This window comes from Streptomyces cacaoi, assembly GCF_006539165.1.
In the GTDB taxonomy this organism is placed as follows: domain Bacteria; phylum Actinomycetota; class Actinomycetes; order Streptomycetales; family Streptomycetaceae; genus Streptomyces; species Streptomyces cacaoi.
This window is the reverse complement of sequence record NZ_BJMM01000003.1, coordinates 397,653-452,315: the sequence shown is the minus strand read 5'-3', so window position 1 is coordinate 452,315 and position 54,663 is coordinate 397,653. Positions and strand designations below refer to the sequence as shown.

Annotated in this window: 57 protein-coding genes (2 of these 57 running past the window's edge); 22 read left to right on the top strand and 35 right to left on the bottom strand. The window is 74.1% G+C overall.

Features of this window, described 5'->3' with window-relative positions; genetic code table 11:
* The 4 genes from SCA03_RS05270 to SCA03_RS05255 all read right to left on the bottom strand — a co-directional run.
* Positions 1–234, bottom strand: the 5' portion of a protein-coding gene (locus SCA03_RS05270; protein ID WP_086814752.1) for a DUF1028 domain-containing protein. 465 nt of this gene lie to the left of the window's left edge; the window shows 234 of its 699 coding nt (coding positions 1–234); it begins with the start codon at positions 232–234; its stop codon lies beyond the left edge, outside the window.
* Entirely contained in the window at positions 231–575 is a 345-nt protein-coding gene (locus SCA03_RS05265) for a RidA family protein (RefSeq protein ID WP_212767708.1), read from the bottom strand. The genes SCA03_RS05270 and SCA03_RS05265 overlap by 4 nt, the downstream gene beginning before the upstream one ends.
* Before the next feature lie 238 nt (positions 576–813).
* Positions 814–984: a flavin reductase family protein gene (locus tag SCA03_RS05260; RefSeq protein WP_086814753.1), complete on the bottom strand. Its 171-nt coding sequence runs from the start codon at positions 982–984 to the stop codon at positions 814–816.
* A gap of 221 nt (positions 985–1,205) precedes the next feature.
* Complete coding sequence (locus tag SCA03_RS05255; protein WP_030885270.1) at positions 1,206–2,114, bottom strand: LysR substrate-binding domain-containing protein; 909 nt, start codon at positions 2,112–2,114, stop codon at positions 1,206–1,208.
* A gap of 565 nt (positions 2,115–2,679) precedes the next feature.
* Between SCA03_RS05255 and SCA03_RS05250 the strand changes: the two genes are divergently transcribed.
* Entirely contained in the window at positions 2,680–4,140 is a 1,461-nt protein-coding gene (locus SCA03_RS05250; RefSeq protein ID WP_230988490.1) for a purine-cytosine permease family protein, read from the top strand.
* Positions 4,141–4,179: 39 nt separating this feature from the next.
* On the opposite strand, the gene SCA03_RS05245 is transcribed toward SCA03_RS05250, so the two are convergent.
* The 5 genes from SCA03_RS05245 to SCA03_RS05225 all read right to left on the bottom strand — a co-directional run bounded on the left by SCA03_RS05245 (position 4,180) and on the right by SCA03_RS05225 (position 7,295).
* Entirely contained in the window at positions 4,180–4,752 is a 573-nt protein-coding gene (locus SCA03_RS05245) for a hypothetical protein (protein ID WP_030885266.1), read from the bottom strand.
* Positions 4,753–5,333: 581 nt separating this feature from the next.
* A complete protein-coding gene (locus SCA03_RS05240) occupies positions 5,334–5,627 on the bottom strand; it encodes a DUF3817 domain-containing protein (RefSeq protein WP_170298066.1) in 294 nt (97 codons plus the stop codon).
* Positions 5,624–6,130 (bottom strand): hypothetical protein, encoded by a 507-nt coding sequence (locus SCA03_RS05235; RefSeq protein ID WP_086814755.1) that lies wholly within the window; start codon positions 6,128–6,130, stop codon positions 5,624–5,626. Before SCA03_RS05235 ends, SCA03_RS05240 begins: the two co-directional genes overlap by 4 nt.
* On the bottom strand, positions 6,127–6,450 hold the full coding sequence (locus SCA03_RS05230; protein WP_030882086.1) for a hypothetical protein: 324 nt from the start codon (positions 6,448–6,450) through the stop codon (positions 6,127–6,129). Before SCA03_RS05230 ends, SCA03_RS05235 begins: the two co-directional genes overlap by 4 nt.
* Positions 6,451–6,557: 107 nt before the next feature.
* Positions 6,558–7,295 carry a DJ-1/PfpI family protein gene (locus SCA03_RS05225; RefSeq protein WP_086814756.1) on the bottom strand — a complete coding sequence of 246 codons (738 nt, stop codon included), beginning with the start codon at positions 7,293–7,295 and terminating at the stop codon, positions 6,558–6,560.
* Between the two features lie 1,153 nt (positions 7,296–8,448).
* Between SCA03_RS05225 and SCA03_RS05220 the strand changes: the two genes are divergently transcribed.
* The 3 genes from SCA03_RS05220 (at position 8,449) to SCA03_RS05210 (ending at position 10,789) form a co-directional block, all read left to right on the top strand.
* Positions 8,449–8,895, top strand: coding sequence for a sigma factor-like helix-turn-helix DNA-binding protein (locus tag SCA03_RS05220; protein WP_141275229.1), 447 nt, complete (start codon positions 8,449–8,451; stop codon positions 8,893–8,895).
* Between the two features lie 118 nt (positions 8,896–9,013).
* Positions 9,014–9,208 carry a hypothetical protein gene (locus tag SCA03_RS05215; protein WP_030882076.1) on the top strand — a complete coding sequence of 65 codons (195 nt, stop codon included), beginning with the start codon at positions 9,014–9,016 and terminating at the stop codon, positions 9,206–9,208.
* Between the two features lie 30 nt (positions 9,209–9,238).
* Positions 9,239–10,789 (top strand): hypothetical protein, encoded by a 1,551-nt coding sequence (locus tag SCA03_RS05210; RefSeq protein ID WP_141275228.1) that lies wholly within the window; start codon positions 9,239–9,241, stop codon positions 10,787–10,789.
* Here SCA03_RS05210 and yczR read toward each other — a convergent pair.
* Entirely contained in the window at positions 10,777–12,432 is a 1,656-nt protein-coding gene (yczR, locus tag SCA03_RS05205) for a MocR-like transcription factor YczR (RefSeq protein ID WP_086815351.1), read from the bottom strand. The two genes, SCA03_RS05210 and yczR, sit on opposite strands and share 13 nt — an antisense overlap.
* Positions 12,433–12,512: 80 nt before the next feature.
* Here yczR and yczE point away from each other — a divergent pair, with 80 nt between their 5' ends.
* Positions 12,513–13,205, top strand: coding sequence for a membrane protein YczE (gene yczE, locus SCA03_RS05200; RefSeq protein WP_086815350.1), 693 nt, complete (start codon positions 12,513–12,515; stop codon positions 13,203–13,205).
* Positions 13,206–13,292: 87 nt separating this feature from the next.
* On the opposite strand, the gene SCA03_RS05195 is transcribed toward yczE, so the two are convergent.
* Positions 13,293–14,156, bottom strand: a complete 864-nt coding sequence (locus SCA03_RS05195) for a LysR family transcriptional regulator (protein WP_030882063.1) — start codon at positions 14,154–14,156, stop codon at positions 13,293–13,295.
* A gap of 92 nt (positions 14,157–14,248) precedes the next feature.
* Between SCA03_RS05195 and SCA03_RS05190 the strand changes: the two genes are divergently transcribed.
* Both SCA03_RS05190 and SCA03_RS05185 read left to right on the top strand, forming a co-directional pair.
* A complete protein-coding gene (locus SCA03_RS05190) occupies positions 14,249–15,136 on the top strand; it encodes an aldo/keto reductase family oxidoreductase (protein WP_086815349.1) in 888 nt (295 codons plus the stop codon).
* Positions 15,137–15,359: 223 nt separating this feature from the next.
* Positions 15,360–16,166, top strand: coding sequence for a glycerophosphodiester phosphodiesterase family protein (locus SCA03_RS05185; protein WP_078874618.1), 807 nt, complete (start codon positions 15,360–15,362; stop codon positions 16,164–16,166).
* 33 nt (positions 16,167–16,199) lie between these two features.
* Here the strand turns inward: SCA03_RS05185 and SCA03_RS05180 are convergent, their stop codons facing one another.
* Positions 16,200–17,039, bottom strand: coding sequence for an alpha/beta fold hydrolase (locus tag SCA03_RS05180; protein ID WP_086815348.1), 840 nt, complete (start codon positions 17,037–17,039; stop codon positions 16,200–16,202).
* A 171-nt stretch (positions 17,040–17,210) separates the two neighbouring features.
* On the opposite strand from SCA03_RS05180, the gene SCA03_RS05175 reads away from it, so the two are divergent.
* On the top strand, positions 17,211–18,707 hold the full coding sequence (locus SCA03_RS05175) for an MFS transporter (protein WP_107428987.1): 1,497 nt from the start codon (positions 17,211–17,213) through the stop codon (positions 18,705–18,707).
* A 263-nt stretch (positions 18,708–18,970) separates the two neighbouring features.
* Complete coding sequence (locus SCA03_RS05170; RefSeq protein WP_030882053.1) at positions 18,971–19,366, top strand: RNA polymerase-binding protein RbpA; 396 nt, start codon at positions 18,971–18,973, stop codon at positions 19,364–19,366.
* Between the two features lie 83 nt (positions 19,367–19,449).
* On the opposite strand, the gene fxsA is transcribed toward SCA03_RS05170, so the two are convergent.
* From fxsA to SCA03_RS05145, 5 genes are all read right to left on the bottom strand, one after another.
* Positions 19,450–20,085: an FxsA family membrane protein gene (fxsA, locus tag SCA03_RS05165; protein WP_030882050.1), complete on the bottom strand. Its 636-nt coding sequence runs from the start codon at positions 20,083–20,085 to the stop codon at positions 19,450–19,452.
* Between the two features lie 17 nt (positions 20,086–20,102).
* Positions 20,103–20,870, bottom strand: coding sequence for a polyprenol monophosphomannose synthase (locus SCA03_RS05160; protein ID WP_030882047.1), 768 nt, complete (start codon positions 20,868–20,870; stop codon positions 20,103–20,105).
* Positions 20,867–22,735 carry an apolipoprotein N-acyltransferase gene (gene lnt, locus SCA03_RS05155; RefSeq protein WP_078873236.1) on the bottom strand — a complete coding sequence of 623 codons (1,869 nt, stop codon included), beginning with the start codon at positions 22,733–22,735 and terminating at the stop codon, positions 20,867–20,869. The genes SCA03_RS05160 and lnt overlap by 4 nt, the downstream gene beginning before the upstream one ends.
* 655 nt (positions 22,736–23,390) lie before the next feature.
* Positions 23,391–25,028, bottom strand: coding sequence for an amidohydrolase (locus tag SCA03_RS05150; RefSeq protein ID WP_086815347.1), 1,638 nt, complete (start codon positions 25,026–25,028; stop codon positions 23,391–23,393).
* Positions 25,029–25,097: 69 nt separating this feature from the next.
* Positions 25,098–25,538: an Lrp/AsnC family transcriptional regulator gene (locus SCA03_RS05145; protein ID WP_030882039.1), complete on the bottom strand. Its 441-nt coding sequence runs from the start codon at positions 25,536–25,538 to the stop codon at positions 25,098–25,100.
* A gap of 243 nt (positions 25,539–25,781) precedes the next feature.
* Between SCA03_RS05145 and SCA03_RS05140 the strand changes: the two genes are divergently transcribed.
* A complete protein-coding gene (locus SCA03_RS05140) occupies positions 25,782–26,204 on the top strand; it encodes a hypothetical protein (RefSeq protein ID WP_086815354.1) in 423 nt (140 codons plus the stop codon).
* A gap of 163 nt (positions 26,205–26,367) precedes the next feature.
* Here the strand turns inward: SCA03_RS05140 and SCA03_RS05135 are convergent, their stop codons facing one another.
* Together SCA03_RS05135 and SCA03_RS05130 are read right to left on the bottom strand one after the other, a co-directional pair.
* A complete protein-coding gene (locus SCA03_RS05135) occupies positions 26,368–26,763 on the bottom strand; it encodes a protein kinase family protein (protein ID WP_141275227.1) in 396 nt (131 codons plus the stop codon).
* A gap of 107 nt (positions 26,764–26,870) precedes the next feature.
* On the bottom strand, positions 26,871–27,572 hold the full coding sequence (locus SCA03_RS05130) for a TetR/AcrR family transcriptional regulator (protein ID WP_030882034.1): 702 nt from the start codon (positions 27,570–27,572) through the stop codon (positions 26,871–26,873).
* A 248-nt stretch (positions 27,573–27,820) separates the two neighbouring features.
* Here SCA03_RS05130 and SCA03_RS05125 point away from each other — a divergent pair, with 248 nt between their 5' ends.
* The 3 genes from SCA03_RS05125 (at position 27,821) to SCA03_RS05115 (ending at position 30,602) form a co-directional block, all read left to right on the top strand.
* Complete coding sequence (locus tag SCA03_RS05125; RefSeq protein WP_086815346.1) at positions 27,821–28,924, top strand: FAD-dependent monooxygenase; 1,104 nt, start codon at positions 27,821–27,823, stop codon at positions 28,922–28,924.
* 86 nt (positions 28,925–29,010) lie between these two features.
* Positions 29,011–29,469, top strand: a complete 459-nt coding sequence (locus tag SCA03_RS05120; protein ID WP_086815345.1) for a DUF6640 family protein — start codon at positions 29,011–29,013, stop codon at positions 29,467–29,469.
* 317 nt (positions 29,470–29,786) lie between these two features.
* Positions 29,787–30,602: a hypothetical protein gene (locus SCA03_RS05115; RefSeq protein WP_230988488.1), complete on the top strand. Its 816-nt coding sequence runs from the start codon at positions 29,787–29,789 to the stop codon at positions 30,600–30,602.
* Between the two features lie 149 nt (positions 30,603–30,751).
* Here the strand turns inward: SCA03_RS05115 and SCA03_RS05110 are convergent, their stop codons facing one another.
* The 3 genes from SCA03_RS05110 to SCA03_RS05100 form a co-directional block, all read right to left on the bottom strand.
* Positions 30,752–31,693, bottom strand: a complete 942-nt coding sequence (locus SCA03_RS05110; RefSeq protein ID WP_230988487.1) for an endonuclease/exonuclease/phosphatase family protein — start codon at positions 31,691–31,693, stop codon at positions 30,752–30,754.
* A gap of 58 nt (positions 31,694–31,751) precedes the next feature.
* On the bottom strand, positions 31,752–32,288 hold the full coding sequence (locus SCA03_RS35955) for a GNAT family N-acetyltransferase (protein WP_230988486.1): 537 nt from the start codon (positions 32,286–32,288) through the stop codon (positions 31,752–31,754).
* A 167-nt stretch (positions 32,289–32,455) separates the two neighbouring features.
* Positions 32,456–33,631 (bottom strand): acyl-CoA dehydrogenase, encoded by a 1,176-nt coding sequence (locus SCA03_RS05100; protein ID WP_141275226.1) that lies wholly within the window; start codon positions 33,629–33,631, stop codon positions 32,456–32,458.
* 420 nt (positions 33,632–34,051) lie between these two features.
* On the opposite strand from SCA03_RS05100, the gene SCA03_RS05095 reads away from it, so the two are divergent.
* Positions 34,052–35,329 (top strand): glycoside hydrolase family 18 protein, encoded by a 1,278-nt coding sequence (locus tag SCA03_RS05095; protein WP_030882014.1) that lies wholly within the window; start codon positions 34,052–34,054, stop codon positions 35,327–35,329.
* Between the two features lie 186 nt (positions 35,330–35,515).
* On the opposite strand, the gene SCA03_RS05090 is transcribed toward SCA03_RS05095, so the two are convergent.
* The gene (locus SCA03_RS05090; protein WP_086818100.1) at positions 35,516–35,785 is read right to left on the bottom strand and encodes a GlsB/YeaQ/YmgE family stress response membrane protein; all 270 of its coding nucleotides are present in this window, start codon (positions 35,783–35,785) and stop codon (positions 35,516–35,518) included.
* Between the two features lie 140 nt (positions 35,786–35,925).
* Complete coding sequence (locus SCA03_RS05085) at positions 35,926–36,579, bottom strand: TetR/AcrR family transcriptional regulator (RefSeq protein ID WP_086818099.1); 654 nt, start codon at positions 36,577–36,579, stop codon at positions 35,926–35,928.
* A 327-nt stretch (positions 36,580–36,906) separates the two neighbouring features.
* On the opposite strand from SCA03_RS05085, the gene SCA03_RS05080 reads away from it, so the two are divergent.
* From SCA03_RS05080 to SCA03_RS05070, 3 genes are read left to right on the top strand one after another with little or no spacing between them, the layout of a single operon-like run.
* Positions 36,907–38,301, top strand: a complete 1,395-nt coding sequence (locus tag SCA03_RS05080) for an MBL fold metallo-hydrolase (protein WP_141275225.1) — start codon at positions 36,907–36,909, stop codon at positions 38,299–38,301.
* Positions 38,302–38,335: 34 nt separating this feature from the next.
* A complete protein-coding gene (locus tag SCA03_RS05075) occupies positions 38,336–38,707 on the top strand; it encodes a rhodanese-like domain-containing protein (RefSeq protein ID WP_086817548.1) in 372 nt (123 codons plus the stop codon).
* Complete coding sequence (locus SCA03_RS05070) at positions 38,704–39,456, top strand: sulfite exporter TauE/SafE family protein (protein ID WP_086817546.1); 753 nt, start codon at positions 38,704–38,706, stop codon at positions 39,454–39,456. The genes SCA03_RS05075 and SCA03_RS05070 overlap by 4 nt, the downstream gene beginning before the upstream one ends.
* Positions 39,457–39,490: 34 nt before the next feature.
* On the opposite strand, the gene SCA03_RS05065 is transcribed toward SCA03_RS05070, so the two are convergent.
* Complete coding sequence (locus SCA03_RS05065; RefSeq protein ID WP_030881993.1) at positions 39,491–39,772, bottom strand: metal-sensitive transcriptional regulator; 282 nt, start codon at positions 39,770–39,772, stop codon at positions 39,491–39,493.
* A 76-nt stretch (positions 39,773–39,848) separates the two neighbouring features.
* On the opposite strand from SCA03_RS05065, the gene SCA03_RS05060 reads away from it, so the two are divergent.
* The 3 genes from SCA03_RS05060 (at position 39,849) to gnd (ending at position 43,974) form a co-directional block, all read left to right on the top strand.
* The gene (locus tag SCA03_RS05060; protein WP_030881989.1) at positions 39,849–40,415 is read left to right on the top strand and encodes a rhodanese-like domain-containing protein; all 567 of its coding nucleotides are present in this window, start codon (positions 39,849–39,851) and stop codon (positions 40,413–40,415) included.
* 58 nt (positions 40,416–40,473) lie between these two features.
* Positions 40,474–42,255, top strand: coding sequence for a bifunctional 3'-5' exonuclease/DNA polymerase (locus tag SCA03_RS05055; protein WP_086817544.1), 1,782 nt, complete (start codon positions 40,474–40,476; stop codon positions 42,253–42,255).
* A 273-nt stretch (positions 42,256–42,528) separates the two neighbouring features.
* Positions 42,529–43,974 (top strand): NADP-dependent phosphogluconate dehydrogenase, encoded by a 1,446-nt coding sequence (gene gnd / locus SCA03_RS05050; RefSeq protein WP_086817542.1) that lies wholly within the window; start codon positions 42,529–42,531, stop codon positions 43,972–43,974.
* 87 nt (positions 43,975–44,061) lie between these two features.
* On the opposite strand, the gene SCA03_RS05045 is transcribed toward gnd, so the two are convergent.
* Complete coding sequence (locus tag SCA03_RS05045) at positions 44,062–44,313, bottom strand: hypothetical protein (RefSeq protein ID WP_030881981.1); 252 nt, start codon at positions 44,311–44,313, stop codon at positions 44,062–44,064.
* A 201-nt stretch (positions 44,314–44,514) separates the two neighbouring features.
* On the opposite strand from SCA03_RS05045, the gene SCA03_RS05040 reads away from it, so the two are divergent.
* On the top strand, positions 44,515–44,718 hold the full coding sequence (locus tag SCA03_RS05040; RefSeq protein ID WP_030881978.1) for a hypothetical protein: 204 nt from the start codon (positions 44,515–44,517) through the stop codon (positions 44,716–44,718).
* Between the two features lie 71 nt (positions 44,719–44,789).
* On the opposite strand, the gene SCA03_RS05035 is transcribed toward SCA03_RS05040, so the two are convergent.
* Genes SCA03_RS05035 through SCA03_RS05025 form a run of 3 tightly spaced genes read right to left on the bottom strand, consistent with a single transcriptional unit; the run spans position 44,790 to position 46,826 of the window.
* The gene (locus tag SCA03_RS05035) at positions 44,790–45,314 is read right to left on the bottom strand and encodes a hypothetical protein (protein WP_051845928.1); all 525 of its coding nucleotides are present in this window, start codon (positions 45,312–45,314) and stop codon (positions 44,790–44,792) included.
* 53 nt (positions 45,315–45,367) lie between these two features.
* Complete coding sequence (locus SCA03_RS05030) at positions 45,368–45,760, bottom strand: DUF2267 domain-containing protein (RefSeq protein ID WP_030881973.1); 393 nt, start codon at positions 45,758–45,760, stop codon at positions 45,368–45,370.
* A gap of 34 nt (positions 45,761–45,794) precedes the next feature.
* The gene (locus SCA03_RS05025; RefSeq protein WP_078873234.1) at positions 45,795–46,826 is read right to left on the bottom strand and encodes an EamA family transporter; all 1,032 of its coding nucleotides are present in this window, start codon (positions 46,824–46,826) and stop codon (positions 45,795–45,797) included.
* Positions 46,827–46,937: 111 nt separating this feature from the next.
* Between SCA03_RS05025 and SCA03_RS05020 the strand changes: the two genes are divergently transcribed.
* Complete coding sequence (locus tag SCA03_RS05020) at positions 46,938–47,882, top strand: LysR family transcriptional regulator (protein ID WP_078873232.1); 945 nt, start codon at positions 46,938–46,940, stop codon at positions 47,880–47,882.
* Here the strand turns inward: SCA03_RS05020 and SCA03_RS05015 are convergent.
* The 6 genes from SCA03_RS05015 to SCA03_RS04990 all read right to left on the bottom strand — a co-directional run.
* Positions 47,767–49,134 carry an ATP-grasp domain-containing protein gene (locus tag SCA03_RS05015; protein ID WP_170223831.1) on the bottom strand — a complete coding sequence of 456 codons (1,368 nt, stop codon included), beginning with the start codon at positions 49,132–49,134 and terminating at the stop codon, positions 47,767–47,769. The two genes, SCA03_RS05020 and SCA03_RS05015, sit on opposite strands and share 116 nt — an antisense overlap.
* The gene (locus SCA03_RS05010; RefSeq protein WP_086818236.1) at positions 49,131–50,867 is read right to left on the bottom strand and encodes a condensation domain-containing protein; all 1,737 of its coding nucleotides are present in this window, start codon (positions 50,865–50,867) and stop codon (positions 49,131–49,133) included. The genes SCA03_RS05015 and SCA03_RS05010 overlap by 4 nt, the downstream gene beginning before the upstream one ends.
* On the bottom strand, positions 50,845–51,684 hold the full coding sequence (locus tag SCA03_RS05005; protein ID WP_051856600.1) for a thioesterase II family protein: 840 nt from the start codon (positions 51,682–51,684) through the stop codon (positions 50,845–50,847). Before SCA03_RS05005 ends, SCA03_RS05010 begins: the two co-directional genes overlap by 23 nt.
* Before the next feature lie 2 nt (positions 51,685–51,686).
* Positions 51,687–52,328 carry an FMN-binding negative transcriptional regulator gene (locus tag SCA03_RS05000; protein WP_141275223.1) on the bottom strand — a complete coding sequence of 214 codons (642 nt, stop codon included), beginning with the start codon at positions 52,326–52,328 and terminating at the stop codon, positions 51,687–51,689.
* A gap of 57 nt (positions 52,329–52,385) precedes the next feature.
* Positions 52,386–53,678: a lysine N(6)-hydroxylase/L-ornithine N(5)-oxygenase family protein gene (locus SCA03_RS04995; protein ID WP_230988485.1), complete on the bottom strand. Its 1,293-nt coding sequence runs from the start codon at positions 53,676–53,678 to the stop codon at positions 52,386–52,388.
* A gap of 97 nt (positions 53,679–53,775) precedes the next feature.
* Positions 53,776–54,663, bottom strand: the 3' portion of a protein-coding gene (locus SCA03_RS04990) for a condensation domain-containing protein (protein WP_158102300.1). It continues 522 nt past the right edge of the window; the window shows 888 of its 1,410 coding nt (coding positions 523–1,410); the start codon falls outside the window, past its right edge; its stop codon occupies positions 53,776–53,778.

Below are 54,663 nucleotides of genomic sequence, written 5' to 3'. Positions count from 1 at the left end.
CGCGTGCGGTTCGTCCCGTACCAGCCGGGTCATGGCCTCGTACGGGTCGTGTCCTTCGGCCAGGGCGTCCAGCAGCCGGCCGCCCAGGCGCGGGTCGGTGATGTTCTGCGAGCACGCGGCGCCGGTACCTGCGCGGACGAACGCGCAGCGGGCGGCGACGGCGGGCGACGAGGAAGTCACCACCACGCCGAAGCGTCCGGTGCGCGGGCAGTGCGCGGCCAGTGAGAAGGTCACAGGTTCTCCCCTCGTTCGGCGGCCCGGGCGGCGCGCCGCTCCCGGGCCTCGTCGGCGCGGTCGGCCGGGACGACCGCGGTGGCGTCGATCTCCACCTGCCACTCGGACCGGGTGAGCGCGGAGACGACCAGCCCGGCGGAGACGTAGGGCACGCCCTCCGGCCGGCGGCCCATTGTCCGGTGGACCGGCTCCCGGTACCGGAATCCCGTCAGACAGACGGTGGTCTTGACGATCCCCTCCAGCCGGCTGCCGCACTCGTCCAGCAGCATCGCGATGTCGGCCATCGCCTGCTCGGCCTGCGCGGCGACGTCCCCGACGCCGACGCTCTCCCCGGTGTCCAGGTCCTGGCCGATCCGGCCGCGCGGACAGCCGGTCCCCGGCGACGACGGCCTGTGCGAGGTCGTTGCTGAGGTTCTGTTCGGGGTAGGCGCGCGCCGTGTTGAAGCGGCGGATCCGCTCGTGAGTGCTCACCGGTTCCCCCGAGGGTGCCCAGCACCTGGTCGGAGAGGCCGGCGGAGTCCCCGGCCCTCTCCAGCGGCCCGTCCCAGCCGAAGTTGCGGTGGACGGCGGTGAGCACGCTCACCGCGAGGACGCCGTTGCCCCGCGCGGCAGCGGGCTGCGTACGGTGACGCAGACGAGCAGCGCGGGCGGATCGGCGGAGACCGAGCACATGGCGCTGACGGTCTGCCCGTAGCGGCCGTGCGGTCCGTCGGTGGTCACGACCGTCACGCCGGTGGCGGCGTTCCCCATCGCGGCGACGAACTCCTCGCGGGCGACGGGCTCCTGCCGGCCGGCGCGGGGGCCGGCCTGGTCCTGCGGGCACTGGGTGGGATGCTCATGTTCCCCTCCTGACAGCGGCGGGCCGGGGTGGTGCTGCCACTATGGGGCGGAGAACGTCGATCGGTACAACAGATCTTTTCCGGGAACTGCATCTGCCCGGCAGATGGCGGGCGGTGTGGCCCGGCCGGGCGTCAACTCCGGTACGTCTCCCGGCAGACGGAGGCGAAGGCACGGGCCCGCGAGGTGAGCCGGCTGCCGCGCATCCGGGCCAGCACCACGCGCAGGGCCGGCAGCGGATCGGTGAGCGCGAGCGCGACGGCACGGCCGCCGTCGTAGGTGGTCGCGTGCACCGGACGCTGGTTGAGGAGCGACCAGCCGTGCCCCGCACCGACCATCGCGCGCACCGTCTCGTAGCTCGTGCTGCGGTGCCGGACCTGCGGGGTCAGCCCGGCCCGGGCGAGCAGCGAGGTGAAGTAGTCCCGGCTCAGCGGCAGATCCAGCAGGATCATCGGTTCCTCGGCCAGTTCGGCGAGGCGTGCCTGGCCGCGCCCGGCCAGCCGGTGGCCGTCCGGCACAAGAGCGTACGGCGGGGCCGAACCCAGCACCTCGCCCTCGATGTCGGAGTCCAGCCCCAGGTCGTACATGAGCGCCAGCTCGCAGGCGCCGGTGCGCAGCGCCTCCTGGAGGAACTGCATCTCCCCCTCGACGACGCTCACGCCGACCGCGGGATAGCGCTGTGCCATGTCCCGCAGCAGCCGCGGCAGGCTGAAGGGCGCCAGCGTGGTGAAGCAGCCGACGGACAGCTCGCCGACGGGGTCGCGGCCGAGGCTGCGCGCGGACTCCGTCAGCTCCTCGGCTCTGGCCAGGAACTCGCGCACCTCGTGCACGAACCGCTCCCCCGAGGCGGTCAGCGCCAGCCCCTTGGCGTGCCGGCGTATCAGCAGCTGGACCCCCAGCTCCCGCTCCAGGTGGGTGACTGCCGTGGAGACGGCGGACTGCGAGACGTTCACCTGCGCGGCCGCCGCGGTCATGCTGCCCAGCTCGGCAGCCGCCAGGAAGTACCGCAGCTGGACGAGGGTGAAGTTGGCATCGGTCCTCATACGCGCCATCCTGCACGCGGACCGGGCCCCCGCGTCCATCGGTGAACCCGATGCAATTCCCCGGAATTCCGTGTTTGACTGCTGCCCTCCGGCGCGCGGAGACTCCCGTCCAACCGGCTTCCCGGCTCGGCACCCCGCGCCGCGCGGCCGGTTTCCGCCCGTGCCCGCCGGCCGTGCGGCACGGGTCCGCACCATCCGCAGCAGCCCGCCCGCCGCCTGCCGGGCCCCGACCGTCCGGTTCCGCCCCCACTCCGTCCGGCCGCTCCCGCGCCGCAGCGCGCGGGCGGTCCGTCGTTCGCTCCCGTCGTCCGGCCTCCGCCTCCCTCCCGCCTCCGCACGGCTCCGCCGCGCCGGTGGGTGGGGGCGGCGCACGGTGCGGCGGCACGGCGGGCACCCAACCCCGCGCCCAGGAGGTCCCGTGACCCGCAACCACGGCACGCCGAGCACAGGAAGCACCGCAGACGGCCCGGGCGGCAGCTCACCTCCCCCGGCCTCCGGCGCCGGCCCGGCGGGCCCGGGAACGGACCCGGCGGGGGAAGCGGTCGAGCGGCACACCATCGACCGCGTGCCCGAGACGGAGCGGCACGGCCGGGTGCGGGACCTGTTCACCATGTGGTTCGGCACCAACATCGCGCCGCTGCCGCTGGTCACCGGCGCGATGGCGGTGCAGGTCTTCCACCAGTCGTTCTGGTCCGCCGTGCTGGCGGTGATCGTCGGTCAGCTGGCCGGCGGGGTGTTCATGGCCCTGCACTCGGCGCAGGGACCGCAGTTGGGCATACCGCAGATGATCCAGAGCCGCGCCCAGTTCGGGACGGTGGGCGCCCTGGTCATCGTGGTCGTCGCGGCGGGCATGTACATCGCCTTCTTCGCCTCGAACATTGTGCTGGCCGGCCAGTCGCTGCACGGGCTCGCCCCCGCGGTGCCCACCAACGGCGGGATCGTCCTCGGCGCCCTGGGCTCGGCCTTCATCTGTCTGGTCGGCTACCGGCTCATCCACAGCCTCAACAAGCTGGCGACCGTGGTGCTCGGCGTGGGTGTCGTCGCCGGGCTCGGCGTCGTCGTGGTGAACGGCCTGCCCGGGGACTTCTTCACCCGCGGCGGGTTCACCTTCGCCGGCTGGCTGGCGTCCGTCTCGCTCAGCGCCCTGTGGCAACTCGCCTTCGCGCCCTATGTGTCGGACTACTCGCGGTACCTGCCGGCGACCGTGCCCACGGCCCGTACGTTCTGGGCCACCTACTGGGGCTCCTGCCTCGGCTCGTCGCTGTCCTTCCTGGCCGGCACGGTGGTGGCGCTCGCCGCCCCGGTCGAGGACGCGCAGGCCAGCTTCGCCTCGGCGGCGGGCGGCTTCGGACCGGTCCTGCTGGGACTGTTCCTGTTCAGCGTGGTCAACCACAACGCCCTGAACCTCTACGGCGCGTCCCTCTCGCTGATCACCATCTGGCAGACGTTCCGGGTCGGCTGGACGCCCCGGCTGGCCGCGCGCGTCGCGGTCTCCGGCCTCGTCCTGGCCGGTGCCATGGCCATCGCGCTGGGCATGTCCCGGGACTTCGTCGCCAACTTCGTCAACCTGGTGAACATGCTGCTGATCGTGCTCGTCCCGTGGACGGCGATCAATCTCATCGACTTCTACCTGGTGCACCGCGGCCGCTACCACCTCGGCGACCTCTTCCGCGCCGACGGTGGCCGCTACGGCCGGTTCAACCGGGTGGCGCTGAGCGTCTACGCGCTCGGCATCCTCGTCCAGGTGCCGTTCGTCAGCACCGAGTTGTACACCGGCCCGCTGGTGGCCCGGCTCGGCGGCGCCGACCTGTCCTGGCTGATCGGCCTCGCCGTGACGGCCCCGCTGTACTACCTGTGGGCACGCCGTTCCGGGACGGAGCAGACCGCCACCGCCCCGGCCGGACACCCGGCGCCCCGGCCGGCGACGGCCCCCGGCACGCCCGTCGCACCCGGCTCCCCCGAAGCCGCCGCCCACGGGAGCGGCCTGCCCGATCCGGCCGGCCACACCCCCGCGGGGCAGTCCTGAGACCCGGACCCCGCCGGCCCGGGCCCCAGGGCCGCCGCTTCACCCCGTGGAGCTGTGCCGCTGCAACAGGGCACGCGCCTCCTTCTCGGTGCGGCCGAGCGCCGTCGCCATCCGGTGCGCCGGAATGCCCTGGGCCCGGACGATGGTGGCGGCGTCCCGGCCGACGAGCTGCGCCACCCGCTCCAGGACCGTGACGGCCTTCAGCGCCGCCGTCGGCGCCTGGACGGTGAGCGACTCCAGCTTCTCCTCCAACGCCTGCATGAGCCCCTCCAGTTCGAGCGGCAGCGGCACCGTGCGCGCCTCGACCTGCTGGATGTGGTCGGCCCAGTCCTGGTACACGCCGGAGAGATCCGTCGCGCGGGGGTCACCGTCGGCGTCCCGGGTGATCGGGTACGCGTCGGCGCCCCGCCAGCCGCAGGCGCAGGCGGCACGCACCCGCGTCGCCCGGGACGCACCGGCCCGGCCGTCACAGATCCGCCAGTCGCCCGGCCCGGGCACGGCTCCCCCGCCGTCCCCGTCCGGGCGGGCCGGCGGCGGCTCGCTCCCGTCCTCCAGCACGGCGGCCGGCCTGCCCTCGTGCGACTCCCCGTACACCCGCGTCTGCCAGCCCATCACACACTCTCCCGCCGCGCCGCCGGTGCGGCGCCTCAAGCGCCTCGATCGCCTCGTCGGCGTCATCGGCGTCCCTGGCGTCATCGGCGTCCTCGGCATCCTCGGCGTCGGTTGAGCGGATCCGTCCACTCCCCTGCGGCGCAGGACCGCCGCACGACCCGCTCCCACGGCCGGTGGCCGCTCCCCTGCTCCCGCGGCCGGACGGACCCGGCACGCCGCCCCGGGCCGTGCGTGCCGGGGCGCTCCCCGTCGGAACGCTCCCCGTCGGAACGCGCCTCGTCCGGTGCGTCCCGCGCCGGTTGCCCCCGGCGGTACGGGGGCGCCTGGGCCGCGCCGGGGGTGGCGAGCGCGGCCGGGCCGGGGGTTGCCGCCCCCGGGCCGGCCCCGGCCGCGATGGGCGGAACGGAACGCCTCGGCATACTCATGTGGTTCCTCCCGGTGGGGTGTGACCGCCGCCCCCAAGGAAGACCGTGCCGCGCCCGCCGCACAAGGAGTGTGCGCCCCCACCACCCGGAAGAGGGGGCGCACTTGAGCCGGTGTCGCCACCGCGGGCGTGCCCCGGCGGGACGCCCGTGCCCGGGTCAGCCCGGGGCGGTGCCCGCGGTCGGCTGCTCGCCGGGCCCGGCCCGGCGCAGCGACCGCACCGCGAGGAGGCCGCCGATGCCGGGGACGAGCGCGAGCACCCTGGCGACGGGCGCGGCCCGGGCGAGCCGCCAGGTGGCCACGACGACCACGAGGTACGCGCAGCCGTGCGCCGGCCCCAGCAGCGAGGAGGCGGCCCGCGCGTGCACGGTGGCGAGGTTGGCCAGCATGAGGACGAGCGAGACGAGTTCGCCGTGTGCGGCGATACGCAGATGACGCAGGTCCACGGTCACGCTCCGGTGGTGGAGCCGGGGCGGACGATCATCAGCACGGTGACCGTCGCCCACAGCAGATTGAAGACGCCGGTGGCCATGGCGAGCCGGCCCGCCGCACGCGCCACGCTCTCCGCACCCGTGGCGACACCGGCACCCGCGCCCGTACCGGTGCCGGCTCCCTCGACGAGAGCGCTCAACTCCCGCCCCTGGGCAGGCACGACGAGCAGGGTGAGCACCGCGGCGGCCCCGGCGGTGAGGATCACCGAGACGATCAGCCAGGTGTCGCCGAGCACCCCGAGGCTGCCGGCCGTGGCGAACCCGAAGACAGGGACGGCCAGGCCGAGGGCGGCATAGACACGGCATATCCGGTGCAGCAGCCGCAGGGTGCCGAGGACGTCCCCGCCGCCGGACCCGCCGTGGGCCCGGCGCAGTGCCGAGGGGAACATGCTGGCGGCCACGGTGACCGGTCCGACGGCGAGGATCGCGGCGAGGACGTGCAGCGAGAGGAACAGTTTCGTCACGGCTGCTGCTCCGTACCCGGCAGCGCACGGCGGCGTCCGCTGACCTTGGAGGCGGGCAGCCGCCCGGCCTTGGAGGTACCGGCCAGGGTGTCGCCGTCGACCGTCACGGCGAAGGCCAGGTTGAGCCGCAGGGGCTTGGTGATGGCCTGCTTCCAGGTGAGCAGGTCCCCGTCGAGCGAGAGGTCGGTGAGGGGCGTCTCCTCACCGGCGCCGTGTGCGGTTCCGGTCAGGACGCCGTTGTGGTGGCCGAGTTCGACCACGGCTTCGATGCGGCCGATGGGCGTGGCCATGGACAGATCCCAGGTGCCGTCGACGGACATGTCGTGCTGCTTCCTCGTGTTCCTCGTGGTGCGTACGGATCTCGTGGTGCGGGTGCGAAGGTGCCGGTCCAAGGCGCCGGCGGGGGCGGGCCCGGCCGGCCGGAGTGTCACGGCTGTGCGGGGACGGGCCCCTCGGCACGCCAGACGATGCCGCGCCGCTCGTGCTCGAACAGTTCCTCGACGGCGTGGGCGATACGGGGCCCCATCCAGCGCTCCAGCAGATGGAGGCCCAGATCGAGCCCGGAGGTGACCCCGGCGCCGGTCACCAGGTCGCCGTCGTCGACGACCCGGGCCCGCACGGCGTGCACACCGGAGGCGTCGAGCAGGTCCATGCCCCTGTGGTGCGTGGTCGCGTGCCGGCCCTCCAGGAGCCCGGCCATGGCCAGCAGGACGGAGCCGCCGCACACGGTGGCCATGGTCGTCTCCCGGCGCTCCATGGCCGCCTTCAGCAGCCCGGGCAGTTCGGTGGTCAGGGCCCGGGCCAACAGCACGGGAATGAGCTCGCCTCCGTGCCCGCCGTCTGCCGCGGCGCCGTCCCCCGCGGTGCTCTGCCCCGGGCTGTCCTCGGCGTGCCCGGCGGGTTCCTCGGGCACCTCGCCGGGCTCGCCGATACGGCCCGCCGCGCCGGGGACGACGACGAGGTCGGCCCGTGCCGGGTCGAGGGCCGCGGTGGCGGGCAGCGACAGCCCTCCGACTCCGCTGACGACCTCGCGCGGCCCCTCGGCGGTCACCAGCTCCACGGTCACGGCTCCGCAGGTGAACGTGGAGCCCGCGGACAGCACTTCGTAGGGGGCGAGGGCGTCGAGGGGGTCGAATCCGTCGAACAGAACGATCTGGGCGTGCATGGAATGTCCTTCACATGGGGTGGCGACCGGTGTGTGTCCCGGCCCGGCCACGACGCTAGGCAGCCGCCCCCTCGGGCCCCAGTGGCAGGAGTGACAGCTTTCAACGGAAAACTGCCGGTCCGGGGTGCGCCCCGGCGGGCTCGCGCGGGACGGGTGCCGCGGCCCGGGTGGCCGCTGGCACCCCTGTGACCCGTCACACCACTGTGCAAGTTCGGCGTGCGGGGACGCCGGAGCCGACACCTCCGCTCGAAAACCCGTACGGCTCAGTCCCCAAATCCGGTGACGGCGGCCGGTGTTCCCCCGCCAGGCCGGACAGCTCGGCCGAGCTCGACGGAGATCGCGCATGCACGATCGTGTCCGTCCGTGACATCAAACGCCCGCCAACGGGCATCACTTGACCACGCACACCGGCACCTTCCCCCCTCCGACCCCTTGCACGCACAGGAATTCGAAAGGGGTGCCCATCGTCACGTACAGATGCAATTCCCGATGAATTTGCATGCCGCAGGCAATCGTGGCGACCGCAACAGAAAGCCGTGTAGCTTCCGGGACAGACGGCACAGCGCCGGGTCGATCCCCGGCCGGCCTCCCGACGACCCACCAAACAGGCGGAGTTGATGATGCCCGACCTTCTCAGGACAGAAAATCGCGCATTCCCCCGCAGGGCCGTCCCGGAGAACTCCCGCAGCATCCCCTCTCCCCTGCCGGGCAGCCCGTGCTTCCCCCCGCGGTGACACCCTGCCGACAGCCCGGCACGGACAGCCGCACCGAGGACGGACAGCACTCCCCGCGTTCCGACGAACCGTCCGGAGAAGCCCGGAATTCACCGCCGCCGACGGCAGCACGGAAATCCACGACAGGCGGCCCGGCCGGACAGAGGCCCGGCACAGCGGAAACCCCCGTCCGTGACGACACCGGAAAGGAATCCCGCACCACGGAGAAACCCGCGCCCACGACACCCCCGCCCCGGCCAACACCCCGTTCCCCCACCACGGAACCGGCGGGCACAAAAGGACCGGCCGACACGGCGACCCCCTCCGGCGCGACGGCGCCTCCCCGCACGGGCCGGCCCTCCCCCGCCGGCCCGGCCGGCCCCGTCCCGGTCGACTACTCCGCCTTCTGCGCGCTCTACCGCGGCCACTACCTCACCTATGTGCAGACCCGCCTCCACGACGCCCGGTTCTCACACGTCGTGGTGGGGCTGACCCTCTCCGACCTGGCCCAGCAGTGGCCCCAGGCCCTCCGCAGCCGCTGCACCCGCACCTACGCCTGGGACCTGCTCACCACCCGCGTGGAACACGCGCTCAGCAACGGGGCGACCGAGGCGGCACGGTGCTCGGAGATGTACGGGGCGCTGCCCGGCCGCCGGGCGGACGCCGTCGTCCTGCACCATCTGCTGGACCTCCCCGTCGCCGACGCGGCGGAACTCATGGGCATCACGACCGGGGATCTGCGCGGCGAACTCCGTATGGCCACCCGCAGCCTGCCGCATCTGCGGCCCGGGGATTCCCCGGATACGACAGGATCCGCCCGGTCCACCGGCGCGACCGGCTCCGCGGGAACGACGGGTCCGGCCGATTCCGGTGGCCCCACCGGCTGAGCGAGGCGACAGGCCCGCACTCCGGGGGAAATCACTCAATCGCCAGTTTCACACCATATGCACCATCTGTGAAGCTGGTGAAACTCATGGTGAACGTCCCCTACATCAGGAGTATCCGGTGATTCTCTCGATCTCAGGCGTCGTGCTGCTCGGCCTGATCGTCTTCCTGTTCTTCCGGAAGGACGGCCTCAAGCTCTCCCACGCGCTGGTCTGCGCGCTCTTCGGCTTCTATCTGGCGGGCACCGCCATCGCCCCCGGAATCAAGGCCGGCGGGGAAAGCCTCGCCAGCCTGCTGGGCGGGCTCAAGCTCTAGCCGGAACGGCCCGGCGCGGAAGGAGCGGATGTGAGCCGGTGGGCACCTGTGTCGTGGTGGTCGGCGCGGGACGCGGTGCGGGTGGGAGCCGGCGGAGTGCTCGACGTCCTGCATCCGCTGCTGGTCATGGCCCGGGGCCTGGGCAGACTGGCGGCGCTGGGCAGGGCGTGGTGGGCACGTACCCCGAGGGAGCGCAAGGGTCCGGGCCTGCTCGCCGTCGCGGCGTGCGGGGTCGGGGTGTGGCTGCTGCCGTACGGGCCGGCGCTGGCGGGGCTGGCCCTGGCGGGGGCGGCCGCCTGGTACGGGAGGGAGCGGGGCGGGGCGGTGCAGGAGGAGACGCTCGGCGGGGACGAGGTCGAGCGGCTGCACACGGTGTACGAGGCGCTGGTGCCCTACTTCGCCCGCGAGGCGGATCCGGCCGGTGAACCGCTGTACGCCTACGACGGGACCTGGGAGCGGGCGGTGGTGGACCACGCCTTCCGTGCGGGGCGGCTGAGCCGGCTGCTGGTGCGCTATCCGGCGTTCTTCCCGGACGGCGAGCCCGGGGAGCGGCTGCGCATCGAGCGGGTGCTGGCGGCCAAGGCGGGGCGGGGCCGGGAGTACCGCTTCGAGTGGGACGAGGAACGCAATCTGCTGGAGATGACGGCGCTGGAGCCGCTGCCGACGGGGATTCCCGCGCAGCCGTTCGTCACCGGGCCCGGGGAGACGGTGCTGGGGTTCACGGACGGAGCCGCGGTACGGCGGACGGTGCCGGTGCTCACGGGGGACGCGCGAGAGGCAGGGGGCGCGGGGGGCGCGGGGGAACTGTGCGATGTCCCGCCGGTGGTGTGGCGCACCGGGCCGCGCTCGACGGAGCCGCACCTGCTGGTGGTGGGGACGGCGGGCGCGGGCGCGAGTTCGCTGGTGCGGTCGGTGGCGCTCCAGGCGCTGCGCCGCGGGGAGGTCGTGGTGGTGGACGGGGACGGGGGCGGCGGCTTCTCCTGTCTGGCCGGGCGCCGAGGTGTGCTGGGCGTGGAGTCGTCGCTGACGGGCGCGCTGGCCTCGCTGGAGTGGGTGGTGCGGGAGACGGAGCGCAGGCTGCTGGCGGCGAGCCGGGCGCGGCAGCACGGCGCCGAGGTGCCGCAGGACGCACGCTCGCCGCTGTGGGTGCTGCTGGACCGTCCGGCGGTGCTGAGTCATCTGGCGCGGGCCGAGGGCAGGCCCGATCCGCAGGAGCTGCTGCGGGTGCCGCTGCGGCACGGCAGGGCGGCCGGGGTGACGGTGGTGGTGGCCGAACAGTTCGAGGCCGCAGAGGAGTTGACGGACGCCGTGCTGGCGTACCCCCGGGCCAGGGTGGTCCTGGGGGCCACGACCGGGGAGCAGGTCTTCAGCGTGCTCGGGGCGTCGGCGCCGACGGGACCGGTCCCGGAGACACCGGCCGGCCGGGGGTTCGCGCGGCTGGGCACGGGCCCGGTGCTGCGGCTCCAGGTGCCGGCCACCCCGGACCCCTCGGACGAGACGGCGCGGGAGAGCGAACGGGCCGCCGTCCGGGCGCTGTTGCCGGAGCCGGTGCGGGCGCCGGGCGCGGGTCAGGCGACGTAGGAGCGCGGGAGGTCGGGCACCGCGGGGCTGCCGGAGCGGACGAGTTCGGCGGCCTTCGCGAGCCGGGAGACGGCCTCCCTGGCGAGGGGCTCGTGGAGGGTGAAGGGCAGCCGGACGTAGCCCTCGAAGGCGCCGTCGACGCCGAAGCGGGGGCCGGAGGGGACGCGTACGCCGAGGTGTTCGCCGGCCTCGGCGATACGGGAGCCGGACAGTCCGCCGGTGCGTACCCACAGGGTGAGCCCGCCGTGCGGGACGGTGAACTCCCAGTCGGGCAGGCGTTCGCGCAGCGCGGCGGTGAGGGCGTCGCGGTTGTCCCGCGCGCGGGCGCGGCGCACGGACAGGGCCTGCTCCCAGGCGTCGCCCGTCATCAGTTCGTGGACGGCGAGCTGTTCGACGACGGGGCTGCCGAGGTCGGCGTAGGCGCGGGCGGCGGTCAGCCGGCGGATGACCTCGGGGGCCGCGCGCACCCAGCCGATGCGCAGACCGGCCCAGATGGACTTGCTGACGGAACCGACGGTGACGACCGTGCCGCCTCCGGGGTCGAACGAGGCCATCAGGGGCGGCAGTCCCGCGGTGTCCGGCGGTTCCTGGCTGCCGGGCGGGCCGAGCGGCAGATCGGTCATGGTCTCGTCCGCGATGAGGACGGTGCCCGAGGCGCGGGCAGCGGAGACGAGTTCGCGGCGCTGCTCCTCGTCGGCGAGGACGCCGGTGGGGTTGTGGAAGTCGGCGACCACATAGGCGAGCCGGGGCGCGGCCTCGCGCAGCACACGCCGCCACATCGGCAGGTCCCAGCCGGCCGGCCCGTCCCGCATCGGCACGGGCACGAGGCGGGCACCGGCCTCCCGCAGGAGCTGGAGGACGTTGGCGTAGGAGGGGTGTTCGACGGCGACGCGCTCACCGGCCGGGGCCAGCAGCCGGGCGAGGGCGGCGACTCCGCCCATGGCGCCGGTGGTGACCATGATCTGCTGCGGCATCGTCGGCACGCCCTGGGCGGTGTAGCGGTCGGCGATGGCCTGCCGGAGCACGGGCAGGCCCGCCGGATAGTCCCCGTGGGTGTGCGTGTAGGGCGGGAGTTGGCCGAGCGCCGCCTGGAAGGCCCGGCTGAGGTGCGGCTCGGGGGCGGGCAGTGCCGCGGTACCGAGGTCGATCATGGCGTCGTCGGAGTCCGGCGGCAGCGGTTCGAGCCCCCGGGTGGGCAGCGGGTTGCCGGCCGGGACGGTGGTCCAGCTGCCGGCGCCGCGCCGGGATTCGAGGAAGCCGTCGGAGCGCAGCGCCTCGTAGGCGGCGGCCACGGTGGTGCGGCTGACCCGCAGCACAGCGGCCAGCTCGCGCTCGGCGGGCAGCCGGGTGCCGACGGGGACGCGGCCCTCCAGGACGAGGAGGCGCAGCCCGTCGGCGAGCGCGCGGTAGGCGGGCACCTTGCGCGCCGCGGCACCCCGGGGGCCGGGCCGCCCGAGAACACCGGACACCGTGCTCCCGGCGTCCCCGACCTTCTCGGCGCTCCCGCCGTTCCCACCGTTCCCGGCGTTCTCAGCCTTCCCGGTGCGCCCGGCGCTCCCGGGATCACCGGCGTCACCGGCGCGTTGGGAGCCGAGGAGCCGCGCGAGGTGGGTCGCGCCCACCGCAGAGGTCCAGTGCGCCATCGATTCAGGCCACCTCTCCGTGATTGGCCATGGATTCCGCCGCTTCCGGGATCCAGAGTGCCACGTGTCCGCGAAGTGGAATGAAACGGGGTGGATTCTTGACTGGTTCGGAGAGCGACGCGGGGAGTCCCCGCCGGTACCTCGGCCGACGGCTCGTACAGCTCTACGTCGGGCTGCTGCTGTACGGCGCCAGCTCGGCTCTGATGGTGCGGGCGGGACTGGGACTGGACCCCTGGGACGTCTTCCACCAGGGCGTCTCCGGGCTGACGGGGCTGTCGATGGGAACGGTCACGATCGCGACCGGGGCCGTGGTCCTGCTGCTGTGGTGGCCACTGCGGGAGCGTCCGGGCCTGGGCACCGTCTCCAACGTCGTGCTGATCGGGCTGGCGATGGACGCGACGCTGTGGCTGACGCCCGTACCGCACGCCCTGGCCGTGCGGGTGCCGCTGCTGGTCGGCGGTGTGCTGCTGAACGGCGTGGCGACGGGGATGTACATCAGCGCCCGCTTCGGCCCGGGGCCGCGGGACGGGTTGATGACGGGGCTGCACGCGGTCACCGGCCGCTCGGTCCGCCTGGTGCGTACGGGGATCGAGATCGCGGTGCTGATCACCGGGGTGCTGCTGGGAGGTTCGGCGGGGGTCGGGACGGTGCTGTACGCGCTGGCGATCGGCCCGCTGGCGCAGTTCTTCCTGCGGTTCTTCGCCGTGCCCGGCGGTCAGCGGGACGGGCGACGCGACGAGGGGAGCCGTACCCCTTCCGAACAGGCGTTGTGACGTCTCCGCCACACGGACCCCGCCGACACGGCCGACATCGACGGGATTCAGCCGGCTGATGCCGCGCTCGCAGCCGACGTGCTGCCGTCACAGCCGTGTGGCCGTGCGGATCAGTCCGGCGAGGGCGAGGGAGCGGCTGTGCGCGGGCCAGGCGATGTGGGTGACGACGGGGGGTGCGTCGGTCAGGGGGACGGCGGTGTGTTCGGCCCACAGCCAGGCGCGTGCGGAGTCGGGGAAGACGGCCACGGTGCGTCCGAGGGCGATCAGTTGGGCCAGCTGCGTCTGGTCGTGGATCTCGGGGCCCGGGCCGGGTGGGTACGTGCCGTGGCGGGCCCAACGGGCGAGTGGGAGATCGGGGATGTCGCTCACGTCGGCCAGGGTCAGGGTCTTCTGCGCGGCGAGGGGGTGCGAGGCTGGCAGGATGGCGATCTGCCCCTCGGTCATCAGTTCCTGGCTGTCGAACCCGGTGAGGGAGTTGAACGGCGCGTGCATGAGCGCCACATCGGCGCGGCCGTCGCGCAGCATCCCTTCCTGCTCGCACGTGCCGCTCGGCAGCACCTCGACCACGGCGGCGTCCGGCTCGGCCGCGTAGGCGTCGAGGAGCTTGTGCAGCAGCTCGTGGGACGCGCCGGCCTTCACCGCCAGCACCAGGCGGTTACGGGGGCCGCCCGGGCCGTCGGCGTCTCCGGCGCGACGGGTGCGGCGAGCGGCGGCGGTGGTCGCGTCGAGGGCCGCGCGGCCTTCGTGCAGCAGCATCTCTCCGGCGCCGGTCAGGGAGACGCCGCGGCGGTCGCGTTCCAGCAGCCGGACGCCGAGGCGCCGCTCCAGCTGCTGGATCGCCCGGGTCAGCGGCGGCTGGGCCATGCCGAGGCGTTCGGCGGCGCGGCCGAAGTGCAGTTCCTCCGCGACGGCCACGAAGTACCTCAGCTCGCGGGTCTCCAGGGTGTCCATGGGCCACAGCGTACGTGTGATACCCGCCGGGTATCACAGGCCACCGTATCGGTATTGGATGCGCCGCTCGCCCGCGAGCGAGCATCGGCGGCATGAGCGAAACCGAGAACACACCCTCCACTTCACTGCCCGGCGGCACCTGGGCCCTGGGCGATCTGACCGTCCCCCGCTTCGGCTACGGCGCCATGCAGCTCGCCGGCCCCGGGGTCATGGGCCCGCCCGCCGACCACGACGGCGCGCTCGCCGTCCTGCGCGAGGCCGCCGCCCTCGGGATCACCCACATCGACACCGCCGGCGCCTACGGGCCACGCGTCACCAACCGGCTGATCCGCGAAGCGCTCCACCCCTATCCCGCCTCACTGCACCTCGTGACCAAGGTCGGCGCGGTCCGCGATCAGCAGGGTGGCTGGCCGCCTGCCCGGGAGCCCGAGGACCTGCGCCGCGCCGTCCACGAGAACCTGGAGGACCTCGGCCTCGATGCGCTCGACGTGGTCAACCTCCGGCTCGGCGACGCTCAAGGCCCCCGGCCCGGCTCGCTCGCCGCACCCTTCGAGGCCCTCGTCGAACTCCAGCAGCAGGGCCTGATCCGGCACCTGGGAGTGAGCAACGCGACGGCGGAGCAGGTCGCCGAGGCACAGACGATCGCGCCGATCGTGTGCGTGCAGAACGCGTACAACCTCGCCCACCGCCAGGACGACGAGCTGATCGACGAACTCGCCGGCAAGGGCATCGCCTACGTGCCCTTCTTCCCGCTCGGCGGCTTCACCCCGTTGCAGTCCACAGCGCTTTCCGCCGTGGCCACCCGGCTGGACGCGACGCCGATGTCGGTCGCCCTGGCCTGGCTGCTGCGGCGGTCGCCGAACGTCCTGCTCATCCCCGGCACCTCGTCGGTGGCACACCTGCGCGAGAACGTCGCCGGGGCGGGACTCCCGCTCTCCGACGAGGACCTCGCCGAGCTGGACAGAATCGGCGACGGCTAGCGGACACAGCCCGTCGCCCGAGCCGGAAGAAGGGGCAGAGGCAGTGGACGCGGGCCTCAACGTCGGTGCAGGAAGGGCGCGTTCGCCCGCGTCGGTGGCGTCCCTCAGACGCGCGGCCGAAGGGGTTGAGGTACGGCGCCGCCTGTACACGGCCGGCCGGCGACCGCCCGAGGGCGCAACCGGTGATGCGTGAGGGAAAAAGGAGGCACGCGATACTGCGGCGGTGACGTTTCCACGACCCATCAGCTCGGCCCCCCGCGCCGCCCGCATACCGCACCCGTTCCTCTCCCACCGCGGCCCGCTCGCCTTCGCCCACCGGGGCGGCGCGGCGAACGGCGCGGAGAACACGCACGCCGCGTTCGCCCGCGCCGTCGACGCCGGTTACCGCTACATGGAGACCGATGTGCACACCACGGCCGACGGCCGGCTCGTCGCCTTCCACGACGCGACGCTGGACCGCACGACCGACCGCAGCGGTCCCATCGCCCGGCTGTCCTGGCAGGAGGTCCGCCGGGCGCGGGTGGCCGGCAGCGAACCGGTGCCGCTCTTCGAGGATCTGCTGCGCGCCTTCCCCGGCGTCCGCTGGAACGTGGACGTCAAGGCGGAGTCCGCGCTCCGGCCGTTGCTGGAGGTCCTGGACGCACGCGAGGCGTGGGGCCGGGTGTGCGTGGGTTCGTTCGACGAGCGCCGGGTCGCGCGGGCTCGGCTGCTGGGCGGCAGACGGCTGTTGACGTCGATGGGCACCGGCGGCGTGGTGGGCCTGCGGCTGCGCTCGCTCGGGATGCCGTGGCGGCTCCCGGAGGGCGCGGGCTGTGTCCAGGTGCCCGAACGGCAGGGCGGAGTACGGGTGGTGGACCGCGCGTTCGTACGGGCGGCGCACGCGCGCGGGCTCCAGGTGCACGTGTGGACGGTGAACGAGCGCTCCCGGATGGAGGCACTGCTGGAGCTGGGCGTGGACGGGATCATGACGGACCGCCTGGAGGTGCTGCGGGACGTGCTGACGGCGCGCGGGGCCTGGCCCACGGGCTGAGGCCGGTGCGTCCGCTGTACGGCGGGGCCGGGCTCAGCCGGGTGTGCGGTCGAGGAAACCGCCGACGGCCTCGGCGAAACCTTCCGGGTCGTCCTCGTACAGCCAGTGTCCGCAGCCGGGGAATTCGCGCAGTTCGGTGCGCGGGCGCCGGGCGGCCATGGTGCGCGCGGTGTGCGGTGTGAGCATGAAGCTGTGTTCGGCGCGCATCAGCAGGGCCGGGCAGCGGGAGGCGGTCCAGTGCGCGGAGAGGTCTGCGGCGAAGGCGTGCTGTGAGGCCATCATGGCGTCGGTGTCGAACAACAGGCCCCAGCCGTCGTCGAATTCCGCGGCGCTGTCGAGGAAGTACGAGGCGTCCGGGATGCCGTGGGCCTCGATGGCGGAGCGGAGCGCGGCGAGGGTGGGGGCGCGCCGCGGCCAGCCGGAGCAGTCGAGCACCGGCTGGACCTCGGGCTGCCGGTTGAGCACCGTCATGTCGGCGACGAGCAGGGCGTCGACGCGCTCGGGGTGCCGGGCCGCCAGGACGAACGCGACGGCGCCGCCCATGGAGTGGCCGAGCACGGCGGCGCTGTCGATGCCCAGCGCGGAGAGGAAGCGGGCGGCCTCGTCCGCGTAGGCGGCGGGCGTGAGGTCGTCGGCCGGGTCGGACAGGCCGTGTGCGCGCTGGTCCGGCGCGAGGACGCGGTAGCGCCCGGCGAGGGCCCGGGCGAGCGGCGCGAAGATCCGGCCGCGGCCGAAGTGCCCGTGCAGCGCGAGGAGTACGGGCCCGGGGCCCGCGGAGTCGAGGTAGGCGATGCGCCGCCCGTCGACGGTCACGAACCGCTCCTCGCCCGCGGCGCCGAGCGGGCCGGCCCATCCGGCGGAACTGGTGGACATCGGCGGGCTCCTCGGCGGCGGGACGGGCGGGACCGCGTCAGCCTGCCAGCCGGACGGCCGCCGCGCATCCGGGTTTTCGGGATGTCGTACCGGCCGGACGGTAGTCTCCCCGGAACGCTTTCGAAGATCGTTCAGGGCCGGTCGGCCGGCACGGGGAGGACGGGCACGGGGATGGACACGGTGGCACGGGAAGGGCCCGCGGAACCCCCGGAGGGGACGGGCACGGAGCCCGCGAACAGCGCCGGGGGCAGCGGGAGTTCGCCGGAGGCCGAGGCGGCGGAGAGGCGGGAGCGGCGCCGGGAGCAGCGCGGCTGGTACGTCTACGACTGGGCGAACTCGGTGTTCGCGACCAGCGTCCTCACGGTCTTCCTCGGGCCGTATCTGACGCAGGTGACGGAGGCGGCGGCCGGGCCGGACGGCTATGTGCACCCGCTGGGCATCCCGGTGCGCGCGGGCTCGTTCTTCCCGTACGCGGTCTCGGCCTCGGTGCTGCTGTCGGTCCTGGTGATGCCGCTGGCGGCGGCGGTGGCGGACCGCACGGGGCGCAAGAAGCCGCTGCTGGGCGCCGCCGCCTACCTGGGCGCGGCGGCGACCACGGGCATGTTCTTCCTCGACGGCGACCGCTATCTGCTGGGCGGGGCGCTGCTGATCGTCGCGAACGTGTCCTTCGCCGTCTCCTCCGTGCTGTACAACGCGTTCCTGCCGCAGATCGCCGGCCCCGAGGAGCGCGACGCGGTCTCCTCACGCGGCTGGGCCGCCGGATACGCCGCGGGCGCGCTGGTGCTCGTCGTCGATCTCGGGCTGTTCCTGGGGCACGACGCGCTGGGGCTGACCCAGGGCACAGCTGTGCGCATCTGCCTGGCGGGAGCCGGGCTGTGGTGGGGGCTGTTCACCGTCGTGCCGCTGCTGCGGCTGCGGGAGCGGCCGGTGGCGGGAGCGGCGGCGCGGGACGCCGCGGCCCCGATGCGGGTGACCGAGGGATTCCGGCAGTTGACCACGACACTGCGGGAGTTGCGGCGCTATCCGCTGACGCTGCTGTTCCTGGTGGCGTATCTGCTCTACAACGACGGTGTCCAGACGGTCATCACACAGGCGTCGGTGTTCGGTTCGAAGGCCCTGGGGCTGGATCAGACGACGCTGATCGGCGCCGTCCTGCTGGTGCAGGTGCTCGCGGTTGCCGGGGCGCTGCTCCTGGGACGGCTGGCGGACCGGTACGGGGCGCGGCGTACGATCCTCGGCTCGCTCGTGGCGTGGACGGCGACGGTCGCGGCCGGGTACGTGCTGCCGCACGGGGAACCCGTCTGGTTCTATGCGCTGGCGGCGGCGATCGGCCTGGTCCTGGGCGGCAGTCAGGCGCTGTCGCGCTCGCTGTTCTCCCGTCTCGTGCCAGCGGGCAAGGAGGCGGAGTACTTCGCGCTGTACGAGGTGAGCGACCGGGGCACGAGCTGGCTGGGCCCGCTGCTGTTCGGCGCCGCGTACCAGCTCACCGGCGACTACCGGCATGCGATCGGCTCGCTGGTGGTCTTCTTCGTGCTGGGATTCGTCCTGCTGCTGCGGGTACCCGTCGAGCGTGCGGCAGCGGCGGCCGGCAATCCGGCCGGGGCCGCCGGGACCACCGGCGACGGAGAGGACGGGCCCGCCCCGGTACGGATGTCCGGCTCGATTTAGTCCCGGGCGGTTCGGGGCGGTAGTGTACGCCTTTGGCTCACCGGATGGACCGTTACTGCACGGCGAAGAGGTGCGAACAGTGGGTGACATCTCCTGCCGGCAGTGACAAACCGGTCACCGGGGGGTACGCAGATTCAACGCAGCACGGTGAGTGACGGGCCCATGTCCCGATACGGGAATCTTCACCGCCGACCGGACGTTGACCGGATGACGACGACAGCGACACCTGTCCTGTGGGCGACCAGCCCGGGAGGCACGAATTCATGAGTGAGCGAGCTCTTCGCGGCACGCGACTCGTGGTGACCAGCTACGAGACCGACCGCGGTATCGACCTGGCTCCGCGCCAGGCCGTGGAGTACGCATGCCAGAACGGACATCGCTTCGAGATGCCGTTCTCGGTAGAGGCCGAGATTCCATCCGAATGGGAGTGCAAGGTGTGCGGTGCACAAGCACTCCTGGTCGACGGCGACGGTCCCGAGGAGAAGAAGGGCAAGCCGGCGCGTACGCACTGGGACATGCTGATGGAGCGGCGGACCCGCGAGGAGCTGGAGGAGGTCCTCGCCGAGCGGCTCGCCGTCCTGCGCTCCGGCACGATGAACATCGCGGTGCATCCCCGCGACGACAACAACGGCGGCAACAACAAGCGCAAGTCCGCCTGAGCCGGATCACGCGCCTGCTGCGCGCACGAGGAGGGCCCGGAACCGTCAGTCGGTTCCGGGCCCTCTCGCATGCGCCCGCGGCCTCAGTCGCGGGGCGGCGCGCTCCCGTCGTCGTCCCGGACGACCTCGCCCTGGACGACCTTGCCGTCGGGGCGGTGCATCCGCATCTGGTTCTCGGCGGTGCGGGCCTGGTGGTAGGCGTCCCCGAGGCTGCCGGAGCCCAGGCCGCTGCGGCGCTCCAGGGAGCGCTCGGTGGTGCGGCGCAGCAGTGCGGCCGTGGGCGGGAAGAGGCACAGCAGGCCCGCCACATCGGTGAGCAGCCCGGGGATCATCAGCAGCAGGCCGCCGAGCATGGCCGTGCCGTTGCCGCTCGACTGCTGCTCGGGCGGCTGCGGCTCGGCCCCCGCGCGGGCCTGTTCCTGGGCCCGCTGCACGGTCTCGGCGAGGTTGCGCCAGGCACGGCGCCCGGCGCGCTTGATGACGGCGGAGCCGATCAGGAAACCGGCCACGACCAGGATGAGGACCGTCAGCCCGCCCGCCGCGTCGGCGACGAGGGTCAGCAGCCAGATCTCCAGCACCACCCACGCGGCGACGGCCAGCGGCAGCAGGGTGCGGCCCTTGGAGCGCGGGCGCCGCGGCGGGCGGTTGCCGGGGCCCTCACCTCCCGGCCCGCTCTGCGATCCGGAGGGCTCGTACGGGAAAGGTGCGCGCGTCGTCATGCTTCAAGTGTGCCGGTTCACTTCTCCTTGCGGCCCAGCGCCTTCTTGACCCGGTCCTCCACACCCCAGGCGGCGATCCGCCACAGGGCCTCGGCCACGATGTCCCGGCTCATCTTGGAGTCGCCGCGCTCGCGTTCCACGAAGGTGATGGGCACCTCCACGACGTGGTACCCGGAGTGCACGCTGCGTCGGGTGAGGTCGACCTGGAAGCAGTAGCCCTGGGAGGCGATGCTCTCCATGTCGATGCCCTCCAGGGTCTCCCTGCGGAAGGCCCGGAAGCCGGCGGTCACGTCCCGGACGGGCACGTCCAGCAGCAGGCGGGAGTAGGTGCTGGCGCCGCGGGAGAGGTACTCGCGGGACTTGGGCCAGTTGACGATGCGGCCGCCCGGCACCCAGCGGGAGCCGATCACAAGGTCGGCGCCGCCGAGCGCGGTGAGCAGCCGGGGCAGCTCCTCGGGCGGGTGCGAGCCGTCGGCGTCCATCTCGATCAGCACGCCGTAGCCGTTGTCCAGGCCCCAGCGGAAGCCGGCGAGGTAGGCGGCGCCGAGCCCTTCCTTGCCCTTCCGGTGCAGCACGTGCACCTGCTCGTCCCCGGCGGCCAGCTCGTCGGCGATCTTGCCGGTGCCGTCCGGGCTGTTGTCGTCCGCGATCAGGATGTGCGCCTCGGGAGCCGCGGCGCGTACCCGGGCGACGACGGGCTTGATGTTGTCGGCCTCGTTGTAGGTCGGGATGATGACCAGGGCCGTGCCGAGCGGGCCGTACCGCCGCTGTCCGCCGTCCGTCACTGGTGCCCCTCCGGTCGCGCTTGTGCTGGGTGCTGGTGTGTGTGGTGGTCGTCCCGGACGCCGTCGTTCCGGCGGCCGTTCCCCCGGACGGTGCCGTGCCTGCGGCCGAGGATCCAGGCCCCGGCGCAGGAGAGGAGCCCCACGATAGCGAGCGCCCATTCCGGCGCCGCACCCACGCGGTCGGCCACGGTGAGGCCGTCCCGCAGCGGGAGCCGCGCGGTCAGCACGTCCTGGGTGAACTCCTCGGTGCGCTGTTCGATCGTGCCGTCCGGCGCGACGACCGCGCTGATTCCGCTGGGCGCCGCGGTGACCACGGCCCGGCCGTGCTCGATCGCCCGCAGTTTGGACATCACCAGCTGCTGCTCGGGCTGGCCGGTGTTGCCGTAGGTGGCGTTGTTGGTCTGCACGACGAGGGCGCGGGCGCCGTCCTTGACGGTGTCGCGCGGGATCTCGTCGTAGGCCACCTCGAAGCAGATGACGTCGCCGAGGCGGGCGGGCCCGGTTTGCAGGACGCCGGTGTGGTCGCCGGGCCAGAAGTCGCGGGGGACGCGCTGGAGCCGGGTGATGACCTTGCTCAGCTGGTCGCGGAAGGGGACGTACTCGCCGAACGGCACCGGGTGCTGCTTGGTGTACGAGGCGCCGGGCCCCTTCTTCGGGTCCCACACGATGCCCTGGTTCTCGACGTAGCCCTCCTTGGTCGGATGGTCGACGAGCGCGCCGACCAGGACGGGCACACCGATGGCCTTGACGGCCTCGTCGATCCGGTTGCCGGCCTCGGGGAACTTGTACGGGTCGAGGTCGGAGGAGTTCTCCGGCCAGATGACCAGGTCGGGCTTGGGTTCCTTGCCCTGCTCGACCCGGCGGGCGAGATCGAGCGTGGCCTCGACATGGTTGTTGAGGATCTTCATCGGTCGGCCGAGGAAGTCCATGCCGGGCTGCTGGACGTTGCCCTGGACGACGGCGATGCGCACCGAGTCGTCGGCCGCCGTGGGCACCGGCACCGCGAGGCCGGCCGCGCCGACGGCCGCCGCCAGGACGAGCGCGCCGGCGCCGGTGGCCCAGGCACGGGCGGTGCGGCCGGCCCGGCCGGCGGCGGGGCGCAGCCGCCAGGCGGCCAGCGCGGCGGCGGCCAGCAGCGTGCCGGCCAGCGCGACGGCAAAGGTGACCAGCGGCGCCCCGCCGAGCGCGGCGAGCGGAGTGAAGGGCGAACCGGTGTTGGCGAAGGCGAGCCGCCCCCACGGGAACCCCCCGAACGGGAAGCGGTCGCGCAGGAACTCCTCCCCCACCCACAGGCAGGCGCCCCACAGCGGCCAGGCGGGCAGCCGGGAGACGAGGGCGAGCGCGGAGCCGAGCAGGGCGAGGAACAGCCCCTGGAGGAAGGCGAGTCCGATGACGGCGTCCCAGCCGACGACGTGCAGCCACTTCAGCAGGACGACGAAGAACGGCCATCCGAAGGCCAGCCCGAGCCAGGCGCCCTGACGGCCGGTGCGGCCGCGGGTGAGCAGCGCGAGAGCGGCGACCGCGACCAGCGAGAGCGGCCACAGCCCGTACGGCGGGAAGGCCAGCCCGAGGGCGCAGCCCGCCACCGCGGCGAGAGCCGTGCGCAGGGCCTCCCGCCGGGCCAGGGCGCCGAGCCGGCGCAGCCGTCCCGGCCCGGCCGGCTCGCCACGTCCGGCGCCGGGGGCGTGCGCGTCACTCGCCTCGTCACCGGGCCGGGGGCCGTCCGCGGCAGGGGCCGTCTCCGCACCGGGCGTCCGGCGTGCGCCCTCGTCCGGAGCGTCGCCGGGCGTGGTCGGTGCCGCCTGCGGGTCCCGGGGGGAGCCCGGGCCGGCGGAGGCGGGAGTGGTGTCGGGGCCCGATGCCAAGGTCGCGGCCTTCCTTGCAGGTCGTTGCGGTGGTGAGGTGACCGTACAACGCGTCGGCTGCCCCGCGGGCCGGGGGATGGGAAAGCAGGCGAAAACAACGGAAGGGGCCGCAAGGCGGCGGAGCGTCCCATTGGCCGGGCTCGTCCCGGCGCCGGAAAGCGGGAGAACCGGACAGCCGGGGCGGCGGGGAGAACCGGCGGAAGCGGCGGAGGTGCCGCGCCGTGGCGTGCCGTGCCGTGCCGGTGCGGTTCTGCGGGTCGGGGCCCGGTGCCCTTCGGGCCGACCTGGGGCCCGCTGGCTGCGGACCGTCCGAAAGCCGTTGTCTACTGAGCGTCCGGGCCCCGTCCCGGGTCACACCTGCCGGCCCGTCGGTCCCAGCCCGCCCGCGTGCCGCGGGCGCTGGACCTGGCTTCGAGGTGGTGGTGTGCCGGTGCGGCGCACCACACGTGGCCCAGCGGCGTTCGACGACTGCGCGGGGAGGTTCCCGGCCGGACGTCCTGTGGTGGACCCGGCCGAACCTACCCGTGCACCGACGTTTTCTGTCAACAGCCCGCCGGCCTGCGGGTTTTACGGAAACCGGCAGGTCAGTGCGGAGAACGGGGCGCTGCCGCGACAGGCCGGGCCGTCCTCGTTCGGCCGTATGGCCGCGGTCGCGTCACTCGTCCGGCCGGGTGTACACCGTCTCCCCGCCGACCACGGTGCGCAGACAGACCGGAAGGTCGGCGCCGGGCGTCAGGTCGGGCAGGCCGGGGGTGCCGGAGCGCGGGTCGGTGGACCAGTTGGCGACGCGGGTGTCCGGGGTCTGCACGATGAGGGCCCCGGTGCGCCAGACCGCGTAGTCGGCGGGGGCGCCGGGCGCGAGGACACCGGCATCGTCCTGGCCGATGGCGCGCCATCCGCCGCGGGTGTGCGCGGTGAACGCGCCGCGCACCGAGATGCGGTGCTCGGGGGTGTGGTGGAAGGCGGCGGCGCGAACGGTCTCCCAGGGGCCGAGCGGGGTGACGGGGCTGTCGGAGCCGAGAGCGAGGGGCACCCCGGCGCGCAGGAGCGCGGCGTACGGGTTGAGGGTGCGGGCGCGCTCGGTGCCCAGGCGGCGGGCGTACATGCCGTGTTCGCCGCCCCAGGTCTCGTCGAAGCGCGGCTGCACGGAGGCGGTGAGGGCGAGTTCGGCGAAGGCGGCGATGGTCTCCTCGGTGAGCATCTCGGCGTGCTCGACGCGGTGCCGGGCGGCTCGGACGCGGTCCGTGCCGACCTTCTCGGCGGCGCGGCGCATGCCGTCGGTGACGGCCCGGACGGCGGCGTCGCCGATGGCGTGGAACCCGGCCTGGAGGCCGGCCTCGGTGCAGGCGACGACGTGTGCGGTGATGTCGTCGGCGTCGAGGTGCGCCGTGCCGGTGCTGTGCGGGGCGTCGGCGTACGGGGAGCACAGGTGTGCGGTGTGGGAGCCGAGGGAGCCGTCGGCGAACAGGTCTCCGGCCGCACCGAGGGCTCCGAGTTCGCGGATGCGATCGGCGTCCTTTGCGGAGCTGACCGGTTCGGCCCAGTACCCGTGCACACGGGGTCCCGGCTCGGCCGCGGCCAGGTCGAGCAGCTGGCGCAGATCGTCCTCGCTGGAGATCTCCGGCCCGGCGCACTCGTGCAGCGCGCCGATGCCGAGGGAGGCGGCGTGGGCGCGGGCGACCCGCTGGGCCTCGGCACGACGGCGCGGGGAGAGAGTGGCGTGCGCGGCTTCCCGGACGGCGTGGTGCGCATCGCCGGTGAGCGGACCCTCGCCGTAGCCGTCGCGGGCCGTGACGCCGGGGGTGAGGTCGAGCATCGCCGTGCTGGCGAGGGCGGAGTGGACGTCGATACGGGTCAGATAGAGGGGCCTGCCGCCGGTGGCCTCGTCCAGCTCGGCGCGCCTGGGGGGCCGCTGCTCGGGCCAGGCCGCGGCGTCCCAGCCGGTGCCGAGCAGGACCTCGTCGTGCGGGCGTGCCGCGGCGTACGCGCGGATCCGGGCGAGGGCCTCGCCGAGGGTGGGGGCGCCGGAGAGGTCGAGCCCGGTGAGTGCGAGACCGGTGGCCGTGGTGTGCACGTGTGCGTCGGTGAACGCCGGGGTGACGAGGGCGCCGTCGAGGTGCACGACCTCGTCGACGCCGTCGGCGAAGGAGTCGGCTGCCCCCTCCGTGCCGATCCACGCGATGCGGTCGCCCTCGATCACCATCGCGGTGGCGAAGGGGTCGGCGGGGCTGTGGACCTCGCCGCCGCGCAGCAGGACGGTGCGGGACCGGGAGGGGGCGGTGCTGTCGCTCATGGGGACAGTCTCCCGCCCGGCGGGGGTGGTGCGGCGCCCGGGGTGCCGGCCGCGGACCGCCGCCGGCGCTCACACCCGGGGCGGCCGGGCCTCGTAGGGGGTGGAGAGGACGACGGTGGTGCGGGTGGAGACACCGGAGAGGGTGCGGATGCGGGCCAGCAGGTGCTCCAGCTCGATGGGCGTGGCCACGCGCACCTTGAGGATGTAGTTCTCGTCGCCGGCGACGCTGTGGCACGCCTCGATCTCGGGGACCTCGGCGAGCCGGTCCGCGATGTCGTCCGGGGCGCTGGGGTCGAACGGTTTGACGGAGATGAACGCGGTCAGCGGGAGGCCGACGGCCTCCGGGTCGACGAGCGCGGCGTAACCGCGGATGATGCCGCGCTGTTCGAGGCGGCGTACCCGCTGGTGCACGGCCGAGGTGGACAGGCCGGTGGCCTTGCCCAGGTCGGTGTAGCTCATCCGCCCGTCCTCGACGAGCAGTTCCACGATCTGACGGTCCAGTTCCTCCACAGCGGTTCACCGTACTGTGCCGCGGGCCGGAGGGCACACCGGTGGTGGCCGGATCCGCTCGGTGGCGCGGCGGTGCTGAGAGCGCCGGTGGCACGCCCGCACACAACCGTGTGAGCAAGGCCACACCCGCGCAACCGTGTCCCGCGAGGCGTCGCGATTATGCGCCTGGCACGACGGGAATTGCTTGCTGTGGCCGGAGCCCAGCCCGGCCGGGTCCACCCGAGGGGGATTTGCATGCGCACGATGAAGTCGCTCAAGGCTGTTCGCAGGGACGCGGCGGCAGCGACTGCCGAGACTGGTCAGGACGCCGATCAGGAGGGCGCCGAACCCGGCGAACTCGACGGCGGGACCTACGAGAGCTACCGCGTCGACTGCCCGGACTGCCGGCAGTCGATCGCGCTGCTGGCCGAGGAGGAGACGCTGCCCCGGCACGCGCTGTGCGCGTCGCCCTGGGATCCGTTCGGCCTGACGGTCTGCCAGGGGTCGGGGCGGCCCGTGGCGGACGCCGCTCCGTCCGGGGGCGACGAGGGCGAGGCCCGGGAGCGCGGCCTCGGTGAACTGCTCACGCTGCCCGAGGGGTTGGACTGGCGCATGCAGCCCTTCTCCCACGTCGGGGGTCCGGGCTCGCGGCCCGTGCGGCGCGCGCGGGTGCCCGCGCTGCGCTGAGCCGACGCCCGTCGAGCAGACGCCCGGAGCCGGAGCACGGCGCCGGGCGGACGGAGACCCCGGGGCCACCGGCCGGGCCGGCAACCGGCAGGCCGGACACAGCGGTTCACCCTCGGCCCCGGCCCGTCGCACCGGCACCGCTGCTCAGGGCCGGCCCCGCTCGTCACGGCCGGCCCCGGTGCGTCAGCGCCGCCGGTGGGCGCCGTGACGGCCGTCGGCGCGAAACCGTCGAAGACGATGTTGCCGATGCGTACGTCGCCCCAGCACAGCACCGTTTCGCCCCGTCCTCGGGCCAGTTGGCCGCCGACCGGTCGAATCCGCGCTCGATGACGGGTGAGCGCGGACGACCGGAGACGACCCAGGTGCAGTAGGCGCGCCGTGCCGCGACATGGCGGCGCAGCGGGGTGCCGCCCGTACCCGGCACGGCGAGGAAGTCCGCCTGCTCCACCGGCGCTTGGCCGTGGAGACGGGCCAGTACGCCCTGGGTGCCCTCTTCGAGCCGGGCGCGTTCGGCGGCGGTGGCCGCGTGGAGCCGGTTGCCCCCGTCGGCGCAGGGCATGACGTCCGGCGGCGCGCTTCCTCACGAAGAACGGGGCGCCCGGGTGCCGTTCGTCCTCCTCCAGCCAGAGCGTGCGGGCACGGGCACATCGGTGTGACGGACACCCCTCACAGGTCGAGGGTGTCGGCCAGGTCGCGTAGGCATTCCTCGAAGACGGGTTCCAGGTCGGAGTAGGCGAAGTCCAGTTGGTGCAGCACCTCCATGCACAGCAGCCCGTAGAGCCTGGTCCAGCAGGACAGGAAGACGTGCGCGGCCTCGGGTGGCAGGCGCCCGTCGATGGCGGCGGAGTACGCGGTCAGCTGCTCGCGCAGTGACTCGGGGAGGTCGGCCAGGTCGGGCACCGGAAAGGGGCGCGTCCTCCACAACTCGACCGTCAGGTCCAGCAGGACGTGCTCGAAACGCTGCCCGGCCTGGTGGCGTACCGAGTCCGGCCGCCGGTTGGACGGGGTGATCGGGCTGGCGAAGATCCAGCCGAACTCGGCGGGGTGGGTGCTCGCCCAGGCGCGCAGGGCTCGGCAGACCGCGAGGATGCGCTCGCCGACCGGCGCGTCGGCGCGGGCGTCACGGGCGCCTTCCATGGCGGTGGCCAACTCGTGGAAGAAGTCCGCTGTCACCGCGCCGACCAACTCGTCGTGGCTGGCGTAGTAGTGGTACAGAGCCGGGCCGCTCATGCCCACCTGCCTGGCGACGGCGTTGATGGTCACGGCGGCCGATCCCTGCTCGACCAGAAGCCTGCGCGCCGCCGTGTGGATCTCCTCAAGTGTCGCCCGGCGCAGCCTCTCCCGCCTGCTGCTGGTCCCTGCGGCCATCTCGCCCCTCTTGTCGCTCCCTTGGCCTGCCGGCCGTTGGCTGTTGACACCCTATGACACCTATGGTTACTTACTACCCCTAAGCCAGCCTAGTAGGTCTAAGGAGTGAGCGTGGAGCACTGGCGGTGGGTCTTTTCCGGAGCGTTAGTGCTCGTCACAGCCGTGTGGTGGAGGTTGTCCAGGTCCGCCCATGTCCGCCGCGGCCCGTCCCGGCCCCGGCAGTCGACGACCACACGGGAGGCTCGGCGATGAAGGTGCTCATCGTGGGAGGTGGCATAGGCGGGCTGACCGCGGCCGTCGCCTTCCACCAACGCGGCCGGCAGGTGGAGGTTCTCGAACGTGCCCCCGCATTCACCGAGATCGGTGCGGGCATATCACTTCAGCCCAACGGTCTGCGCGCGCTGGACACGCTGGGCCTCGGCGCTCACCTGCGTTCCGGCCCGCCGGCCGATCCACCGGCGGGCATCCGCCGCGCGAACGGGCGTTGGCTGATCCGCAACGACGTCGACGACCTCAAACGCCGCTTCGGTCAGTGGGTGACCGTGCACCGGGCCGCCCTGGTCGACCTCCTGCGCGCGGCCGTGCCCGCACAGGCGCTGCGGCCCGGCACCGAGGTGCACGAGGTGCGGCCCGACGGCACGGTGCACCACAACGGCGGCACCTCCACCGCGGATCTCGTGGTGGGTGCCGACGGCGTGCACAGCACGACACGGCGTTCCCTCTGGCCCCACGCTCCCGGGCCGCGCTACGTCGGATACACCACCTGGCGCTTCCTCACGCCGCCCCAGCCCGTCGCCGGAAGTGTGGAAACGTGGGGCCGAGGTGAACGATTCGGGCACGTGCCGATGCCCGACGGCCGCGTCTACTGCTACGCGCTCGCCGACGCCCCGATCGGCACCCGTACCCGCCTCGACCGGCTACGCGAACGCTTCGCGCACTGGCACAGCCCCATCCCCCGGCTCTTGAACACCGCGGACGAGGACGCGGTGTTGCAGCACGACACGTACGAGCTGCCCGAGTTGCCCACCTACGTCTCGGGAAACGTGGCGGTGATCGGAGACGCCGCGCACGCCATGGCCCCCAACCTGGGACAGGGCGCCTGCCAAGCACTCGAGGACGCGGTCACCCTCGCCGCGGCCGTGGACACACTCGACGTGTCCGCGGGGCTGGAGGAATACGACCGCGTCCGCAGACCGCGCACCCAGATGATCGCCCGCCGCTCCCGACAGGCCGGCGCTCCCGCGCACTGGACGTCCCCGCCCCTGATCACCCTGCGGGATGCGGCTCTCCCCCTCCTGCCCCGCGCCCTCTTCAGCCGCTCGGTCACCGACGCCTACACCTGGACCCCCTGACACCCGCCCCGGGGAGACCCCCTCCGCACGACTCCGCGGAAACGCGTCGTCCCCGGGAGCCAACGAACCCCGAGAGGCCAACCCTCATGCCCCTCCCGCGCCTTCTGATCGCCCTCGTCGGAGCCGTCACCACAGTCAGCGCCGTGCTCGCCGATCTGGTCGTCCCCGACCTGGCGGCCCAGCACGCCTTCAACCCCGGCTGGCCGCCCCACGCCAAGTTCCACGACGCCCAGTACATGCTGATGACGGTGCTCCTCGGCGTCATCGGCCTGACCCTCTCCCTGCGCCAGGGCCGCAACCCCCGCGGCCGGCTGTTGTGCGCCGCCGCGATCCTGGCCACCCCCTGGCTCAGCATGATCGGCGCACTGCTGTTCCCCGGCACCGCCGCCTACGACCCGGAGTTCGCCCCCCAGACCCTCTTCGTCCTCGGGATGCACGGCCAGGTCTTCATGGCCGTCGTCCTCACCCTGGCCCTGCTCGCCGCGACAGCGGCAACACTTCGCACGCCCACGCGCCGCGCCACCGGACGACGCACCGTCACCTGAACCGTCTTCGACGAGGCCGTGGACGGACCAGGAGACCGGCCGTGTGCGGTGCGGACGGACCGGCGGCCGATGGTCATCGACCGCGAGGTGCACTCCTCGTACGTGGCGAGCGCAGGCCCCGGCCCGAAGCCCATTTGCATTTCCCTGCGGTCGGGTTGACGGCACGTCAGCTTTCGGGAGGGGCCAGAGCGGTAAGCCGCTCGTCCGCCCCGCGTGGCCGCTGAGCGTGCACGGACGGTGACACGGGATCATCTGCGCCGAACCCCGCGTGGATCGCCGCCGGACGGGGACCCGGGGACGGAGAAGGGAGGGACCCCATGGCTACGACACGTGGCAGGAGCGGCAGCGGCACCAAGAGCCGCGACACCGGAAAGCGCCGCACGAAGACCACCGCATCGGGTCCGGGCCGGACGAAGCAGACGCAGCGGTCGACGCCGGTGCGCAGCCGCCGGACGACCAGCGGCGGCACCCGGGGCGGCACGGCCCGGCAGCGCGCGATCGTGCGCGCGTTGCTGGAGCGGCACGGCGAGACCTACGCGGCGGAGGCAGGGATCACGCTGCGTGACACCCCGTCCCCGCTGTACCGGCTGCTCGTCCTGGCGATGCTGCTGAGCGCTCGGATCCGCTCGGACATCGCGGTCGCCAGCGCAAGGGCCCTGTCCGACGCGAAGATGCGGGACGCACGGCGGATGGCGGACGCGACCTGGCAGCAGCGGGTGGACGCGCTCGGTGAGGGCGGCTACCGGCGCTACGACGAGCGCACCGCGACGATGCTGGGCCAGGGTGCCGCACTCCTGCTCTCCGAGTACGGCGGCGATCTGCGCAAGCTGCGCGAGCGCGACGACCCGGCGGCGGCGCTGCGGGAGATCCCGGGCTTCGGGCCCGTCGGCGTGGACATCTTTCTGCGGGAAGCGCAGGCGGTGTGGCCGGAGTTCCGTCCGTACCTGGACAAGAAGGCGCTCCAGGGCGCGGGCAGGCTGGGGCTGCCGGACTCGGCGCGGAAGCTGGCGCAGTTGGTGGATCAGGACGATCTGGCGGGGCTCGCGGCCGGGCTGGTGCGTGCGTCGCTCAGCTCGAAGGTGGCCGACGAGGTGCTGGAGGCGGCCGGGTCCACCAAGTCCAAGTCTTCGTAAACCGCTGCTTGCCGGCGCCGGACGGGCGCCTCGGGTATGTGCCGTACCGCGTGTGCCGTACGGCACATACCCGATAGCGCCCTGCCTTACGGCAAGTGTCCTAGGTGAGCCGACGTAGGAGCGGCGGCTTCCGGTGCCCGCGCTCCCGGTCACAGCTCCAGCAGGGCCTGCACCGGCAGATGGTCGCTGGGGAAGCGGCCGTCGCGGGAGTAGGTGTTGATCTCGGCGTGGCGGACCCGGACCCCGGGCGAGGCGAGGATCCAGTCGATGCGGTCCCCGTCGGGAACGAGGGGTCCGTACCCGTGGAAGGTCGCGTACAGCTTGCCGCGCCGTTCGGCCACCTCCCAGGTGTCGGTCAGCCCCGCGCCGGTGAGCAGCGCGTCGTAGACGGGGTTGCCGTGCGCCGGGACGTTGAAGTCGCCGGTGACCAGCCGGGGCAGGCCCGCGTCCAGGCCGCGCAGGCGCTCGCCGATGAGGTCCGCCGAGCGTTCGCGCGAGTGCTGGCTCTGGTGGTCGAGGTGCGTGTTGAGGTGGAAGAACTCCGTGCCGGTGGCCAGATCGCGGAAGCGTACCCAGGTGACCATCCGGATCACGGTGTTGCCCCAGGTCGCCGAGCCGATCAGCTCGGGCCGGTCGGAGAGCCAGAAGTGGTCGTAGGCGAGCGGGGCCAGCCGCCGGGTGTCGTAGAAGACCGCCATGAACTCGTCGCGGCTGCCGCCGGCCCGGCCCGTGCCGATCCAGTCGTAGCGGGGTCTGCCGAGGTCCTCGGCGATGTCTCTGAGCTGCGCGTAGAGCCCCTCCTGGGTGCCGATGAGATGCGGTCGCTCGCGGCGCAGCAGCGCGCGGGTGACGGGCCTGCGCTCGGGCCAGCTGTGCGGCGGGGTGTCCGAGGCGTAGCGGAGGTTGAAGGTCATGGTCCGCAGGGCCCGGCCGTCCTGGGCGTCGTCCGTCGCGGGCGCGGGGGCAGCGTGCGCGGTCACGGCGTGCGCTGCCAGGGGAAGGGCGAGCGCTGCGGCAGCTGCCGTACGCAGGCCGGAGCGGCGGGAGAGGCGTACGGTGCGCGCCGAGTGCGCGGTGCGTGGCGGGATCACGGTGCTCCTTTCGTGGATGTACCGAGCCCGGTGGGCGCGGGGCGACGCGGTGGGCCGGTCACTCCGGTCCGTCGAGGCGCTTGACGAAGTGGAAGGCGGCGATCCCCATCTGCTCGCGGTGGTAGAACCGGTGCGCCCCGGTCCGCTGGGTGCCCGAATCGAGCGTCAGGGCACGGCAGTCGAGGTCGCGGGCGCGCTGTTCGAGGTGGCCGAGGAGTGCCCGGCCCACGCCCCGGGAGCGTGCGGCGGACGTGGTGACCAGATCCTCGACGTGCAGCGTGCGCAGCATGTTGGTGTTGACCAGGAGGCGCCAGCCGGCCACTCCCAGACACGCCGCTCCCGTTCTGCCGCCCGCCGCGTCACCGGCGCCGCCGTCCGCCCTGTCGTGGGCCCCGTGGCCACCCGTCGCGTCGTCGTCCGTCGCGTCGTCGTCCGTTCCGTCGTCGAACACGCCGGTGAAGCGCAGCCCTTGTGCGTGGCCCTCCTCGTAGACCGAGCGGAAGAGCTCGGGTGTGAGGTGCGGGCGCAGCTGGCGCAGTACGGGGAAGAGGGCGGGAAGGCGCGGGTCCGCGGGCCCGACATCGGTCGTCTTCACGGCGTTCCACCCTAGTGAGCGGCCGACGGGCTGTCAGCAATGCCGGAACCGGTCGCCGCGCGGCCCCACCGGCACGTCACAGGGCGGGCGGGGCCGGGCCACGGCGATCGGGGTCGGGATCGGCGATCAGCGGTAGGCGGTCACCGGCCGACGATCAGCGGTCGGCGTCAGCGGCCGGATTCCGGGCCGGCCAGCCGGCGGGCGATGACCATCCGCTGGATCTGGTTGGTGCCCTCCACGATTTGCAGCACCTTGGCCTCGCGCATGTACCGCTCCGCGGGGAAGTCCGCCGTGTAGCCGTATCCGCCCAGGAGTTGGACGGCGTCGGTGGTGGTCTGCATGGCGGCGTCGGTGCAGAAGAGCTTGGCCATGGCCGCCTGCTGGGTGAACGGCAGGCCCGCGTCGCGGCGCCGTGCGGCGGCCAGGTAGAGCGAGCGGCCGGCCTCGATGCGGGTGGCCATGTCGGCGAGCATGAAGCGCAGCCCCTGGAAGTCGGCCACCGGATGGCCGAACTGCTCGCGTCCGAGGGTGTAGGCCAGCGCCTCGTCGAGCGCGGCCTGGGCGACACCGACCGCGCAGGCGGCGATCCCCAGCCGGCCGGAGTCCAGAGCGGACAGCGCGACGGCGAAGCCCTGGCCCTCGTCCCCGAGGCGGCGCTCGTCGGGAACGCGGACGCCGTCGAAGTGCAGTTGGGCGGTGGGCGAGCCGTTCAGGCCCATCTTGTGCTCGGGCGGCGCGGCGGTGAGCCCCTCCGCGTCGCCGGGGACGAGGAAGGCGGTGATGCCGTGGGCGCCGTCCTCGGCGGTGCGGGCCAGGACGGTGTAGAAGTCGGCGATGCCGGCGTGGGTGATCCACGCCTTGGTGCCGGTGAGCACCCAGTCGTCGCCGTCGCGCTCGGCGCGGGTGCGCAGCGCGGCGGCGTCGGACCCGGCCGAGGGCTCGGAGAGGCAGTAGGCGCCGAGGAGGCCGCCGCCGAGCATGTCCGGCAGATGCTCGGTGCGCTGCTCCTTGCTGCCGAAGCCGGCCAGGCCGTGGCAGGCGAGGGAGTGCACGCTGGTGCCGAGGCCCACGGTGAGGCGTGCGGCGGCGAGTTCCTCGACGACCTGGAGGTAGACCTCGTAGGGCTGGCCGCCTCCGCCGTACTCCTCGGGGTAGGGCAGGCCGAGCAGGCCGGAGCGGGACATCAGCCGGAAGGTCTCCCGTGGGAAGGTGCCCGCGCGCTCCTCCTCCGCGGCGGTGGGCGCGATCTCGCGCTGGATCAGCTCGCGTACGAGGGTCAGCAGGTCCCGTGCCTCGTCGGTGGGCAGGTCCCGTTCCACGGGCTGCGGACCGTACTGGGACATGGCGCGCTCTCCTTCGGTCAGGAACGTCGGCGACGCCGCCTGGGTCGGCGGTGCGCCGGGGGCCGCCGGCCCGCACGCGGGCCGGTCGCTGGCCGCCTGCCGCCGATCGTGCACCGTCGGATCGCGAGCGCTGCTGATCAGCGGCTGCGGCGAGTGGGAGTATGCCCGATCGAGTGGCGGCCGTCACCGGAGCACGGTGACGAGACGGCGCCGATTCCCTTACGGGGCACGGGAATTGGTCCGAACCATTGACGGACTGGTCTAGTCCTTCTACATTCCCGGGGCAATGAACGAGTACGGACGTACCCGTGTCGTACATGCCCGGCGTACCGGTACTCACCGGTTTCCGCCGGACGCGTCGGCAGCCGGGCACGGCACGGTCGCAGCACACCCCCCGCTCCCCCCACCGCGAGGAGAATCATGCTCGGACCGGAAAGACGACGTTCACTCACCGCACGGCCCCCGGGGCGCCGCAGGCGTCTGACGGCGCTCCTCGGCGCCGTGTGCGCGGCGGTGCTCGCCGCAACTGTGCTCACGTCGACCGCTTCGGCGGGCGCACAGGAGTCGCAGCAGGACAGGCCCGCCGCTTCCCGCGCCGCGGCCGGAAAGACCGTCGGCTACTTCACCAACTGGGGCGTGTACCAGCGCAATTACCACGTCAAGAACGTCGAGACCTCGGGCTCGGCGGACAAGCTCACCCACATCAACTACGCCTTCGGCAATGTGCAGGGCGGCAAGTGCGCCATCGGTGACGGCTACGCCGACTACGAGAAGGCGTACACCGCCGACCAGAGCGTGGACGGCAAGGCCGACACCTGGGACCAGCCGCTGCGCGGCAACTTCAACCAGCTGCTGAAGCTCAAGAAGCTGCACCCGGACCTGAAGATCCTGTGGTCCTTCGGCGGCTGGACCTGGTCCGGCGGCTTCGGTGAGGCGGCGAAGAACCCGGCCGCGTTCGCCGAGTCCTGCTACAACCTCGTCAACGACGAGCGCTGGAAGGGCCTGTTCGACGGCATCGACATCGACTGGGAGTACCCGAACGCCTGCGGGCTCACCTGCGACGAGAGCGGTCCCGACGCCTTCCCGAACCTGATGAAGGCGCTCCGCGACAAGTTCGACGGCCAGCTGGTGACGGCCGCGATCAGCGCCGACGCCTCCGACGGCGGCAAGCTGGAGGCCGCCGACTACAAGACGGCGGCGCAGTACGTCGACTGGTATCTGCCCATGACCTACGACTACTTCGGCGCGTGGGACGCCCAGGGGCCGACGGCACCGCACTCCCCGCTGACCTCCTACGAGGGCATCCCGAAGGACGGGTTCAACACCGAGGCGACCATCACCAAGCTCAAGGAGATGGGCGTCCCCGGGGACAAGCTGCTCTACGGGCTGGGCTTCTACGGCCGCGGCTGGAACGGCGTCAGCCAGGCCGAGCCGGGCGGCACGGCCACCGGTCCGGCGCCGGGCACCTACGAGCAGGGCATCGAGGACTACAAGGTCCTCAAGGACCGCTGCCCGCCCACCGGGAAGGTGGCCGGAACGGCGTATGCGCACTGCGGCAACCAGTGGTGGAGCTACGACACCCCCGAGACCATCTCCGCCAAGGGCGACTGGGCGGCGCAGCAGGGCCTCGGCGGCAGCTTCTTCTGGGAGCTGAGCGGGGACACGGCGAACGGTGAGCTGATCAAGGCCATCCGGTAAGGCCCCGCGGGGTCCGCGCCGGACGACCGGAGGAAAACCGTGCACCCGGTGCGACACCGGGACGGTGGTACGGGCAGCGCGGCCCGTACCACCGCACAGCAGGAGCCCGGGCGGCCCGCCCGGGCTCCTCGCGTTCCGGCGCCCGTACGGCCGCGGGCGCGGGCCCCGGCCCCCGGGGCCCGCTGCTCAGCGGCGGCGCCCCGCCTTGGCCCGCTCCAGGGCGCCGACGCCGAGGGCGGCGAGGACGACCTGGATGGCCAGCTCGATCCAGTCGATGCCCCTCGTGTCCGCGACGCCCAGCGCACCGGCCACCGCCGTACCGACGAGGGCCGCGACGACGCCGACGAGCAGCGTCCACAGCAGGCCGATCCGCTGCCTTCCGGGCAGCACCAGCCGCCCGAGCGCACCGATGACGAGGCCGATCACGATGGCGCTGATGACGCCGGACACGTCCATGGCGCCCCCTTCCTCCGGACGGGAGAGTTCCTCGTTCCGGGTGTCCAGAAGGCCGGCGATCATGCCTGCCCGGCACCGGCCGGGCACCGGAGGCGCCCCGGAGCACCCGGCGCGGCCACGGGCGCTCCGGGCGCGCGGACTCAGACCCCGACGGGCGGTTCCGGCAGCTCCGGCTCGAACTCCATGATCACCTCGACGGTGCCGCGCAGCGTGCGGACCAGCAGCTCGCGCACCACCTCGCGGGACAGCTCCTGGCGGCCGAGCCAGTCCAGGGTCACGCCCTCGACCGAGGACAGCCACCCCACCAGCGCCGCCCGCGCGAGCGGCGGGATCTCCTCACGCCCCCACGCGCCCTCCGCGATGGCCGCGAGCAGCCGCTCACGCACCTGGTCGCGGATCGCCAGGACCTCGGTGTCGTGGCCCACTCCCCCGGTGACGATCGTGCGGTAGGCCGCCTGGTTGTGCTGGGCGTAGCGCAGATACCCCTCGATGGTGCGCTGGACGCGCTCGACGGGCGGGAGCCCGGCGCTGCTGTCGGCGCGCTCGACCAGCTCGGCGACGGCGTCCTCGATGATCGCCAGGTAGTAGCCGCGCTTGTTGGTGAAGTAGTAGTAGACCAACCCCTTGGCGACCCCCGCCTGCCGCGCGATGTCGTCCATGGACAGCGCGTCGTAGGAGGTGTGGGCGAACAACTTGCGGCCCGCTTCGATGAGTTCGGCCCTGCGGGCCTGGGAACGTCCGTTGCCGCGGGGTGCCGGGACGGCGCCCCGCCCCCGTTGCTGACTGTTATCCAAAACCGGTCCTGGTCTCCAAGTGCCGTGCGGTGTCGGCAGTATGACAGCCCTTCAGGTACTCGATCGCCGCTTTCGGCACTGCGCCGGCTCGCGCGCCCCCGCCCTCGCCCTGGCCCGCACCCCCGCCCGGGCGCGGATCCTCCCGCCGCACCTTCGGCACGGACGCGTGCACCGGCAGCGGGCTGCGGCGGCCCGGCACGGGTACCCGCGCGGGGCGGCGCCCCGGGTTACGGCGGTTTCCGCCCGTGGAATACCCCCCTGGGTATGAATGTTACGGTGGACAGCAGATACCCCCCGGGGTATACCGTCCGAGAGGAGTCGTCAGCCGTGTTCTTCGTGGACACCCTGGAATTCGAGGGCCTGGGAAACCGCAGCTATCTGGCCGGCGGACCCGAGGCCGCGGTGGTCGTCGACCCGCCGCGCGACATCGACCAGGTCATCACCGCAGCGGCCCGCCGCGGAGTGCGGATCGCCTTCGTGGCCGAGACCCATGTGCACAACGACTACATCACCGGGGGCCTCGAACTGGCCCGTGTCACCGGCGCCAGGTACCTGGTGCCGGCCGGTGCGCACGTGTCGTTCGCCCGCACCCCCGTCGCCGACGGCGACACGGTGCCGGTGGACGACGGCCTGACGCTGCGCGCGATCGCCACTCCCGGACACACCCCGCACCACACCTCCTACGTCCTGACCGAGGACGGGCGCGGTGTCGCGGCGTTCACCGGCGGCTCGCTGCTGATCGGCACCGTGGGCCGGCCCGACCTGGTCGAGCCCCGGCTGACCGAGCAGCTGGCCCGCGCCCAGCACGCCTCCGCCCACCGGCTGGCCGAGGAGCTGGACGACGCGGTGCAGGTGCTGCCCACGCACGGGTTCGGCAGCTTCTGCTCCTCGTCCCAGGCCGAGGGGGACGCGACCACGATCGGCCGGGAGCGCAGGTCCAACGACGCGCTGACCCTGGACGTGGACACCTTCGTCGCGCGCATGCTGGCCGGGCTGGACGACGTGCCCGCCTACTACACGCACATGGGCCCGGCCAACGCCGCGGGGCCCGCGCCCGTCGACCTCACCCCGCCGCGGCGGGCGGACAGCGAGGAGATCGCCTCCCGGCTGGCCGCGGGCGAGTGGGTGGTCGATCTGCGCAGCCGGATGGCCTTCGCCGAGGGACATGTGGCCGGATCGTTCAACTTCGAGGGCGAGGGCAAGCTGTCCACCTATCTGGCCTGGCTGATCCCGTGGGGCAAGCCCGTCACCCTGCTCGCCGACACCCCCGAGCGGATCCACGACGCACAGCGGGAGCTCGCCCGGGTGGGCATCGACCGGCCGGCGGCCGCCGCGACCGGCGACCCGGCCGACTGGGTCCGCGCCGGCGAACAGCTCGCCTCCTTCCCGCGCGCCCGCTTCGCCGACCTCGCCGAGGTCCGCCGGCGCGGCGACGACGTGGTCGTGCTGGACGTACGGCGGAACACGGAGCGTGCGGGCGGTTACATCGCGGGCTCGGTCCACATCCCGATCCACGAGCTGCACGGACGTACCGGTGAGGTACCGGACGGGACGGTGTGGGTGCACTGCGCCGGCGGGATGCGCGCGGCGATCGCCGCCTCCCTGCTGGACGCCGTCGGCCGGGACGTGGTCGCCGTCGACGACGGCTTCGACGCCGCCCCCGACGCCGGACTGACGCTCGTACACCCCGACGGGTCCGAGAACCCCGCCGGCACCGACTGACGCTCCCGCACCCTCCGCACGAAAGCGCACGCTCATGTTCCCGCCCTTCGCACGCCTGTCCCGCGGCCCCGGCCGCCGCACCCCGCAGCAGGCCCACCGGCTGACCGGCGACGGCACGGCCGTCCTGCTGGATGTCCGTGAGACCCCCGAGTGGGAGGCGGGGCACGCGCCCGGCGCGCTGCATCTGCCGCTCTCCCGCCTGGTGGCGGGTGCACCGCTCCCGGCCGCCGCGCAGGGCAGGACGGTGCTGGCGATCTGCCGCTCGGGGCACCGCTCCCGGCAGGCCGCCCGGCTGCTGGCCGGACGCGGCGTCCGGGCGGCGGACGTGACCGGGGGCATGACCGCGTGGGCCCGTGCGGGGCTGCCGGTCACCGGCCGGGGCGGCAGCGGCGGTGTCGTGGCGTGAGCACGCTGCTCCTGGCCCTGGCCGCCGGGGGCGTGGTCGGCCTCGCGCTCGGGGCGCTCGGCGGAGGCGGCAGCGTCCTGGCGGTGCCCGCGCTGATCTATCTGCTCGGCTTCACCCCGGCCGCGGCCACCACCGCGGCCCTGATCATCGTCACCGCCACCTCGCTCACCGCGCTGTACACGCACGCCCGCGCCGGACACGTCCAGTGGCGGGCCGGCGCCCTCTTCGCCGCCGCCGGGCTGCTGCCGGCCGCCGCGGCCGGAGCCGTCACGGGCCGGCTGCCGCAGCCGGTGCTGACCGCCGCGTTCGCGGTCGTCGCCGCTCTCGCCGCCGTCAGCATGCTGCGCTCCGGCGGGGCCGGCACCGGTACGGCGGACGGCCGGGCGCGGCCGGTCAGGGCGGCCGGCACGGGCGCGGGGCTGGGCGCGCTGACCGGGCTCCTCGGCGTCGGCGGGGGCTTCCTCGCCGTGCCCGCGCTGGTGACGGTGCTGGCGTTCGAGATGCAGGCGGCCGTCGGCACGAGCCTGCTGGTCATCTCGGCGAACTCGCTGGCGTCGCTGGCCACTCGGGGCGCCACCACCGCCGGGATCGACTGGGCGGTGGTCGCCCCCTTCGCCGGGGCGGCGATCCTGGGCGCCTGGGACGGCAGACGGCTGGCCGCCAAGGTCACCGGCACCGTGCTGCGGCGCACCTTCGCCGTGGCGCTGCTGGCCGTGGCCGCCCTCATGCTGATCGACGCCCTCCGATGACGGCCCGGACCGGCGAGCGGCCGCACCCGCGGGCTCAGGCCAGGGAGAGGAACAGCTTCTCCAGCCGGGCGCGCATCTCCTCGCGGTCACCGGAGGCGGCCGCTTCCTCATCGGCCAGGCAGTGTTGCAGGCCGGTGGCGATGATCGAGAAGCCCGCCCGGTCCAGGGCCCGGGACGCGGCCGCGAGCTGGGTCACCACGTCCTCGCAGTCCCGCCCCTCCTCCATCATCTTGATCACCCCGGCGATCTGGCCCTGCGCCCGGCGCAGCCGGTTGACCGCCGCCTTCAACTCCTCGGCCGCCACGGCACCTTCCACGATCCACACTCCTTCCGGATACCCCCCTGGGTATCCTACCGGAGGGGTGACCCCGACAAGCAAAGGAAAATTCCCCATGACCACCGCAGCCGCCCTCACCGTCGACCAGGCGCACGCCCGCCTGCACGAGCTGACCGTCATCGACGTCCGCGCCCCCGGTGAGTACGCCGCCGGCCATCTGCCCGGCGCCCACAACATCCCCCTCGACCACCTCGACACCGCCCTGCCCGCCCTGCGGACCGCCGCAGGGCGCGGCGAGCTCCTCGTCGTGTGCGCCTCCGGCGCCCGCTCCGCCGAAGCCTGCCGGCGCCTGGCCGGCCACGGCATCCCCGCCAGCGGCCTCACCGGCGGCACCAACGCCTGGCGGGAGCACGGCCACACCACGCACGGCGACACCGGCACACGCGCCCGCTGGGCCATGGAGCGCCAGGTCCGGCTCGCCGCCGGGTCCCTCGTCCTGACCGGTCTGCTCGCCGGGCAGCGCTGGGGCGCGGCCCGCTGGCTGTCCGCCGGGGTCGCGGGCGGACTGGTCTTCTCCGCCCTCACCGACACCTGCGGCATGGCCAGGATCCTCGCCAAGCTCCCGCACAACCGGCCCGAGGCCACCGCGCTGGACGCCACCCTCGCCGCGCTGGCCGGCTGACACTCGGGCCTCCGGCGACCGGGCCCGGCTGTCGGAGGGCGGTGCGAGACTCCCCCGTATGAGCGACTCAGGTGCCGGGGACGGCCGGAGCGCCCCCTCGGCACCGGAGGGCGCACTCCGGTGGGCCCTCGCGCCCGCGGGCGGCGGCCGGGTGCGGGTGTGCCCGCTGGACGCGCACGGGCGGGCGTGCGGCCCCGTACGGACGGAGGCGTCGGCAGCGGCGGCGGTGGCGTCCCGGGCGCCGGGGGCGCCGAAGGCACCGCGGCACGGCGCCGGCACGCCGGTGCGCTGGGTGTGGCGTGCGACGGCCGCCGTGCAGCCCGAGCTGCTGGCCGCGGGCGTACGGGCGGAGCGGTGCTACGACGTGGAGGCGGCCGAGGCGCTGCTGCTGGCCTACGAGGGCCGGTACGGGGAGCCCTCGTCGCTCCCGGCCGCACTGGCGCGGCTGCGCGGACTGCCCGTACCGGACGAGCACGTCCACGCGGCGCACGGCCCCGAGCAGCAGCCCTCGCTGTTCGACACCGAGCCGGCGCCGCTGCCGGGCGGAGCGGATCCCCTGGAGGCGCTGCTGGAGGTGTACGCGGCGCAGCTGGAGCGTACGGAGCGCTGTGCGCACCCGGCGCGGATGCGGCTGCTGCTGGCCGGCGAGTCCGCCGGTGCGCTGGTGGCGGCCGAGCTGACCCGGGCGGGGGTGCCGTGGAGCGAGCGGGAGCATCTGCGGCTGCTGGAGGAGATGCTGGGCGAGCGGTACGCGGGCAGCGGTCCGCCCCGGCGGCTGGTGCAGCTGGAGGAGGAGATCTCCCGGGCGTTCGGCGGTGCCCGGGTGCGGCCGGACCTGCCGGCGGAGGTGGTGGCGGCCTTCGCCCGGGACGGCGTGCGGCTGTCCTCGACCCGGGCCTGGGAGCTGCGCAAGCTCGACCATCCCGCGGTGGAGCCGCTGCTGGCCTACAAAAAGCTCTACCGGCTGTACACGACGCACGGCTGGAGCTGGCTGCGCCAGTGGGTGCACGGGGGCCGGTTCCGCACCACGTATGTGCCCAGCGGTGCGGCCTCCGGGCGGTGGACGAGCAACGGCGGCGGCGCGCTCCAGATCCCGAAGGTGGTGCGGCGCGCGGTGGTCGCCGATCCGGGCTGGCGGCTCGTGGTGGCCGACGTGGCGCAGATGGAGCCGCGCGTGCTCGCGGCCGTCTCGCGCGACCCGGGCCTGATGGCGGTGGCCTCCACCGGCCGGGATCTGTACACCGAGCTGTCGGAGCTGGCGTTCTCGGGCGACCGGGAGCAGGCCAAGCTGGCGCTGCTGGGCGCCGTCTACGGGCAGACCAGCGGTGACGGGCTGCGGAACCTGGCGGCGCTGCGCCGCAGGTTCCCGGCCGCGGTCGACCACGTCGACGAGGCGGCACGGGCCGGGGAGGAGGGCCGTCTGGTGCGCACACATCTGGGCCGTACGTGTCCCCCGGCGGGCCGGCCGGGTGCCGGGGACGGCAGCGGGCCGGAGGCCGGGGAGGCGGTGGACGAGCCGCGGCCCGGCGGCGCCGCCGCGGGGGCGGCGGCGCGGGCGCGCGGCCGGTTCACGAGGAACTTCGTGGTGCAGGGCAGCGCGGCGGACTGGGCGGTGCTGATGCTGGCGGCACTGCGTCAACGGCTCGGCGGCACCGCTGCCGAGCTGGTGTTCTTCCAGCACGACGAGGTGATCGTGCACTGCCCGGCCGAGGAGGCGGAGTGGGTGGAGCAGGCCGTCCGCGAGGCGGGTGAGGTGGCGGGGCGTGCGGCCTTCGGCCCGACCCCGGTGCGCTTCGCCTTCTCGGTCGCGGTCGTCGAGTGCTACGCCGACGCCAAGTGAGCGGCGCCCGGGGCCGGGCGCGGGCGCGGGCCGTACGGGGGGCCGGTGGTGTGCGCCGTCGCGAGGTGGCGGCGGTGGAGCGGTGCCCGGCCGGCGCGCGGTGTGTGCCCGGGTGCGCGACCATCAGAGGGCGGGCGGCGCCGGGCGTACCGGCGTGCGTGCGGCGCGTGCCGGGACGGCGGCCCGCCGCCCGCGTGGGACAGGCATCGGGAAGACGGGCGGCTTCCGGGCCGCCCGGGTCTCCCGGACAGCGGCATCGGGGAAGGCGGGATCATGAGCGAGACGGCCCGGATCGGTGTGACGGGGCTGGCCGTCATGGGGCGCAATCTGGCGCGGAACCTGGCACGCAACGGCTGTCCCGTCGCCGTGCACAACAGGACGTACGCCCGGACGCAGGCTCTGCTGGACGAGCACGGCGACGAGGGCACGTTCGTGCCGGCCGGTTCCGCCGAGGAGTTGGTGGCCTCGCTGGAACGTCCGCGCAAGCTGCTCCTCATGGTGAAGGCGGGGGCGCCGACGGACGCGGTCGTCGAGGAGTTCGCGGCGCTGCTGGAGCCCGGCGACATCCTCGTCGACGGGGGCAACGCGCACTTCGAGGACACCCGCAGAAGGGAGGCGGCGCTGCGGGAGCGCGGCCTGCACTTCGTCGGGACGGGGATCTCCGGTGGCGAGGAGGGCGCGCTGCACGGGCCGAGCCTGATGCCGGGCGGTACGGCCGAGGCGTACCGGGAGTTGGCCCCCCTGCTGGAGCGGATCGCCGCACGCGCGCCGGACGGCGCCCCGTGCACCACGCACGTGGGCACGGACGGTGCGGGGCACTTCGTGAAGATGGTGCACAACGGCATCGAGTACGCCGACATGCAGTTGATCGGTGAGGCGTACGACCTGCTGCGCCGGGTGGCCGGCTGGTCGTCGGCGCGCATCGCGGAGACCTTCCGGTCATGGAACCGGGGCCGGCTCGACTCGTACCTCATCGAGATCACGGCCGAGGTGCTCACCCATACCGACACCCGCACGGGCGAGCCGTTCGTGGACGTGGTGGCGGACCAGGCGGAGCAGAAGGGCACGGGCCGCTGGACGGTGCAGCACGCGCTCGGGCTGGGGGTGCCGGTGCCGGGCATCGCGGACGCCGTCTTCGCCCGCTCGCAGTCGGGCAACACCCGGCTGCGGTCGGCCGCCGCGCCCCTGGCGGGGCCACGGGACGCGGCGCCGCTGGAGCCGCACGAGGCGGAGGAGTTCGCCGGTCTGGTCGAACAGGCCCTGTACGCCTCGAAGGTGATCGCGTACGCGCAGGGCTGGGATCTGATCCGCGCGGGCGGCGAGGAGTACGGCTGGGACATCGATCCCGGTGCCATGGCGGCGATCTGGCGGGCCGGCTGCATCATCAGGGCGGCGTTCCTGGACCGTATCCGGGCGGCGTACGCGCAGACGCCCCGGCTGCCGACGCTGCTGGCCGACCCGGAGTTCGGCCGGGAGCTGGGCGCCGCGCAGGACGCCTGGCGGACCACCGTGTCCGAGGCGGTGCGGCGCGGTGTGCCGGTGCCGGGGATGGCGGGCGCGCTGGCCTACTACGACGGGCTGCGGGCCGACCGGCTCCCGGCGGCGCTGACCCAGGCGCAGCGCGACTTCTTCGGTGCGCACACCTATCGCCGGGTGGATCGCGCCGGGGTCTTCCACACCCGGTGGGACGCCGACCGCACCGAGGTGGAGGAGGACTGAAGCGGGCGCGCGGGAGCTGTCACGGCCCGTCGCCCGGGTGTGGCGCGTGCCGGGGTGACCGGTGACGGCCGGGCGACGGGCGGGGGTTCACAGCCAGCGGACCGGTGACGACATGGGGACGCAGACCTTGTTGTGCCGCTCCCAGTAGGTGCCGGTGGGGCAGGACTTGGCCGGTGCGGCGTATGCGGGGACGGCCGGGGGTGCGGCCTGGGCGGGAGCGGCGGCGCCGGTGAGCGCGGCGACGGCGAGCAGGCCGGGGGCGAGTGCGCGCAGCAGACGGGCGGTTGCGCCGTGGGGTGCGGGGGGCCGGGTGCGGTGGTGACCGGTGCGCTGGTTCATGTGCGCATGCGTACCGGTTCCGCCGGAGGGTGTGCGGGCGGTTCCCGGGGCTTTCACCCGACCGGGAAGGAAGCGGAGTGTCCCCATCCGGTCACGGCCCTGTTCCGGGCCCGTTCCACCGGTACCCGCCGGTCATCCCCGGCAGCCGAAACGGCGTCCTTCAGCCCGGAACGATCACACCGTACGAAGGGGGAACCCCCAATGGCTTCCGGCTGCCGCGACTGCTCGACCTGCACCAAGTCCGGCCTGGGCAAACTGGTGTTGAAGGCCGGCACCGGGCTGCTGTACCTGTGCACGCTCGGCATCGCCTACGTCGTCAAACGGGCCTTCCGGCGCCACTGCCCCCAGTGCGAGCACCTGCTGTCCCGGCACGCACGCCGCGCCGACGGCTCCTTCCGCGACTGAGCGGACATCCGGCCGACTGCCCCTGCCCGGTGGGCCGGTGGGTCCACCACCGGGCAGTTGCCGGCAGGCGGTCAGAGCCGGTGCTTGACCTGGTAGTGCGGGTCGTCCGGGGCCCGTTCGTCGCCCGTCGCGGTCAACAGGCGGCGCCGGCTGACCAGATCGTGCAGCAGGGCCCGGGTCTCGTCCGCCGGCACACCGGCCGTCGCGGCCACCTCGTCCAGCGAGGCGGGCTCGCCCGGGTGCCGCTGCTCGCACACCGCGACGGCCTCGAAGACCCGCTCGTGCTGTGCCGTGTAGCCCGGATCGCCGCGCCCCGTGAACGACGGTTCGGACGGCGGCGCCTCCTGCGGCGGATGCCCCGTGGTCTGCGAGTGGGCCTCGTTGACGCGTTCCGTCTCGTGCTGTTGCTGCTTGCCCCGGTGGATCGGCGCGGTCTTGTCCTCGTGGGTCAGCGTCGAGCGGTGCGAGACATGGTGGCGCTGCTTGGACGCGCCCGTCGTCTCACCGCGTTCGCTCGGCCGCTCCCCTTCGCGTTCGGCCTCCAGCGCCGCCGCACGCCGCTGGTCCTCGTCGCCTTCCATCTTCTTGCGCACCATGTCTTCCGCCTCCTTCGCGCGGACGGGCCGTCGTGTGCCGCCGGGCCGGACGGTCAGTCGCTCAGGTCGGCCTTGCCGAACAGCGCGGCGTAGCCGGTCGGCAACTGGCCGAGCACCTGGTTGACCTCGCCGTGGGAGACGGTGGAGGCGACCGTGCTGAGCACCGCGCCCGCGTCCCACTGCGCGGTGCGCGGCCGCGCCCCGGTCTGGTCCGCCACGCGCCGGCAGAACTCGTGCACGCCGAACCTCTCGGCGCCGCGCTCGCCGTCCGTCTCCAGTGCCTCGCCCAGCGTGCCCGGCAGCTGGGCCGCCAGATCCTTCGCCTCCCCGGGCCGGATACGCCGCGAGAGCACCCCCAGCACGGCGACGCTGACCTCCAGCGCCTCCTCCTGGTCGGCGTACTCCCCGCGGTCCCTCACCTCGGCCAGGAACTCGTCCTGCCGCATAGTGCGCCTCCCGTCCGTGCGACGGAGTCCCGTGTCATGCCCCGCCGCTGTCGTGCCTGTGATGGCTGCCACGGCTGCGGTGGCCGCCGTCGTGTGTGCGGCTGTCCCCCACCGCGTAACCAGCGGGGCGCGCGGTCACACCCGAGGGCCCCGGGCCGGCGGGGTCCGGCTGCCGGGCCGGGCGGGCGCGCCGGGCCGCGGCCGCGACGCTGAGGGTGTTGGCCGCCGCGATGGCGGCGATGGCGCACCACTCCACGGGGGCCGGCCGCTGGCCGAGCGCCGCCCAGCCGACCAGCGCGGCGTACACCGGGTTGACGCTCATGAACAGCCCGAAGAAGGCGGCCGGCACGCGCCGCAGGGCCAGCAGGTCGGCCAGGAACGGCACGGCCGAGGAGAGCACCCCGGCCGCGACGGCGCAGCCGAGCACCCCGGCCGACGGCGTCCGCTGGGCCAGCACCACCGCGCCGACGGGCAGATACAGCACGGCCGAGACGGCAGCGGCGGCGGCCGAGCCCTCGGCGCCCGGGACGCGGCGCCCCACCGTCCGGTTCAGCAGGATGTAGCCGGCCCAGCACCCGGCGGCCAGCAGGCCCAGCGCGATCCCCCAGCCGTCCCCGCCGGGCCGCGGCCGGGTGAGCACGACGACGGCGGCGCCCGCGCACACCGCGCACAGCGCGTCCGTCCGGCGCCGGGAGGACAGGAGCGCGACGCTCAGCGGCCCGAGGAACTCCAGGGTGACCGCGAGGCCGAGCCCGATGCGTGCGATGGCGGCGTACAGCGACAGGTTCATCGTGGCGAAGACGGCCGCCAGCGCGAGCACGGGCCCCCACTGCCGTGCGGTCAGCGCACGCGGCCGGGGCCGGGCCACCGCCAGCAGGACGAGCGCCGCCACCCACTGGCGGACCGCCACCACCCCGGCGGGCCCGAGCGCCGGGAAGGCCAGGGCCGCGACGGCCGCGCCCGTCTGGTTCGACAGGCCGCTGCCGAGCATCAGCAGCACTCCGGCCGCACGGCCGGTTCCCTGCCGGTGGCCGCGCGTCCCCGTGCTCCCGCCTCGCCTCGTCATGCCACGAGGGTCGGCGTCCGGTACGGAGGCACAAAATGCGGGCGGCGGGCCGTCCATACGCCCGCGTCATGGACCGCGCCGGGCGGGCGGGGGCCGTGCCACCCTGCGGTCATGGAACTCGAACTGCGCCATCTGCGCTGCCTGGTGGCGATCGTGGACACGGGCAGCTTCACCGACGCCGCGATCGAGCTGGGCGTCTCGCAGGCCGCCGTCTCGCGTGGTCTGCTCGCGCTGGAGAGGGTGCTCGGGGTCCGGGTGCTGCACCGCACCAGCCGTGCCGTCGCACCCACCGCGGCCGGCGTCCGCGTCCTGGCCAGGGCACGGCACCTGCTGGCCGAGGCCGAGGATCTGGTACGGGAGGCCGCCGCCGGCCCCACCCGGCTGCGGCTGGGCCACGCGTGGGGCGCGCTGGGCCGGCACACCACCGCCTTCCAGCGCGGCTGGGCGGAGCGGTACCCGGGCACGGAGCTGGAGTTGATCCGCACCAACTCCTCCACGGCCGGGCTGGCCGAGGGCGTCTGCGATCTGGCCGTCGTCCGCACCGCCGTGGACACCCGGCGGTACGCGCACGCCGCGGTGGGCACCGAGCGCCGCTACTGCGCCATGGCCTCGGACGACGTCTGGGCGCGGCGCAGGACGGTGGGGCTGGCCATGATCCGGGAGCGCACCCTCGTGGTGGACCGGCGCACCGGCAGCACGACGGCCGGGCTGTGGTCCGCCGGGGAGCGGCCCCGGGTCGAGTACACCCGGGACATCGAGGACTGGCTGGCCGCCGTCGCCACCGGACGCTGTGTCGGGATCACGCCGGAGAGCACGGTCGCGCAGTACCGCAGGGACGGCATCGTCTTCCGCCGGGTCCGGGACGCCGAGCCGGTCACCGTCCGGCTCATCTGGCACCGGCACGCGCCGCACCCGGCCACACGGGACGCCGTCGCCCTGCTCACCCGGCTGTGGACGGCGCCGTCCCCCGGGAGCCCGGGGGACGCGCGGGCTCCGGTGCCCGTGGGCCGCCGTGCGGGCGCCGGCCGCACAGCAGGTCCGGGTGGGGCGGGGTGAGCCGGGGGTGGACGGTGTGGACGGTGCCGTCGTCGAAGGTGAACTCGTGGGAGAGGCGGGAGAGGGCCGTCTCCAGGGTGCGCACCATGGCGTCGTGGTCAGCGGCCGTCCCCCACAGCAGGTCGAGGTGTGCGGTGCCGGTGCCGCCGGGCAGCCGGCCGCCGGGGCGCACATAGGGGCGGTGGCCGGTCACGCCGTCGACGGCGCGTGCCGCGCGGGCGCCGTGCACGGCGGTGAGGGTGCAGGGCGCGACCGGTGCGAGGGAGTTGTACTGGAAGTGCACCGCGCGCGGCGGGGGCAGCGGGCCGGGCAGCTCCTCGCCGAGGGCGAGCCGGCCGGCCCAGCCGACCAGGTCGACTCCGCAGGCGCGGCGCGCCAGTTCGTTCAGGTGCCCGCCGAGCCGGCCGTTGACCTCGATGAGGCGGGGGCCCGCCGGGGTGAGCTTGATCTCGGTGTGGCACAGCCCGGTGGTCACGCCGAGCGCGCGGACGGCGGCCACGGCCAGGTCGCACACCTCCCGCTCCTCGGCGGCGGACAGCGCGGCGGGCCAGAACTGGCCGGTCTCCCGGAACGGGGGCACCAGCGGGTGCTTGCCGGTCACGGCCAGCGGCACCGTCCCGGCGGGCGTGCTGGCCGTCTCCACGGACACGTAGTCCCCGTGCGGAAGGCCCGGGCGGCCCTCCAGGTGCTCCTCGACGACCCAGCCGTCCGCGTCGGGCAGCAGTTCCTTGGCCAGCGCGACCGCCTGACCGTGGGTGGTCACCTTGTGTACGGCCCGACTGCCCTGCCCCCGGGGCGGTTTGACGACGACGGGCAGACCGAGCCCGTCCAGCGCCGCCGCCCAGCCGGCCGCGTCGTGCACCCGGTGGCTGCGCACCCGGTCCAGGCCGGCCCGGTGCAGCCGGGCGCGCTGCTCGGCCTTGTCGGTGAGCGCGGCGGCGGTGTGCGGGGTGTGGAACGGCAGGGAGAGCCGGGCGGCCAGCTCGGCGGTGGCGCGCAGCTCGCTCTCCGCGAAGGTCAGCAGCGCCCGCGGCCGCAGCCGGGCCAGCGCCCGCGCGTCGGCCTCCGGGTCCTCGGTCAGCCGGAGCGTACGGCCGGACTGCCGGAGCACCTGCTCGGTGCGGGCGCTGTGTTCGGAGGCGCGGACGAGGAAGACCAGCGGGGCCGACGCGGCCAGCCCGACGGCGAGTTCGCCCGCCGAGGCCGAGCCGTGGTCGTAGACGACGGCCAGCGGTCGCTGCGCAGCGCTCACCGGGGGCCTCCCGCCGGGTCGGGGGCCTGCCCGTGCGGTGCGCGCGCGGCGGAGCGCAGGCCCGCCTCGACGAGCTGGAGGAGTGCGCGCGCCCGGTCCTCGGGGACGGCGGCGGCGTCGTGGGTGACCAGAAGGCCGGTGCCGAAGCCGGGGAAGTCGAGGGTGTAGTCGCAGGAGACGGGGTGGCTGGCCTTGTCGGCGTGCCACCACTCGTCGACGCGGACGGCGCGCAGCGCCTCCAGGTTCCGGTAGACGCGGAAGTCGGTGAAGTTGAACGCGACGTCGAACGGCGGGCGGCCGAGCTTCTCCTCGATCCTGGCGAGCGGGTAGCGCCGGTGCGGGACGGCGGCGGTCTCGGTGTCGCGTGCCGTGCGGGCGAGTTCGGCCCAGGTGCCGTGCGCGGGCAGCCGGAACGGCACGGTGTTGAGGAAGAGCCCCACCGTGAGGTCGGTGTCGGGCTGTTCGGGCCGACCGCTGAGGACCACCCCGGTGGCCATGCCGCCGGGTGTGCCGCTCCAGTGGGCCAGCGCCCAGGAGTGGACGGCCAGCAGCAGGCTCTTGAGCGGGGCGCCGGCCTCGGCGGCGGCGGCCCGCAGCCCGGCGAGCAGCTCGTCCTCGAACGGCAGGCTCAGCCGGGCGGAGGCGTCGCCGGGTGCGGCACTGCGGTCGCGGTCCGGCAGCAGGTGGGGGCCCTCGGCGTGCTGCTGCCAGAAGGCGGCGGCCTCGGCGGAGGCGGCGGCCTCGCGCTCGGCGGCGACGAACAGTTCGTGTCCGCCGGGCGGTGGCGCGGGCAGGGCCGTGGCGAGATCGGCACCGTCGGCGCCGCCGAGCGCGGCGTCGTAGAGCCGGACGAGGTCGGTGACGACGGTGGCGAAGCTCCAGCCGTCCATCAGCGCGTGGTGCATGGCCACGGTGAGCCGGAAGCCGCCGCCGTCGCGGGGCGCCGCGGTGGCGTCGGCTGTGTCGGCTGGGTCGGCTGGGTCGGCTGGGTCAGCTGGGTCGGCTGGGTCGGTGGGTGCGGCGACGTGGCAGCGAAGGAGGGGCGGTGTCTCCCAGTCGAAGGCTGTGGCCAGTTGGCGGGCCCGCCACCGGGCGGCGGCCGTGTGGCAGGCGGCGTCGGCGTCCGGGCCGGGCGGTGCGGGCCGGTCGATGTCCAGGGGCAACGGCAGCGCGGGGTGGACGAGTTGGACGGGCTCCGGGTCGGCCGCCAGATCGAAGGAGCTGCGCAGCGCCGGGTGGCGGGCCAGCAGGGCGGTCAGTGCCGCGCGGAAGCGGTCCTCGTCGAACGGGCCGCGCACACGCACTCCGATGAGGTCGTTGTACAGGCTCGGGTCGTCGCTCATCTCGCACTGGTAGACGAGGCCGATCTGGAGGTCGGAGGCGGGGCGGGGCACCGGCTCCCCCGGTTCCCCGGGCCCCCCGCCGGCGTCGGCGGCGAGCGGTTCCGGGGGCAGCGGCGGGGCGTCGGCGCGGGTGGGGTCCGCGGCGTAGCTCTCGGCCAGTTCGCCTGCCGAGGGGTGGGTGAGCAGATCGAGCAGCCGGATGCCGATGCCCAGCTCGCCCGCGCGGGCGACGACCCGGACGGCGATGAGCGAGTCGCCGCCGACGGCGTAGAAGTCGTCGTCCTCCTCGATGCCCTCGTCCCCGAGTTCCTCGCGTATCAGGGTGAGGAGGGTGCGCGCGATCTCCTCGGCGTCGGGCGGGGCGGCGTCACCGGGGGCGGTCTGCGGCATGGTGTCCCCTTTCCTGATGCGGTGTACGGGGCGGTTCGGGTGTCCGGGACGCCGGCGCGGGCGGCAGGCCGGTGGTCAGTGCCTCGTGGACGGCCCGCAGCACCTGCCGGGTGTGCTGGTGGAGGTAGAAGTGGCCGCCGGGGAACAGCCGTACCCGGCACTCCCGCGCGGTGTGCGCCGACCAGTCGGCCAGCTCGTCCGCCGTGACGGTGTCGTCCCGGCCGCCGCAGGCCAGCACCGGTACGGGCAGCTCCCGTTCGCCGTAGCCGCGCCGGTAGGCGTGCCCCAGGCGCAGATCGTCGCGCACGGTCGTCAGGAGGAGCTCGCGCAGCTGCGGGTCGGCGAGGGCCTCGGGGGCCGTGCCGCCCATCTCCCGCAGGGCGCCCAGGAGTTCCTCGTCGGTGCAGTCGGGGCCGAGCGGTCCCGGCCCGGGGTGCCGGCGGGCGCCGCCGCGGTGGGCGGAGACGACCAGCAGTTCGGGGACGCGGGCGCCGCCCCGGTGCAGCCAGGCGACGAGTTCGGCGGCGAGGAAGGCGCCCATGCTGTGCCCGAACAGGACGGTGGGACCGGTGGCGCGCTCGGCCAGCTCGGCGCCGAGGAGCGGCACCAGCTCCTCGGCCGAGGCCGCCGCCGGCATGCCCATCAGGCCCTCCCGGCCGGGCAGTTGGACGGGCTGCACATCGAGCCGGGGGTCGGCGCCGATCCAGCCGCGGTAGCCGGAGGCGCCGCCTCCGGTGTGCGGCAGACAGAAGACGGTGGCGTCGGCGGCGGGCCGGCGCGCCGACCAGAACGGCAGGAAGCGCGGTTCCCCGGGCATGCCTAGCCGTATCTGCGCATCGTCGCGGCGACCTCGCGGGCACGCTCCTCGGTGCTGCCGGCGAGCGCCGAACCCACCCGGTCGCGGATGTCGTCCGGCTTCTCCTGGCTGAGCTTGAACATGCCCTCGGCCGCGGTCACCCGGAAGAGGAACGCGCCGACGCCGGGCACGATCTTCTCGAAGTACGGGAGGGATGCGGTCATGTCCCAGCCGGTGCCGATGTGTTCCTCGTAGGTCCGCACCGTGCTGCGGATGACCTCCATCGTCGGCTCGCCGCTCTCCAGCGGGTGGATGGTGCCGTGTGCGTGCACGGAGACGAAGTTCCAGGTGGGCGACGCCGGGCTGACCCCGTAGTGGGTGGGGCTGATGTAGGTGTTGGGCCCGGCGAAGACCAGCAGGGCGCGGTCGCCCTCGCGCAGCGCAGACCAGTGCGGGTTGCTCCGGTTGAGGTGTCCGGCCAGTACCGTGCCGACCAGCCCGGTCTCCCCGGTGCCGGACTCCAGGTCGCTCCACGGGATGACGGGACAGTGTGTGGCCAGCGGTCCGTCGGCGCCGTTGCCGGCGAGCAGGGCGAGGCCCTGGCCTCGGACGACGTCGCGGGCCCAGCGGGGGTCGCCGGGCCGGTAGGCGTCGGGTACGAACATGGTGGACGGCTCCTGGATCAGGGGGGGGGGAACGCTGCGGTGGGGGGCGGGCGTCGCTCAGGGGATCTGCCGAACGCCGGCGGCGAGCGAGGTGACGATCTCGCCGGCGCGTACGGCGATGTTGGACAGCAGCGAGGCGGAGATCCCGTGCGTGTGCTCGATACCGCCCTGGAGGTAGATGCCCGCCGTGACATCGGCCGAGGTCTCCACGCGGTACTCGCGGCTGACGCGCAGCCGTCCGGCGCTGTCGCGCTTGCACAGTTCGGCCGCCGGGCCGAGCAGCGAGGCGGCGTCCATGGGGTGGTATCCGGTCGCGAACACCGCTATTCCCGCGTCGAGTTCGGTGCTGCGGTCCTCCAGCAGCCGGTTGACGCGCAGCCGTACGCCGTCCGGGCCGCTGTCGGCGCCCTCGACCCGGCACATCGGCCAGAAGTGCAGCCGCCGGGTGCCGCGCACCGACTCCTGGTAGGAGCGCCGGTACAGCTCGTTGATCAGGTCGAGGTCGACGACGGCGTAGTTGGTGTTGCCGTGCTGCTCGTAGAAGCGCTCCCGGACGGCGGGCACGGCGTCGTAGAAGTGGTCGACGGCCTCCGGGTCGAAGACCCGGTTGGCGAACGGCGAGTCGTCCGAGGGGCTGTAGCCGTAGCTGGGCAGCAGCGCGTCGATCCGGCTGTCGGGGAAGCGGCTGTGCAGATGGGCGGCGACCTCGGCCGCGCTCTGCCCCGCGCCGACGACCGCGAACGAGGCCGGCGGCGGTCCTGTCAACTCCTCGATGCGCGGCAGCAGTTCCTCGCTGTGCCACACCCGCTCCGAGCGCGCGACGCCCTCGGGCATCCGCGGCACCAGGCCGGTGCCGAGCACGATGTTGCGGGCGCGTTCGGTGCGTTCGCCGCCGTCGGCCTCGCGGGTGACGACGTCGAAGGCGACGACGGTCTGCGCCTCGGTGACCGGCCGGACGGCGACGGCCGCCGTGTCGTAGCGCACCCGGTGGGCGACGTGCCCCGCGGCCCAGTCCAGGTAGTCGTGGAACTCCACCCGGGAGGGGAAGAACTCCTTGTGGTTGATGAAGTCGACCAGCCGTCCGCGGTCGTGCAGATAGGACAGGAAGCTGAAGGCGCTGCGCGGGTTGCGCAGCGTCGCCAGGTCCTTGAGGAAGCTGACCTGCATGGTGGCGTCCTCCAGGAGCATTCCCGGATGCCAGGCCAGCCGCGGGCGTTTCTCCAGGAACAGCGCGTCCAGCGGTGGGCCCTCGTGCTCCTCCAGGGCCACGGCGAGCGCCAGGTTCGCCGGTCCGAAGCCCACTCCCACCAGGTCGCGCACCCCGGTTGCGGTGCCGTTCGTCGAAGTCACGCTCGCTCCCCTCGGTTTCGGCTCGCGGGGGTGTGGGTGCGAGCCGTGCTGCATGGGCTTGCCGTCGTGGCGGCCTGGGTGTCGTGCGGGGCCGCGGTCATCCGCCGGCCACGGCCCAGCCGTCGAGCAGTTCGGTGAGCTGGTCCCCGGACAGGATCGGGACGCGGGAGAGCCGCTGTTCCGGGTCGTCCGCCACCGCGTGCAGGAAGTGTGTGTAGTAGGAGCAGAAGGACTCGGCGGTGCCCTGTTCGAACAGGTCGCGGGCGTAGAGCAGCCGCCCGGTGACGGAGCCGTCCGCGCCGGTGCCCAGGTGGAGTTCGGCGTCGAAGCGGGTCCTGGCGCGGCCCTCGCCGAAGTAGGCGGTCTCGACGCCGGTCAGCTCCAGCGGGGGCGCGGTGCCGCCAGGGCCGCCGTCCGCGAGATCGAACCACACCTGCACGAGCGGGTTGCGGCTGAGGTCGCGGGGCGGGTCGACGGCCTTGACGATGCGGTCGAAGGGCACGTCCTGGTCGTCGTACGCGGCGAGGGTGGCCTCGCGGGTGCGGTCGACGAGCCGGGTGAAGGCGGGGTCGCCGGTCAGATCGCCCACGACGGGCAGGGAGTTGGCGAAGAAGCCGATCAGCCCCTCGTGGGCGACCCGGGTGCGGCCGTTGAACGGGCAGCCGACGACGAGCGACTCCTCGGCGGTCAGCCGGCCCAGCAGGCCCTGGAACGCGGCGAGGAAGACGACGAAGGGTGTGGTGCCCCGCTCCCGGCTCAGGGCGCGCAGCTTCTCGGCGGCGTCGGCCGGCAGGTGTACCGGGGCCTCGCCCGCCCGGTAGCTGGGGCGGGCGGGACGCTCGTGGTCGCCGGGCAGTTCGAGCACCGGAGGGACACCGCGCAGCCGCTCGCGCCAGGCCGCGGTCCGCCGTGCGAGGTCCGGGGCGTCGGCCGCCGCGGCCTGCTCCCGCGCGAAGTCCGCGTACTGGGCGGGGAGCGGGGGCAG

What these genes read in the sequence shown, in the direction of transcription:
- SCA03_RS05260 (WP_086814753.1), bottom strand. Translation starts at nt 984, where the DNA reads ATGGGGAACGCCGCCACCGGCGTGACGGTCGTGACCACCGACGGACCG.
- SCA03_RS05255 (WP_030885270.1), bottom strand. Translation starts at nt 2,114, where the DNA reads ATGAGGACCGATGCCAACTTCACCCTCGTCCAGCTGCGGTACTTCCTG.
- SCA03_RS05245 (WP_030885266.1), bottom strand. Translation starts at nt 4,752, where the DNA reads ATGGGCTGGCAGACGCGGGTGTACGGGGAGTCGCACGAGGGCAGGCCG.
- SCA03_RS05230 (WP_030882086.1), bottom strand. Translation starts at nt 6,450, where the DNA reads ATGTCCGTCGACGGCACCTGGGATCTGTCCATGGCCACGCCCATCGGC.
- SCA03_RS05225 (WP_086814756.1), bottom strand. Translation starts at nt 7,295, where the DNA reads ATGCACGCCCAGATCGTTCTGTTCGACGGATTCGACCCCCTCGACGCC.
- yczR (WP_086815351.1), bottom strand. Translation starts at nt 12,432, where the DNA reads ATGGCGCACTGGACCTCTGCGGTGGGCGCGACCCACCTCGCGCGGCTC.
- yczE (WP_086815350.1), top strand. Translation starts at nt 12,513, where the DNA reads ATGAAACGGGGTGGATTCTTGACTGGTTCGGAGAGCGACGCGGGGAGT.
- SCA03_RS05195 (WP_030882063.1), bottom strand. Translation starts at nt 14,156, where the DNA reads ATGGACACCCTGGAGACCCGCGAGCTGAGGTACTTCGTGGCCGTCGCG.
- SCA03_RS05190 (WP_086815349.1), top strand. Translation starts at nt 14,249, where the DNA reads ATGAGCGAAACCGAGAACACACCCTCCACTTCACTGCCCGGCGGCACC.
- SCA03_RS05180 (WP_086815348.1), bottom strand. Translation starts at nt 17,039, where the DNA reads ATGTCCACCAGTTCCGCCGGATGGGCCGGCCCGCTCGGCGCCGCGGGC.
- SCA03_RS05175 (WP_107428987.1), top strand. Translation starts at nt 17,211, where the DNA reads ATGGACACGGTGGCACGGGAAGGGCCCGCGGAACCCCCGGAGGGGACG.
- SCA03_RS05170 (WP_030882053.1), top strand. Translation starts at nt 18,971, where the DNA reads ATGAGTGAGCGAGCTCTTCGCGGCACGCGACTCGTGGTGACCAGCTAC.
- fxsA (WP_030882050.1), bottom strand. Translation starts at nt 20,085, where the DNA reads ATGACGACGCGCGCACCTTTCCCGTACGAGCCCTCCGGATCGCAGAGC.
- SCA03_RS05150 (WP_086815347.1), bottom strand. Translation starts at nt 25,028, where the DNA reads ATGAGCGACAGCACCGCCCCCTCCCGGTCCCGCACCGTCCTGCTGCGC.
- SCA03_RS05140 (WP_086815354.1), top strand. Translation starts at nt 25,782, where the DNA reads ATGAAGTCGCTCAAGGCTGTTCGCAGGGACGCGGCGGCAGCGACTGCC.
- SCA03_RS05135 (WP_141275227.1), bottom strand. Translation starts at nt 26,763, where the DNA reads ATGCCCTGCGCCGACGGGGGCAACCGGCTCCACGCGGCCACCGCCGCC.
- SCA03_RS05130 (WP_030882034.1), bottom strand. Translation starts at nt 27,572, where the DNA reads ATGGCCGCAGGGACCAGCAGCAGGCGGGAGAGGCTGCGCCGGGCGACA.
- SCA03_RS05125 (WP_086815346.1), top strand. Translation starts at nt 27,821, where the DNA reads ATGAAGGTGCTCATCGTGGGAGGTGGCATAGGCGGGCTGACCGCGGCC.
- SCA03_RS05120 (WP_086815345.1), top strand. Translation starts at nt 29,011, where the DNA reads ATGCCCCTCCCGCGCCTTCTGATCGCCCTCGTCGGAGCCGTCACCACA.
- SCA03_RS05115 (WP_230988488.1), top strand. Translation starts at nt 29,787, where the DNA reads ATGGCTACGACACGTGGCAGGAGCGGCAGCGGCACCAAGAGCCGCGAC.
- SCA03_RS05100 (WP_141275226.1), bottom strand. Translation starts at nt 33,631, where the DNA reads ATGTCCCAGTACGGTCCGCAGCCCGTGGAACGGGACCTGCCCACCGAC.
- SCA03_RS05095 (WP_030882014.1), top strand. Translation starts at nt 34,052, where the DNA reads ATGCTCGGACCGGAAAGACGACGTTCACTCACCGCACGGCCCCCGGGG.
- SCA03_RS05090 (WP_086818100.1), bottom strand. Translation starts at nt 35,785, where the DNA reads ATGGACGTGTCCGGCGTCATCAGCGCCATCGTGATCGGCCTCGTCATC.
- SCA03_RS05075 (WP_086817548.1), top strand. Translation starts at nt 38,336, where the DNA reads ATGTTCCCGCCCTTCGCACGCCTGTCCCGCGGCCCCGGCCGCCGCACC.
- SCA03_RS05060 (WP_030881989.1), top strand. Translation starts at nt 39,849, where the DNA reads ATGACCACCGCAGCCGCCCTCACCGTCGACCAGGCGCACGCCCGCCTG.
- SCA03_RS05055 (WP_086817544.1), top strand. Translation starts at nt 40,474, where the DNA reads ATGAGCGACTCAGGTGCCGGGGACGGCCGGAGCGCCCCCTCGGCACCG.
- gnd (WP_086817542.1), top strand. Translation starts at nt 42,529, where the DNA reads ATGAGCGAGACGGCCCGGATCGGTGTGACGGGGCTGGCCGTCATGGGG.
- SCA03_RS05045 (WP_030881981.1), bottom strand. Translation starts at nt 44,313, where the DNA reads ATGAACCAGCGCACCGGTCACCACCGCACCCGGCCCCCCGCACCCCAC.
- SCA03_RS05040 (WP_030881978.1), top strand. Translation starts at nt 44,515, where the DNA reads ATGGCTTCCGGCTGCCGCGACTGCTCGACCTGCACCAAGTCCGGCCTG.
- SCA03_RS05035 (WP_051845928.1), bottom strand. Translation starts at nt 45,314, where the DNA reads ATGGTGCGCAAGAAGATGGAAGGCGACGAGGACCAGCGGCGTGCGGCG.
- SCA03_RS05030 (WP_030881973.1), bottom strand. Translation starts at nt 45,760, where the DNA reads ATGCGGCAGGACGAGTTCCTGGCCGAGGTGAGGGACCGCGGGGAGTAC.
- SCA03_RS05025 (WP_078873234.1), bottom strand. Translation starts at nt 46,826, where the DNA reads ATGACGAGGCGAGGCGGGAGCACGGGGACGCGCGGCCACCGGCAGGGA.
- SCA03_RS05020 (WP_078873232.1), top strand. Translation starts at nt 46,938, where the DNA reads ATGGAACTCGAACTGCGCCATCTGCGCTGCCTGGTGGCGATCGTGGAC.
- SCA03_RS05010 (WP_086818236.1), bottom strand. Translation starts at nt 50,867, where the DNA reads ATGCCGCAGACCGCCCCCGGTGACGCCGCCCCGCCCGACGCCGAGGAG.
- SCA03_RS05005 (WP_051856600.1), bottom strand. Translation starts at nt 51,684, where the DNA reads ATGCCCGGGGAACCGCGCTTCCTGCCGTTCTGGTCGGCGCGCCGGCCC.
- SCA03_RS05000 (WP_141275223.1), bottom strand. Translation starts at nt 52,328, where the DNA reads ATGTTCGTACCCGACGCCTACCGGCCCGGCGACCCCCGCTGGGCCCGC.